This window comes from Microbispora sp. NPDC049125, from assembly GCF_040802045.1.
Lineage (GTDB): Bacteria > Actinomycetota > Actinomycetes > Streptosporangiales > Streptosporangiaceae > Microbispora.
This window is the reverse complement of the sequence record NZ_JBEZDW010000033.1, coordinates 20,603-78,273: the sequence shown is the minus strand read 5'-3', so window position 1 is coordinate 78,273 and position 57,671 is coordinate 20,603. Positions and strand designations below refer to the sequence as shown.

The following is a 57,671-nucleotide window of genomic DNA, read 5'->3' as shown; positions in this document are numbered from 1 at the left end:
AGTGGCATTCGATCAGCACAAGAGCCGCGAGCGGGCCGGTCTGGGCCGAGGTCACCGCGACCCCAGCAACGATGGTCATTCGGCCGGGCGCGGGGCAAGCCACAGCGACATGCAAGGGCCCGGGCACGCCGTACACCGCGTCGAAGGACATACGCGGCCAGAGAAGCAGCTGCTCATACCTGTTTACCCGCTCCAGCGCCGGCCTGCCCGGCTCGCGCTACAAGGTGATCGTCTCCATCGTCTGGACGGCCACCTGGACCGGGTCCGGTGGTGCGGGCGGAACGCTGGCGCCGATGACGACGTCCACGACCTTCCCGCTGCGGATCGCCGAAGGCCAGGCACTGATCCAGAGGAGCTCCTAGATGGTCCGCAGATCAATGCCCGCTCCACCCCAGCACGCTGGCAACGGTGTCGCTCCTCCCGTGCAGGTGCCGAAGCTTCCAGTCCAGCCACGACAGCGTCGCCGAGGACTGCTGCTCCTCGGACTGCTCGTGGTGAGTGGCGGTGGTGTGGTGAGCTACCAGACGGTCACCGGCATGAGCGATCGCGTACCGGTTCTCGTGATGACTCGTGGCGTGGCCCTAGGTCAGCAGTTAACGGCCAGCGACGTCTCTACTACGACGGTGGGCGTCGACGACCTTGTAACTACGGTTCCTGCCGAAGAGCTGCGCCGGGTGATCGGAATGCGGGCAGCCGCCGACCTCGTGGCAGGCATGCTCGTGCAGCCCAAGCTAGTCACCGACCAACTCTCCCCGCTCGGCGACCAGCAGCTCGTACCCGTCGCGGTGAAGCCGAGCCGACTGCCGGCTCGTGGGCTCCGGCCGGGCGATCCGATCCTCGTCATCGCCACGCCAGAGAGCCAACCCGTGCCGACAGCCAAGACAACTGCCAGGACCGCTGTCGAAGCGCTTGTCGACCAGGTGAAAGGACCCGATACCGACGGACTGATGGTCGTCGACCTCATCGTCAACAGGACGGAAGGCCCCGAGCTCGCCACCTTGGCAGCTGACGGCCAGGTCGCCATGGTCCTCAACCCCCGGAGCACCTGAATGGCGACCTACACACTGATGAGCCCCGGCGGCTCGCCAGGCGTTACCACCACCGCTCTTGCCCTCACCTACGCCTGGGGAGACCGAGCCCTGCTCGCGGAGTGTGACCCCAAGGGCGGCAGCGTCCTCCCGGGATTCCTTGTCGGCCGGATGGAAGGGCCGCCCAGCGGTCTCCTGGAGTTCGCGCTGGCCATCGCCCACGAGCCCGACCCACAGACTCTGTGGAAGTATGTCGTCTCCCTCGACCAAGACGCCCGCGAGTGGCTCCTGCTACCCGGCATCAGGGACCCACGTCACGCGGCGCAGCTCGAGACGGCCTGGGACGCGATCTCGGGTGCCATCACGTCGGCCACCCACGACGTCGTCGATGTCGTGCTGGACGTAGGCCAGATCGGAGGGCCTGACACCCCCATGCGGCTGATCGCGACGTCGGATATGGCTCTCATGGTGTTGCGCCCGTGTCTGCGCCAGGTCGCGGACGCTCGGCCCAGACTCGACGCGCTCGGCCGCTACGTAGGGACCAAGGTGCCGGTGGCCCTCTGCCTGATCGGCGAAGGCGACTACAGCAGCAAGGAGATCAGCAACGCGCTGTACGGCCTCCCCGTCATCGGCGCGATCCCCCATGATCCGAGGTCAGCCGAAGTCCTGTCTGACGGCAAGCGGGCCAGGCGATCCTTCCGCCGATCACCGCTGATGCGCGGGGCGTCTTTCCTCGCGATGGCGATGCGCGAACACCTCGAAAGCCTGCAGGAGCCGGCTGAGGAGATGGTTACGCGATGAGCAGCCGGCGACCCGGCGAAGTCTGGCCTCCGCGTCCCATCACTGGCCCTGGTGACTCCGGTCTGCTTCCGCGTTCGGCAACTCCAGCGGAGGAGATCGGCCAAAAGGCATTCCGGGAAGCCGTGCTCGACATCACCGCCTCGGTGGCCGACGACCTGAAAGACACCGAGGATCGAGACACGGCCCGGCACGTGATCCAGGCCCGGGTGCAGCACTGGGCTCATGGGCGGTTGTCCGAGACCGGCGCCGTGAGTTTCGCGACCCAGCGCCGGCTCGTCCAGGCCGTCCTGGACGAGCGGTTCGAGCTTGGCGTGCTCACGCCGTACGTCAATGACAGCAGAGTCGAGAGCATCGACATCAACGGATGCGACGAGGTGTGGATCACCTACAGCGACGGCGCCTGCGAGCGCGGGCCGGCCGTGGCCGCTACCGACGACGAGCTGATCAAGATGATCCAGATGTGGGCGCTCCACAAGAGTTACAACCCCCGCGAGTTCTCGGCCGCGAACCCGCTGCTCAACACGGCGCTCCGCCCCGGCGACGGAGACGATGGCGTCGGCGTACGGCTCAGCGCCACTATGTCCGTCACGAGTCGCCCCTGCGCGAGCATCCGCTGTCACCGCCTGGTCGACGTGACTCTCGACCACCTGCTGAGACTCGGCACGGTCAACCGCAGCCTTTACGGCTTCCTGCGCGCCGCCGTGCTGTCCCGGCTGAACATCGTCATCACCGGTGGTACGGCCGCCGGCAAGACTACGATGCTGCGGGCCTTGGCATCGGCGATCGATCCTGCCGAACGGCTGGCCACGCTGGAGTCGGACTACGAGCTGTTCCTGGACAAGCTGAGGCATCGGCACCAGAACGTCATCGCCTTCCAGGTGCGCCAGGCCAACTCCGAGGGCGCCGGCGCGGTGACGCTCAACGACCTGATCCCGCACTCCCTGCGCAAGAACATCAAGCGGATCATCGTCGGCGAGGTACGGGCCGACGAAATCATTCCGATGTTCGAGGCCATGAACACCGGCCACCCGGGCTCGATGTGCACGATCCACGCGGACGGCACCGAAGAGATCTTCAACCGGATCGTCATGCTCTGGACCCGCGGAGTCGGCGCCCAGACCCCACCCGCCGTCATCCACCTCAACTCGGGGGAGACCATCGACCTGGTCGTCCACCTGCGGATGGATCCCAAGACGAACACCCGCTTCGTTTCCGAGGTCCTCGAGGTGATGCCGCCGGCCGACAGCGAGCTACCCAGTCGCAACCGCGTCTACAGCCCGACGGGCCCCGGCGGGCGGGCGATGCCGGACATCACGCCGCAGTGCCTGTCCAGGCTGAAGGCCGTGGGATTCGACCCCGCGCTTCTCGACCCGTACGCCGCCGTGTGGGAGGTGCGGTGAACACGTCTGCCCTGCTAGCCGGTTTAAGCACCTCCGCGGTGCTGGGCGGAGCCATCTGCATCGTCCTCGGTGTCATCGGTCGGGGGCCCGATGAACCGGTACGACCCCCTTCCCGATGGCTGCCCATCCGTACGGCGCTGGTCGCACAGCGGCGGCTCATCGTGCTTTCCTTGGCCGCCTCGGTCGCCGTCCTCGGCGTGACCGGATGGCCGGTCGCCGCCTGTGCCACGGCATTAGCCGTACTCGCCCTGCCGAAGGTGGTGTCCGGCCGCCCCGCCGCCCAGCAGATCCGGAAGCTTGAAGCGCTGGAGCTGTGGACTCGACGCCTGGCCGATCTGCTCGTGGCCGGCCGGGCGCTGGAACAGGCATTGGAGCAGAGCGCCGCTCGCAACGTCCCGCTCGCCATCGCCGGCCCGGTCTCCGCTCTCGCCCGCCGGCTCCACGTCGCTCAGATGCCCTCCGAACAGGCGCTCCGGCTCTTCGCCGACGAGCTGGACGATCCGGTCGGCGACCGCATCGCCGCCGCCCTCATCTTGGTGGCCCGGCGACGGGGCAGGGGCGCCAGTGCCCTGCTCCAACAACTCGCCCAGCTGGTCGCCAAGGACGTGAGCGACCGCCGAGAGGTCGAAGCGGCCCGCGCCGAACACCGCACAACGGTGCGCTGGATCAGCGGAATCCTCATCGCCTTCACCGCGATCGCCATCACGCAGCGGTCCTACGTCGCCCCATTCGGCACCCCAACGGGTCAGGTCGTGCTCGCCATGGTGGCCACCCTTTACGGCCTTGCCCTGTGGTGGCTGCATCGGCTCGGCAGCTCCGCCGTGGGGCACCGATTCCTCACCGATTCGAGGACGCGGCGATGAACATTGCCGCTGTAGCCGGAGGAGCGCTGATCGGCCTGGGGCTGGTCATCGTCGTGTCCGAGCTTGTTCCCGGCCCTCCACACCTCGACGCCGCGCTCGCACGGCTCGACGGTGCGGGCCGTCCCAGACCTCGCCGCTGGTTCACCATACGGCTGTCGCGTCTCCCCGTTCCACGCGACGACCTGGCGCTCCTCGGCATCAGCGTTGAGCGCTTCACCCTCCAGCGCGTGGCCTTCCTGCTGTTCGGCTTGGTGTTGCCTCTCCCGCTGAGCGTGCTGTGCACGGTGGCCGGCATCTCCCTGCCTTGGGCCGTACCGACCGGAGCAGGTCTTCTCTGTGGACTTCTGTTCGCCCTGATCCCCGACTACGCCGCCAGGAGCCAGGCGCGAGAGCGCCGTCGCGAGTTCCGCGCCGCCCTGGCGACCTACCTCGACATGGTGGCGCTGGAGCGAGCCGCCGGCGCGGGGCCACCCCAGGCGCTCCAGGCCCCAGCTGAGGTGTGTACCGGCTGGGTGTTCCGCCGCATCGCACAGGTGTTGGAGCATTCGAAACGCGCCGGTGAGCAGCCGTGGCGCGGTCTCGCCCTCCTAGGCGGCGAGGTGAGGATTCCGGAGCTGACCGAGCTCGCCGACATAGCCGAGGATGCGGGTTCCGAAGGAACCCAGGTGCTGTCCACTCTTCTGGCCAAGGCGCAGTCCATGCGCACCACCGCGTTGACCGAGGCACGCGCCCGCGCCAACAGCCAAACAAGCGAGATGCCCATCGCCATCGGCATCTCGGTGTTCGGGTTCTTGGCGCTCGTGTGCTTCCCCGCCGTCTACCGAATCATGAGCTGAGGAGATCCACATGTCCCCTCTCCTGCCGCAGGAAGCCGCCTACTGCCTCGCCCTCAGGAAGCTCCTGCAGGACAGGCTCGAACGAGCACGCAGGCATCGGGACAGAGGTGCGATGTCAGCAGAGGCGATGATCATCATCGCGGCGCTTGTGCTGGTCGCAGTCACCGTCATGGGCATCGTCACCGCGAAAATCATCTCCAAGGCCAACTCGATCAACCTGTGACTCCGCAGCTGAAGGTCAGAGGCGATCAGGGATCCATCACCGCAGAAGTGATGATCACCCTGCCTGCCGTCATGCTCACGATTCTCGTCTGCATGCAGCTCTGCCTGCTGTTCTACGCCCACTCTGTGGCGCTCGCCGCCGCCCAGCAAGGCGTCCGGGCCTCGCGAGCCGATGGTGGTTCCCGTACGGCCGGCGCGGGCGTGGCCAGAAGCTACGCCGAGCGGACAGCAGGCGGGTTCCTTGACTCCATAAGCGCCAGCAGCGGCGGAGACTCGACGCGTGTGCGGGTGACTGTCCGAGGCCGTGCGCTCTCCCTCGTCCCTTTCCTGCCGTCGATCCAGATTTCTCAGGAAGCCGCCGGAGCCGTCGAGCGCTTCACGACTCCTGGGCGGACGTCATGAAGGACCGCGGCAGCGCAACGGTGGAGGCGATGCTCGCCATCACGGCCATCGTCCTGGTCATCCTGCTGGGGGTGGCCGGTGGAAGGATCACGGTCGCCAGCGCAGCGGTGGAGGCGGCAGCACGCGATGCCGCCCGCCAGGCCTCCATCGCACGGTCAGCCGCCGAGGCCGGCAGGCGGGCTGGGGCGAGCGCGCGCGAGTCGCTCAGCAGCCGAGGTGTCAGGTGCACTTCGGTAAGCGTCCAGGTGAGCACGTCGGGATTCAGTCGGCCGGTAGGAAGCCCTGCAACCGTCTCGACAACCGTCGCCTGCTTCGTCCCTCTCGATGACCTTGCGTTCCCCGGCCTGCCGGGGAACGTTTGGCGCCGGGCCACCGCCACCAGCCCGCTGGACCCTTACCGCGGGAGGGAAGCGTGACAGCGTGCCTCTTCTGCACCCGTGACGCTGACCGCGGATCGATCACGCCGTTCGCGCTCATCTTCATCGTGACCCTCATACTCTTCGTCGGCCTGGCAGTCGACGGAGGCGCCAAGCTGCGAGCGGGCTGGGAGGCAGTGGGCATCGCCGAAGAAGCGGCCCGAGCCGGGGCAGGGCAGATCGACCGACGTGCCGCCTATGAGGGCCGGGTGTTCATCGTCGATCGCGGCGCCGCCGTACGAGCAGCCCAGGCGTATCTCAGCGCTACGGGCCGACCCGGGAGCGTCGCCATCACCGGCCCGGACTCGATCCGGGTGCGAGTCACAGTCACCAAGCCGACATGGCTGCTCTCACTGGTCGGCCTCTCCTCCGTATCGATGACCGCCACTGCCACCGCTGACCTCGTCTCCGGCGTCGAGAGGCCCAACTGATGACGCTGTCTCGCCTGCTCCGTGCTCTGGCCGCGACGATCGTGCTGGCCGGCACTGTTGTCGTCTTTCCGATCCTGTTCTACCGGCTTGCCGGCTTTCCGCTGCCTGATCACCTCCCCAGCGTGCACGAACTCGGTGAGAGGCTCGTTGCTCAGGATGACGGCACGCTGCTCATTGCCGCCCTGAAGCTCATCGCCTGGGGGGCGTGGGCGGCGTTCTCGGTCTCGGTGCTTATCGAGCTCGGTGCTCTGCTGGTTGGGGCACGACTCGCCCCGCGGCTGCCTGGTCTGGGTGCGATGCAGCGTATGGCGGCATACCTGGTCGCGTCCGCCTCGTTCATCGCCAGTGCCCCTGCGGCAATGGCTGCGGACGCAGCTCCTCCTCCTGTCGTCGCCATGGCGCCGACGCACGCTCTCGGTGGTGACCTCACGCTTGACGAGCCACCAGCGGATCATGAGCGCACTTATCGTGTGAAGCAGGGAGACAGCCTGTGGGAGATCGCGGACGACAAGCTGGGTAGCTCCCGCCGGTGGACACGCATTTGGAAGCTGAATGCCCACTCCGCCCAGCCCGGAGGGCAGAGGTTCACTGATCCCGGGGTCATCCATCCCGGCTGGAAGCTCCGGCTCCCGCTGAAGGACAGCAAGCCACATCGCGAAGTTCCGCGTGCCCCAGAGGGCTCCCACCAGCCGACAACGTCCGTCGCTCCTCTTACGCCTGCCCAGGAGCCGGTCGAGCAGGGAACCGGGAGCGTCATCGAACTGAACTCGGGATCGCTGGTGGCGTTGGCATACGCGGCAGGCATCAGCACGGCGTACGTGGCCAATCGTCTGCGCCGGCGTCGGCGCTGGACCCCGCCGCCGGCATCGGAACCTGTGGTCATGACACCCGAGCCGAAGCCGGATCCTGCCGTGGAAGAACTCCGACGCGCTCACCTACGTACCTTCACGGCACGCGGCGAACAGCCTCCCCCAGATCTCGAACTGCTCCGCGAGGCGCACTCGATCGATGTACCGCAGAAGAGCGCCATCGGGAGACGAGCCGATGATTCCACCATCGACATCGAACTCACCGGCGCAGGCCTCGGCCTCACAGGAGATGGCGCCCACGATGTCGCCCGCTATCTGATCGTCGATCTGCTTCGGCAGGCGAATAACTTCCGAGTCGAGGTCGTGATCTCCGGCGAGCTGGCAGAGAGCCTCCTCGGGACTCCGGCCGAGGAGCTCCATTCGATGGCGACGTCGCTTCCTGGTCTGGTCGTCGCGCCTACGCCGGACGCCGCACTCAAGCACTTCGAGCAGACGTACTTCACCCGTAAGCGGACGCTGCTCGAACGCGAGGCGAAAGACATCGAGGATTTGCGGGAGCGGGATCCCGGAGAGGTTCTACCGACTCTCGTCCTGGTGGCTGAAGTCGACGACGAGGTCTTCGACCGGGTCTCGGCTCCCCTGGTCACCTCCTCAACGACAGGAGTCGGGGCACTACTCCTGGGCGAGTGGCCATGCGGCACGACATGCGAGGTCAACGAGGACCACCAGGTCGTCAAAGTCGAAGGCCAGCTCGCCGACGAAGTCTCCGACGCTCAGCTCTTCCACGTCACCGACAGCGAAGCGGCTGCGCACCTGAGAGAGCTGCTGCCCGAGGAAGCGCCGGCAAGCATCGCGGAGGAAGCTTCTCCGGACCCAGCACCCACAGCCTGGGACGGCCCGCAGTTGATTCGCTTCTCGGTGCTCGGCCCTCCCACCATTCGCGCACGGGGCCGCTCCACTCCATGTGAGCTCGGCTGGCTGCAGCTCAACGCGCTCGTGTTCCTCGCGCTCCATCCCGAAGGCGTCACCCGCGACCAGCTCACGACCGCCCTTTGGCCTGAAGACACCGGCAAGGACGTGCACAACACACTGCGCCACCTTCGCAATGCCCTGGTCGCCGCTTCGGGCTACGAGAATCCCGACCGGAAGCGAGCACCCTTCATCAACGCATCGACCACCCAGGACGGCGCGGCTTACCGCATCGATCAGGCGCTGATGAGCGTCGACTTATGGGACTACCAGGCGGCTCTGGAAGAGCTCAGAGCGGCATCCGAGCCCGCGGTCAAGCTGACGGCTCTTCTCAGGGCCGCAGGGTTGTGCAACGGGGAACTGGCGCATGGCCTGGAAACTGAGTGGATCGACGAGTACCGCTACCCACTGACCCGGTCGCAAGCCGACGTCCTGAGCCAGCTCGCCGAACAATCCGAAGAGGAAGATCCGGAGCAGGCGCTGATTGCTCTGGAAAGAGCTCGCGTGCTGGACCCTGACACTGAGGAGACCTACCTCCGCATCGTTCGCCTGCAGTTACGCCTTGGCCGGCGAGACGACGCGCGGCGGACCGCCAAGCTACTCCGTCAGCAAACTGGCGCCCTAGGGATCTCCACCAGTCAGCGAACCGAACGGCTTCTTGCTGCGCTGTTCCAGGAGGGGTCGGGCGTCGGTCCGAGCTAACGGCCAGGGGCGTCAAGCATCACACTCACGGCGGCACTACGAAAAGGCGCGGCCAGGTCCCCAGCAGATCGAGGTCGCGATCTCGATAGGCACGCAAGTCCAAGGGTCAGCGACGACGCGACACAAATACGGCACCTCCCTCGTGGGGCCGTTCTTGAAACGGCTGGACAGAGGTTGACGGCTCCAGGCACAGATCGCCTGGCCGGTTCCGTCGCGCCTCTGGGATGATCTCCACCATCCGTTCCCGCCGAGCAAAGGGGGCCTCTGCTTGAACCCCGGACACCCGCCGACCGCCGACCTGCGCGAGCACTACCGGCAACTGATGAACAGCACGCAGTGGCTCGGCGTAGGCATGTGCTGGACGGTGGTGGTGCCCGATGATGGGCAGGCACTCACATTGGACCAGGTCGCCGCCCGGCTCGCCGGGAACACGCCCTACCGGCTGCACAAGCCGGCGACGCTCAACGCCGTCGGGCCGCCCGAACGCGACGCCTACCCCCTGTTCGTCGACGGGTTCGGCTCGGCCACCGTTCTCTTCGAATGGGACTACCTCGGGGCAAGCCCCGCCGTGCTCCGGCGGCTCAGCGAGAGAGCGCGCGTCTACAGCGCCTGGTGGAACGTCAACGCCAACACCCTGCTGAGCTTCGCGGCCGGAGGCGAGCACGTCCTGGCGATCGACGCGCTCTTCCCCGGGCGGCAGGAACACCATGCCGGCCTGACTCAGTGGCCCGAGCTGCAGGCGATGACGGACTTCTTCGCCGCGCCCGCGTCCGAGGACCCCGATGAGGCCGAGGAAGAGGATGAGGACGACCTCGACGACCGCGCCGACTACGACTGGAGAGCCGCCTGCCTCGCAGTCATCGACCGCACCACCGGGGCGCGGCTGACCGGCGAGTGGCTGGAACAGCCGCATCCCTACGTGACGGTCCGCATGCCCGACGCGACCCGCTGACCCCTGAACGATCAGCGCCCGAGCTGCGTACGCGGGAAACGATCATTCTCTTTGCGGGAAGCGATCTTCTCAACCCCTCTTGCGCCCCATGCCAGCCCTACTCGTGAACACCCCTCGTGTCGATGAGCACAGCCTGTTCAAGGTGGTGGAGCAGATACGGCAATCGCGTCAGTGCGGGCGGCCAGGGCTCGCCGCGCCGGTCAACCGGGTTTGAGAGCTACGTATCACTTGATGAGGACAGTCAGCGACGCCCTCCCTCTGAGCCACAGTTTCGCTGTCTGACACGATGCCCCAACTTTTCTGTCCTCTCCCGCCTTAAGTGAGTGCCGGGGTTCAATAGCGAGGAGAGGGGGTGGCCGGTGCTGCCGTTCCTAGCCAAGGATCCAGAGCTAGCAGCCGCATTGGTCACGTTCACGGTAACCAGCGTGAACTGTGTGAAAGAGGTGATGCGTTGGCGTAAGCGAGCGGTCGTCGTGAAGACCCTACACGTGCATATTCATGTATTTGGTGAAAGCCACATCATCCGAACGCTGTCAACAACGGACTCAGAATCATGAAGGGGTCATGGTCCAGGCCATCACGACAGTCGACCGGGGTACTCATCCGCGACGACCTCCCCAGCGAAGAGGCTCTCGCACTATTCTTCCTGGAACACCACCGAGCGTTGCGTCGCTACCTCATCGCGCAAGGTTGCGCAGATAGCGACAGCGACGACATCGTCCAAGATGCCTTCCTGATCGTACGAGAGCGGTGGTCAACTATCGCTTACTACGACAGGCCCAAGGCATACCTATACAAGATTTCCATCCGTCTGTGGTATAGGCAGGCAGCCCTTATCCGCCGAGGCGGGTACAGGGATGACCACGACAACATCCTGAATGCTCTTCCCGACTCCGTCGATGCAGCCTCTGACATAGAGCTCGCCGACACCCTTACCCGCTGGTTTCGGCAACTGCCTCGTCAGCAACGCAATGTCGCCGGCCTTCGCCTTATCGCGGAGCTAACGGAAGTAGAGACCGCCGAAGTTATGGGAGTCAGTCTAGGGACGGTGAAGTCTCAGCTCAACGCGGCCAGAAAGACTCTTCGAGAACTACGAGATCGAGACGAACGAGCAGAGCGGAAAGAGTCGGGAAGGGAGCCAAGGTGATGACCATCGACGACATAATTCGACGCATGGCGGCCTCCACCGACGCGCGCAACAAGAACGACGAGACGGCACTGCGAGAGTTCGCCTCAGCCGCGCAGAGAGTCGACAACGATCCGAGCGAGGCACGACGTATCCACGCTCTCGCCGAGCAGATCGATGTGGAAATCACCGCCTACGACCAAGGCATAGCTGCACTTGACCGCGGCGACGCCGACGCTGCTCAACCCCTGCTATGGATAGCAGCGGGCGCAGAGCAGGGCGAAGCTGATGGAATACTTACCCAGCTCCTGGCGCAGCCTCCGGCCGATGCTCCTTCACTCAGTCTCCGCCAACGCGCCGCAGAGGTCCGTGCGCACCGGGCCGTCTTGAAGGCCGCGTACATGAAGGGCTCGACCGGCACTGCCACTCCTTCCCAACGGCTATCCACCTTGCGGCGAATGGGCACATGGTTCCGGCCGAAAGCCAAGATCACGGCCGACGACCTGGAAGAAGTCCTTATGGCGGCTATGGAGAGTAAAGACCCCTTCACTCGCCGGCACAGCGAGTGTATCTCCCAGCTGGTTGTCCTCATCGGACGCGAGGTCGGTATGCCCCCCGCGAAACTAGAGGCTGCCCGTCTCGGCGGACTGTTCCACGACATCGGCAAGCTTGCTGTTCCCACCACCGTACTCCGCAAGACCGGGGCTATCACGGAAGAGGAGTTCACTCTCATCCAACTGCACGCGGTCCGCGGCATGCGTATCGTCCAGGACTTGCCGGAATTCTTCGACGGCGTCCCTGCCGGCGCGGCCCGCAAGCTCCTTATGGCTGAAACTCTCGCGGGTATCCTGCATCACCATGAGAGGTTTGACGGCGGCGGCTACCCACTTGGCCTAGCGGGCGACGAGATTCCTGAAGTATCTCGAGTCATTGCTGTTGCTGACGCCTTCGACTCTATGACGACCATTCGGCCATACCGACCTGCGCGACTCATCGATGAGGCGGCAGCCGAATTGCGGCGCCATAGCGGTATCGGTTTCGATCCCTACATCGTCGAGGCCTTCCTCACCATCATCAACACTCATCGGGACCAGGTTGAAGGCCTGGTTTGTGGGCATCAGTCGCCTGGCAATGCGCAAAGTTGCCGAGTACTCGACATGCCTCCTAATTAAACCCGGTCCGTCCGACTATCCAATATGGTGTCCCGTAAACGATGCTCTACGGGACACCAGCGGAAGTGGCCTGCACTAAATCGACCGCGACTGGGTCCGGCGGTGACCGAGTTGCCTCCCGAGTTGAACGAGATGAGGTGACAGCCGGAGGGCAAAGGTCCGGCGGACGACTTCCGCGGCCTGCGCCATTTCGCCGAACGGATGGGAGGCGACTTCGTGGCCGGTGGCGTCCTCTGCACCGCACCCGGACCTTCCCTTTCGCCCCCCGCATACGCGCCATGCTGGTGAGTGCCCTCTGGCATAGTTCGGCCGAGCTTTAGGGGCTGGCAGTCCGTGGTCGTTGCGCTACGCAGCCGCATCGATCACCTCATGACCGTCATCGAGCACCCTCTGAAGCGCATGCAATACCGGCCTGTCTCCCTCCGACGGCTTGATCACCGAGACCGACGCAACCTCGGACCGCCGTAACCCGTGAACCGAAGATTTCTGTCCGGTACTCAAAATTAAAAAGGGCATACGTCTTTCTTAGCAAATTCCAGAAAGTAGTTCCACGTGACTGCAGATCCAGGCACGCCGAGCCAAACCTGGTCTGGCTTGAGATTTTGAACGTCATTCAGCGTAAATCCCACTTGACCAAATATTCCTTCCTTGCCATCTCCAGGCCACGCTTCGGCCATGTAGTCTACGTTCGGATCGAGCTTTGCCGAGCCCGAGGAGATCTGCCACTGCGGCTCTGGAGAGGTTATGTCTACGATTTGGTAGTCGGAGTTGCCGTCAACCTTGGGGTTCTCGTATTTAACGACGGCCTTCCAGGGGTTTGGCTTTAAAATCCAAGCACCCATGGTCGTTGGCCTGTCGCACCATACGATAGCTATCGCCAGGTTCCCTTTGGCGGTCCGGATAACTCCTACAGCTCCGTCTATACGGTTCACACAACCCGCTACCGCGCCCAGCAGTAGGGCAACCGATGCTAGGCGGGCTGAGGTCGGGATCACTAAGTTAGTCCGCACTGCGTTCCATACCCTCCCGCCACAAGGCCCGCGTCCTTCTCATACTTGTTCGTGCATGGATTAGTTCCTTCCATCCAGTAGTATACAGCGAATGCCCACCACCGGCCCGACAGCTTGTAGTATTGCCACCACTGATACACATGGACCGTCTCATGTGAGATCAAATTCTTGTTTTTGAGTACGGTGCTAAGGGGGTACGATGTTAAGAACACTCCGCCGACAGTAGTTCCACTGCGGCCTGGAAGAGCTGGCAAGTTACCACAGATGATCAGATCGCCGGACTTGCCACATTTCTTCTTGGATAACGCTTCGGCCCACTTTACGATAGCGTCATTCGCTTGTTGCATGGTATTCAGATCAAGGAGAAAAGTAGGGAGGTCAAACAGAGTATTGAAGATGACGGCTGCCGCCTCCTTAAGCCCCTTAACGATCGCCTTAGATGTCCATGCTTTGCCAGTATTGATCCAGCTGGCGATCTTATCCTGCAACCACTTTAATGAGCAATTCTCGTCGTTGGTTACGGCCGTGCAGAACGCCTTCCGCACCTCCCGTGCAGCATCCGGACCATAATAGTTCTCTATTTGCTGCAGCCAATCTCCGACTCCTCCTCGAGGTAGCATCGGCATGAAGTCGAGTTTGCCCTTCGAGTCGACTCTCGCGTTTTTGATCAACACCCACATCAGATTCAACTGAGCGTCGGTGAGGCGCGGGTCGAGGCCCATGTCGTATGCTTCACGTTTCGCCGACGCACCAGATGCGGAGCTCCAGTACTCCTTTGGAGCCTGGTAGCCATATGTGGTCACTCCAAGCTGTTGTGCGATCGCGTCCTTGAAGGGAATGTCCTGCTTGAGCGGGGGATTATTCTCCAGCCAGTTTTGATAGAAGTAATCGGTACAGGCGTTCAGATCCCCGTGACAGGTGCCGCTCTGATCGATGGCGAACCCTCCGGGCCCGAGCTTCACGTCGGGTACCGGTGGGTTGAAGTAAGCATCGCACTGGCCGACGGTGCCGTGACACACTCCGTCCGCGCCGATGTCGACCTTGGCCACATGCCCCGTGGGATCAGTCCTGATCAAGGGCGACGCCAGCCCGTAGGCGTACCGGTTCGCCTGCGCCGAAGGCACCGGATCCAGCGTCACAGAGTCCCGGCTGGCGAAGGTGCCGGTGCCGGGCTGGTACCAGCGGGCGTACATGTTGACCTCGCCGGTGTCGGCGTCGGTCCATTCGCCCTGGAAGCCAAGCTGGGATCGGGCCCCACCGGTGGCGGTGACCTGGCCGAACGGGCTGTAGGCGGCGGAGCCGGCCAGACTGGTGGCACCGGCGGTGAAACCGGCCACGATGTCACCATGCAGATCGGCCATCTGGAACTGGGGCGTTGCGGTGCCGATCTTGCTGGACAGAACGTCTCCAAACGCGCCTCGGCTGTAGGTCTCCTGCTTCGTCCCGGCGTTGTCGGTGACGGCGGCCAGGTCGTTGCCGGTGTCGGCGTAAAGATACTTGGTGGTCGTGCCCGCCTTGGTGCGGCTGGTCATGCGGTCGAGTGCGTCGTAGTCGTAGGTGGCGTTTCCGTCGCTGACCATCCGGTCGAAGGCGTCGAAGGAGTAGGTCCTGGTAGCGCCGCTTGTGGTTTGCGATGTCAGGGTGCCGCGGGGAGTGTAGGTGTAGTCGATGCCGGCGCCGGAGGTGAGGCGGTTGCGTTCGTTGTATGTGAAGGTGTCCGCCCCGGCGCGTGTGCGGTTTCCCGCGGCGTCCCACTCGTAGGTGGTCGTGGTGGAGGCGGGGTTGGTCCAGGAGGTGAGACGTCCGGCGAAGTCGTAGGCGTAGCTGTTGCTGCCCGCGCCCGCGGTGCCGGAGGTGACCTTGGAGGTCAGGCGGTCTTCCTTGTCGTAGCCATAAGTGATGGACGCCAGCGCCGCACCGCCGCCGGTCTTGAGCACATCGCTGGTCGGCCGGTTGAGGGCGTCGTAGCCGTAGGTGCGTTGCGGGCCGCCGGTGCCGTACGCGGTGGAGGTGAGACGATCGGCCGTGTCGTAGCCGTAGCTGATCGTGACGCCGGTGAGCGGGTCGACGGCCGTCTTCAGCCGGTCCTTGCCGTCCCAAGTGAAGGTCGTGGTGCCCGCCGCGTCGCCGCGTTGTGCCAGGCGGCCGTTGGCGTCGTAGGCGAAGGTAGCCTGGTCGACCCCGCCCTTTGTGGTCTTGAGCAGCTGCCCTCGGTCGTTCAGGGTGAGGGCGAGATCTCCAGCGGAGGTGGGCCGGCCGGCCAGGTCGTAGCCGAAGGTTTTCGCGGCCGTCGGAGCGGTTCCACCCCCGCTGCCCGCCTGCTGGGTGACCCGCCCGAGGTTGTCAAAGGTGTTGGTGATAGTGACACCACCAGGCTGGAGCTGCGAGACGGGGTTGCCAGTGGCGTCATATGCCGTGGTCCAAGTGCGGTCGGCGGCATTGGGGTGCTGGGTGGTCGAGGGTTCGATCACCGACTCGGCGAGCCCGAGACTGTTGTACGTGGTAATGGTGGCGTTGCCGCGGCCGTCGGTGTACCGGGTCCGGGCCCCCGCCGCGTCATATCCGGACGAGGTGGTGATGGAACTGCCAGCGCTGACCGGCTCAGCCATCTGCTTGATACGGCCGAGGGCGTCAAAGTCATAGGTGGTGGTGTGCCCCTCGGCATCGGTACGGCTGGTCGGGTTGCCGTTGAGGTCGTAGTCGATGGACCTCGTGCGCAGGACAGCAGAGGTGGCGTCCAGGTCCTTGACCGTGGTGGCCCGGCCGGCCAGGTCGTAGGTGATGGTGCTGGCCTGACCGAGCGGGTCGGTGACCTTGGTCTGGCGTCCCGCCAAATCGAAGGCGAAGGATGTCGTGTGGTTGAGCGGGTCGGTCAGCTCAGTGGTCTCGCCCGCAGGGTTGACGGTGGCGGTGGTGGTGTCGCCTCCGGGCCGCTTCTCGGTGAGGAGGTTGCCCGCGTCGTCGAAGGTGGCGTACGAGGTGAGCGTCGCGGTCGTGGGCTTGCGTTCGATGACGGTGGAGGTGACCTGCCTGCCGAGGTCGTCGTAGGTGGCCTCGGTCCGGGCACCGGTCGGGTCGGTGAGCGACAGCAGCTCGCCGTTGAGGGTGTAGGTGTAGTCCGCATGACCGGGAGTGGCGCCGGTGGTGGCGGGTGGCTGGGTGACCCGGACGAGCCGGTCGAGGGCGTCGTAGGTGTTGGTGGTGACGTTGCCCCGCGGGTCGGTGACCGTGGCGGGCCGGCCGGCCGCATCGAAGGTGTAACCGGTCGTGGGGGTGATCGCCGTGCCCCCGGGCGGGGTGTACGCAGGCGCCGCCGCGGTCGTCATCCGCCCCGCCCGGTCGTATCCCATGGAGCTGGTCCGGCCCTCGGGATCGACGGTACCGGTCCGCTCACCGGCGGTGTTGTACCCGTAGTGGACGGTGGGCCGCTGGGTGGCCGGGGCACCGCCCGCACGCTCGACGGCTACCGGCGGCTGCTTGCTCTCGACGAGCTGCCCGATGGGGTCGTAGCGCATCAGCGTGGTGTAGTCGAGCCTGTCGACGCCCGAGGCGTTGCCGGGCGGCGAGGTGACCTCGGTGACCAAGCCCCGGTCGTCGTACTTCCACGTGCTGACCAGGTCGGTGGCGCCGTTCTCGGTGATTTGCTTGACGAGACGATCGGCATTGTCGTACTCAGCGGTGACGCTTTCGATTCGGGAGGTTCCCGTGGCGGTCTTCGCGGTGGAGACAACGTTGCCGTCGGCGTCGTAACCGTAGCTGGTCGTGCGGGCGAGCCCGGTCGGATCCAGCGTCTGGGAGGTGAGCCGGTTGGCGGCGTCGTAGACGTAGTCGGTGCGCGTCTTCCCGCCACCGGTGATCGTCTGCAGTGGGTTGTTCGCCCAGTCGTAGTCGTAGGAGGCAAGTACGACGTCACGAGTCGTGGTGGACCCGTTGAGGCGGACATCGTCGGCGATCTTCTGGGACAGCAGGTTGTCGTCCCAGTAGGTGAATCGGGTGGTGCGGCCCATCGCGTCCGTCTCCGAGGCCGGCCGGCCCTCGGGGTCGTAGGCATAGGACTTCAGCACCACGTCGGTCGCCGGCTGCGGGTTGGTCGGGCTGCCCGTCCAGGCCTTGAGCGTAACCGTGGCCTTCTCGCCACGCGGCGTGTAGCCGTACTGCAGGACGGTGCCGATGGGGCTGGTTGAGGAGATCAGCGCGCCAGTGACATCGAAGGAGTACTGCGTGACGCCGCCCTCCGGGTCGGTCACCGTCTTGATCCGCCCGAAAGTGTCGTAGGTGTAGCCCCTGACGCGGTCAGGATCGGTCCCGGTGAGGTCGTCGAGCGTGGAGGAGGTGGGGTTGCCGTCCGCGTCGAAGGCGGTGCGAACTTCCGCGGTGTGCGTGGCCGAGGTGACCTCGTTGGTGACCCCCGGAGCGGTCGTCGTGGTCACCCTGCTCAGGCCGTCGTAGGCGTAGCTGATAGTCACCCCGGCGGGCTGCGCCGCCGACACGACGGTCTGGCTGGTCGTGCGGCCGAGCGCGTCATAGCCGAACCGCGTGAGCAGGCCCGCCCGGTCGGTGGTGTCGGCGAGGTCACCGTTCGCCTTGTAGTGGTAGACAACCTGCGCGCCGTTGGGCTGCTTCACGGTCTTCGGCAGACCGGCTGGGGTCGTGCCGCCGCCGACAGCGGCCTCGGTGCCGTCGGTGTAGGTATAGGTCGTGGACCGGCCACTGGGGAAGTCGAGCGTGACGGGAGTAGTCACCTTCGCCAGCTCACCCGCGCTGGTGTACTCCCTCTTCGTCGCGTACGTGTTGTCGGTCTCGCTGGCCGATCGCCCGTCACGGGAGACGGTGAGCTGGTCGTTACGGGGATCGAGCGGGTCGGCCGCGTTCAGGTAGTAGGAATAGTAGTCAAGGTGGCAGCTCGTGCCGGAACGACACCTCTTTAGGATGGTGACGTTGCCCCGTTCGTCGTAGCTGAGGTCGGTGACGAGCCCGTTCCGGTCGATGATCTTGTTCATGAAGCCGCCGGTGTCGAACTCGTGCCATGTGATCTGGGCGGACTGGTCCTGCACCCCGTACAGCCGCATACCACGCAGCGGGTCGTGGCCGTAGACGATGGTGTTGTTCTTGGGGTCGGTGACCGTGATCAGCGCCTCAGCGCCGGTGACATAGCGGCTATAGGCCGGAAGTCCTAGCTGCCAGAGACCACCGTTGCGGTCGGTGTGGGTGGCTAGCCGGTCCATGCCGACGTTGTACGTGTTGGAGGCCCACACCTTGCCGGATGGAAGCGTGACGGATGTCAGCTGCTGCGCGGCCAGCCGGGCGGCGTAGTGCTCCTTCACCCGTGCCAGGGTCATCGGCGAGTTGAACAAGGCCACCTCATCGAGGTCGCCGGTGAAGCCGAACCGGCCCTTTGTGCTCCTGGACGACGGCCAGCTGGACGAGGCGATGCCGTCGCCGAACTGGGCGTACCGCATATACCCGTGATCGATGGTCCCCGACAGCGTGCCGACGACTTGGCCGTCCAGGTAGAGAGTCTGGGAGTTACCTGACCCCGACAGGACGACCTGGTGCCAGGCACCGTTGTTCACCGTGCCGGCCGAGGTAATCGGAGCGCGGATGCCCTGCCAGAACTGACCGCGCAGTTTCCCGTCGGTGCCGACGTAGACAGCCGGCACGTACGACGAGGACGACCCCGTGATTGAGGCATCCTGGTAGCCAAGGATGACGCCGGAGCCGGTGGTCTTGAACCATGCCTCCGCCGACATGTAGCCGCCGCGCTGCACCAGCGACCAGTCGGGGAGCTGCACATACGATGAGCCGGCCAGGCGGACCGCGGTGTCGCTGGTGCCCGTCAGCGCGCCGGAGACCCCGTAGGTGATGCCGGAGGAGTAGGTCGCGTTGTCGTCGCCGAAGTTGGTCGCCACGGCGCTGGCCGCGGTGGCACCGCTGGACTCGCCCAGCCTCCAGTAGCCGCCCGCATCGGAGTTCAGGACCGTGCTGCGCATGTGTGAGCCGGTCCCGTACGCGTACGTGGTGCAGTTCGGAGCCGCGACGGGCGCGCAGACCTGGGTCAGGGTGTCGCCGGTGTAGGTGTAATTCCACGTCAGCGGAGCGCCGTTGACCGAGTCGGTGCTGACCGAGGCCACGTGCACGCCGGACCAGGTGAACGTCAGGTGTCTTCCGCTAGGGGTGGACGTCACCTGCGACAGATTGCCCGTCGTGTACGTCAGCTGCAACCCGCGGCCATGCTGGTCCGTCAGGGACGACAGGCGGCCGGAGCTGTCGAACACATAGGAGATGCCGGACTTGTCCATCAACCGCCAACCGCCTGCGGCGACCGTCGCCAGCGTCAGGTACTCGCCGGGTGGAGGCTGGAAGGTGCCGTCCCCGTTGTCGGCGAAGCGCATTTGCTCGCCGCTCGGCATGGTGACCAGCAGGGTCGCCGGAAGGCCAGTCTCCTGCTCTAGGCGCATGTCGTACAGGGTGGACCATCCGGCGCCGAACAGGCCGGTCGTGCGCGGGTCGAGGCTGTTGTAGGACCGCGAGACTGACAGCGACGGACCGGCGCCCGGCACCGATGCGTCGGTCTGGGAGGTGGTGTAGTTGCCGACCATGTGGTTGAACTCGCGGCCGTCGGTGCCGGCAGCGAGGTTCGACGTGATCCCCGGCTGCTCGACACCGGTCAGCAGCAGATACCACGACGACCCCACTGAGGCACCGCCCCCGTCAGAGGCCTCGATCCCCCAGTAGTACTCCGTCGCCCACTTCAGGCTCCCTGCCGGAGGCCGCCACGTCTGCGCCGTCTGCCACGACGACTCCTCACACCAGTCCCAATCCTCGTACTCACCCGCACAGATAGTGAACTTGTAAGTCGGGGTGGAGGAGGGGTAACCGTCGACCGTTTCGGCCTCAGCGAAAAGAAGCGGGCGTAGCGATCCGACGCGGGCGTTGTTCCCCGGAAGCAGATTCACGATATTAGGAGGCAAGTCCCAGGACAACGTACCGAGAACACTCGACGAAGACGCCTTAGCCGAAGACGGGCTCGCCACGACCAAACTGTCCACTGCTTGCCGTGGGGCACTCGTGCTGTCCGCCTTCGGCTGCGGGAAATACGGTTTACCAACGGCGCGAGGCACTCCGGGGACGGCATTGCGCCGCTCCCCATGAAGAGTGGTTTTGACATCAGCCGCCACCCCTCCCTTGACCGGAAGTGTGGATCGCGTCGCCTCTGCGGGCACGAGATGACCTCGCTGCGCGGCCGAACCGGCCATCTGCTGAGGCGCCTCACCGGCGGGCAACTCGACCGACGCACCAGGCACTCCGGACTCCGCCGATGCGGACTGCGGCATAACCACCAGCAGCACCGGTGAGAGTACAACTACCGCAATAGCTAACATCTGAATCAGCCAGCGGGCAGGATTCAGCCAGGTCCGGCAACGCGCCATTAGTCCTTCACACTCCAAACACGCCCTGCGAACAAATCGTTCGCGCTCCCCCCGCAACGGGTCCGCCCCCGCGGTGTGGCGTTCAGAGCATGATCTAGCAAACGATCAGAAAGTACCTCGGGTGCAACAGCGGATCAAGAGAAGGAAGGCGGTCTTCTTTCGCAAATACCCCAAACCTATTCAGTTAGGTCGGAAGGAGCTTATAATCGCCCATGCGCCATGTATTGATGTGCCAATGATCGCGTCAAGTCTTGGGTTATGTATGCCATGCCCAGACGAGGAAATAAAGGCAAGACCAGCGGGTTACGTCTTCAACACGCAGAGTCGATGAAGCGAACCGGCACCCCCGGTGACTCGCCCTCCCCGACAACATCCGGCGATGCGTGTTCAAATAGTCGCCAAGGTGGGTCTCGTAAGATCAGCTAATAGATGATCAGTTGAACAGGTCACGCAGCCGGTCTGCTTGCCGCGCCAGGGTGCCGTGCGGGTTGCGCCCGGAGAAGACGCCGCCTGGACCGAGCGTGCACAGCCAGGTGAAAGCGAGCAGGCGCTGGAGGTCCAAGACTCGCGCCGCCTCTGCCACGGTCAGCTCGACGTACGCCAGCAGCGTCGCCCCGTCGAATGTCCCATCGAATCGTGAGATGTGCTCGATGACCTCGGCGAGTTCGAAGGCGCGGTCGCTGCGGCCGGAGTCCTCCCAGTCGACCATCTGGACGCGTTTGCCGTCCCACAAGTAGTTGGCCAGGTTGCCATCCGACAGGCCGAGCACCGGCGTGGCCTCTCCGGAGACCAGCTCTTCGGGCGCGCAACTATCGAGCCACTCCGCGCCCATCGCGAACGCCCGCAGCACCACAGGGTCCTCCCCCAGATACGGCTGCTCTGCGCGAAGCCGCCGGGCCTTGGCCACGGCCACGCTCGGATTCCAAGGAGAAGGGGCCATAACGGCCAGCGCGGACGCGGGAACCGACTTATGCAGGGTCGTGATCGCCTCGGCCATGGCTTTGATCTGCTCGGCGGTGACCGTCTGCCCCCGCAGCGGGACGCCGTCCAGCCGGGACATCACCACGACTGGGGGCTCGGCGTGCAACTCCGCTACCACGGGTAGCGGCGCCAGATCGGGTGCGTACTGCGCCAAGATTTTCAGGGCGCGCCATTCCTGCTCGTGCTCGCCACGGTCCCAGGAGGCGTAGGTCTTGACGACTCTGTCGGCGTGCATCGTAATGCCGTGGGTGCTGGACTGGCTGGCCATATCTTCCTCCCGCGGTCCCATAGCGCGCCTACCGTGAGCAGGCTCGTCGATGCCGGTCACCGAGGTTAGTCCAGGAAGCGTGGCTTCCATGCGTAGACCTTCATTCACCTTGCCGATCCCTCCGGCCGGAGGCCTGCTCGTAGAGCTCCTGATAGCGATCGGCCACGGCGGTCCAGCTGTAGTAGCGGTGAGCGTTGCGCGTGGCGTTGTCGGCACGTCGCGCCCTTTCCGCCGGATCGGTCAGGGCAGCGATTAGAGTCGCGGCGAGGTCGTCGATGTCGTCCGGCTTCACCAGCCAGCCATCAGCCCGACGGCCATGGCCCGTGATGATGCTGGCAGGACCGCCCGTCTTCGTGGCTACCGGCGGAGTGCCGCAGGCAGCGGCCTCGACGTAAACCATGCCGAAGCTTTCGTTCACGGCGGGAGCCACCATGAGGTCGGCGCAGTTGAGCCCCTCGGGCAGCTCGTCATGACCGCGCCAGCCGATGAAGTAGACGTGTTCGCCAATGCCGAGCCGTCGAGCCGCTGTCAGAGGGTGCTCCCCCTCGGCTTCCCCGGGGTAGCCACCCCACAGCAGCAGAACCGGCGCGGGATCGACCTTTCTGCAGGCCACCGCGAATGCTTCAAGCAGGACATTAAGCCGTTTGACCTGCTGAAACCGGCCGACCCACAACAGGACAGGACGCAGAGCGCCATCAGCGTCGCGCATCCTCGCCAGGTCCGCCTCGGTGTAGCGAATGCTGCCAGGCTGCTCCCCTGGTCCCCATCCTCGCGGGTCTTTGATCAGCCACCGGCGCAGGCGGGCCAGGCGCTGCGCGTCGTCGAGATGCAGCGGCACGAAATGGGCTGTGTCCACCCCGTTGGGGACTACAGTGATCTCTTCCTCCGGAACGGCCAGCAATCGGTTGACCTCGCCACGATCGCTGTCGGACACCACGACGATGCGGCCGGCCTGCCGTACGTAGCGCTTCATCTGCAAGCACCACAGGTCGGCGTACCGCCAGAGCCGCCAGTCGATCGCCTCCACCCGTCTGCGCTCGTCATCGCCGAGAACCAGGCCGTGCAGAAGGCGATCCAGCAGGACCTGCTTGTCCTCCGAGGTGTCACAGGCATCGGCCATCGTGGTGAGCGGGATCCCGAGACGGGCGGCGAACCGGCTGATCTGCCGCGCCTGCTCTAGGAGCTTGAGGTCCGTGCCGTGGAAGGTAGTGATGACAGGGATACCCGGGTAGGCGTGACGTGCTGCGGCCTGCAAGTGGCTCAGGTGGTGCACGTGAACGAGATCCGGGCGATCGCTCCGGTGGCGGTGCAGGAACGAGTGCCAGGCACCAATGAGGTGTTCAGTGGTGCTCGGGGCCACCGCGGTGAACACGCGATCGGGCGCGGCGGGCCCGCGATCCTCATAGGAGGGGTGGAACGGCGAAGGCTGCCCGTCCATGCCGCTGGCGCCGTCTGCGTACGCCGCTGCCGCAGGGTTGTAGTCCATGGCGGCCACGGGAAGGCCAGCGTAAAAGGAGGGTGCGTGGCTGAAGTCGCCGCTGGAGCCCAGCGATCCGCAGAGAATCTGGACGGCATGGCCTCGTCCGGTGAGCTCCCCGCCGAGGTAGCGGATCACCTGAGCTGATCCGCCACGGGGAAAGAACTGGACGACGGTGTCCACAGTGAGCATGCGATGTCCTGACGAGTAGAAGCCGGAGCGTCACCGGCGGGCGAGGATGTGGTCGGCGGGCGTCACGCAGGTGCCGGTGCGTGCCGCGCTTAGGATCGCCTCGGTCGCCGCGACGGCGGCAGCGCCCTCGCTAAGCGTGACGATGTCAGTGGGGAGGCCGAGCAGAGCATCACGGAAGGCTTCGTGCTGGCTTCGGTACGGTTCGACGCCCGGGACCTCGTGGCTCGTCACCCTGCCCACCGAGGAGCCGACATCAGGCTCACCATGCGCGTAGTGAGTGAGGGTGCGTGTCAGGGCGTCGGCCATCACCCAGCCCTGAGCGGTGCCCGCGGTGACGATCCGCTCCTTGTACGGAGAAATGCGGCTGACCTGGAGGTTGCCGATCTCGCCCCCGCTGAGGCGCAGGACGGCGACGGCGAGGTCTTCGTGGACGCGCCCGTCGACGTGGCCGATGTTGCCGACGACAGAGGTGATGTGGCTCCCGGTGAGCCACATGGTCAGGTCGACATCGTGAATGGCGATGTCGGTGACGACGCCGACATCGCGAATCCGGTCGGGGAACGGGCTGTGGCGGCGGGTCGTCACCTGGTAGACAGCACCGAAGTCTCCGTCGCGCAGGCGCAGGCCGAGCTCCCTCACTGCCGGGTTGCGCCGCTCGGTATGCCCGACGGCGCCGATCAGGCCGGCGTCATCGAACGCCTCGACCAGTCGCATAGCGGCTGGCAGGGAGGCAGCGAGGGGCTTCTCGATCAGTGCGTGGATTCCCGCCGCCGCCAGGGCCAGCCCCATCTGCTCGTGCTCGGCCGTCGGCGTGGCGACGACGCAGTAGTCCAGCTCCAGGCTCAGCAGCTCTTCGAGGCCGGCCACGGCCTGGACGCCATCGAACGCCGCGCGCCGTACCGGATCAATGTCGGCGACAGCGACCAGGGCGACGCCGTCCAGCGAGCGCAGGACTCTCGTGTGGACGCTCCCGGCCCACCCGAGGCCGATGACCGCCGCCCGCAAGGGTCTCGTCATCTGTGTTCCGCCGTGGTGTGAGCAGCGGCGCCGGCATTCCAGCTCGCGATCCGATCGCTCTCGCCGCGGAGCCAGTCTGGGATGGCGGCGGGTACGGCACGCAGCCACTGGACGTAGCGCGCGATGCCGGTATCCACCGTGACTTGCGGTTCCCATCCCAGGGCATCGGTCATGCGCGCGATCTCCGCGCATCCACCGAGGGGATCCTGCGCGGGCCGGGGCGCGTCTTGGAATTGCGCGTCGAGGAAGTGCGTTCGGACCAGCTCGGCGACCCGTCGTACGGAGGTGATACGGCCGGTGCCGAGGTTGATGGTCTTGCCGCTCGCGGTCTCGGCTACCAGGGCGAGGCAGATCGCTGCCGCGGCGTCTTCGACGTGGAGGAAGTCGCGCACCTGGCGTCCGCCGTTGTTGAGCGGCAACGGGTCACCGATCATTGCGTACATCGCGAACTGGGCGATCACCCATGAGTAGGCGCCCGGCTTGGGAATCTGGCCCTCGCCGTACACGCTGAACGGGCGCACCACGACGTGATCGACCTTGGCCGGCTCCAGGAGGAACCGTGTTTGCCACTCTCCCCACGCCTTCGCCGCCGCGTAGAGGTTGAGCGGGCTGATGGGCTGATCCTCGCTGAAAACCTGGACCGCGTCGGTTCCCGACGTCCCGTGGCCGTAGACCTGGGCCGAGGAGATGAACGCGAAGCGGCGTACGTTCCGGGTCTGGGCCACGGCGCGCAACACCGTCTCGGTACCCGCGATGTTGGAGTGGAAGGCGGCTTCGAGGTCCCGGGTGCAGCCGGCGACGGTTGAGAACGCGGCGGAGTGGACGACGTAGTCGCTGTCGCCCACCAGAGCTCGGACGAGGTCTTCGTCGCAGATGTCGCCGACCGCCAGGCGTGGGTCGCGTTCGTCCACACCGAGCAGGGCAAGGGTCGCTCTGTCGTAACCGCTGAGGTCGTCCAGGACGGTGACAGATGCCCCGGCGGACTCCAGCGTCCGACGCAGCGCCGCGCCGATCAGGCCGGCACCGCCGGTGATCAGCACGCGCGCACCCTTGAGTGTGGTGAGCCAATGATTCATCGATCTCGTTTCCTTAGGCAGGTCAGGAGCAAATGAAGGAACCCGTGAACTTGGTCAGCGCGAAGTAGCCGTCGCGAGCGATGACGTCTTCGACCCGCGCCCGTGCCCGCGTGTGCAGCTCCTCGAAGAAGTTCTCACCGAGATCTCCGGGCTCCGATGCCGCGCAGCAGTAGTTGTGCGCGGAGTAGAACGCCATGAACGCCTCCGCGCTGGCGAACCGCAGCTGGTCCTGCCATGTACGCAGCTCCACGTTCGCGAAGTGCCGGCGTAGGTACTCTTCGCCGTTGGCAAGCGAGATCCGGGCCTTGGGCGTGGCCTTGAACAGCCGCTTCGGCGCGTCCATGTCCCGGAGGACGGCGAAGTGCATCTCGTACATCTCCACCATTGAGTCGGTGCGGTCGGTGGTGAGCACGAATCGTCCGCCAGGACGGAGGACGCGCCTCACCTCGGCGAGGCACCGATCGATGTCGGGGACGTAATGCATCATGTACGTCGCGATCACGCGTTCGAACGCGTGATCGCCGAAGAGGGACAGGTCATCGGCGCTGCCCTCCACCCACTCACACGGAGTCGCGACGCCTGCGAGCCGAGCTTCGGCGGCTCGCAGGACGCCGGGGGCGATGTCCAGTCCAACGATGTGGCCGTCGGCAAGGTGGGGGCGAAGGTGCTCCAGAACGAAACCGTTGCCGCACCCAATGTCGAGCAGCGTCTCCGTGCCCGACAGCTCGAGCTGCTCCACCAGGTGGTCGATCAGTGAGCGGGGATTCGTTCGGTACCGGTTGTGGGCGAGCTGCTTGCCGTCCAGCATCCGAGTGTCGGCGAAGTACACGTCCCGGGCTTTCTCCGCGGACAGCTCGAAGAACTCCTCCGGGATGACCTCGGCGGCGAGCTTGTCCACCTCAGGCGTGCGGAAGTCCATGACGCTCCTCTCGGGGCAGTCGGATGCGGTGGTCGGCCACTTCGTGCCGACGTACTTGTCAGGCAGCAGGTCGGCGAGCGCAACGCATCTGCCGGTGAGCACCACTGACAGATCGGGCGCGTGGTCGAGCAGGAGCTCACGGCACAGCCCGCACGGAGGGACGATGCGAGCAGGGCCGTCCTCGGTGGGTTTGGGGAAACGCACCGCGGCGACCGCCACCAGGGCCGTATGAGTGGCCATGCGCGCGGTCCCGAGAGCGACGGCTTCGGCGCAGATCGCCGCCCGGCCGACCATGGCGTCCAGGTGCAGGCCCAGATGCACGCCGCCGTCGGCGTCGAGAATCGCGGCTCCGATCTGGTGGCGTGCGAGCAGGTAGCGCCGGGCGATCAGTTCGTACGCCGCGCCGACCAGGCGGCGGCTGACCTCGTCCTGGCAGGTGCCGCTCGGATCGAGGCTTTCCTCCACCCTCACGCTGCTGTTCCTGCGGCGAGGAAGTCCTCGTGGATACGGGACTCTTGCGGTCCTCTCGTGCCCTGATACTTGCCGCGGTAGAGCGTCACATCGCCCTGAGTCGTCCAGAAGGTCACCTGGCCGATGAGCAGGCCAGGATAGATGCGGACGGGCTGCACGGCGTGCAGTTGCAGCGTCCACTGGTTGACCGAGCCGATGTCGATCAGATCAGCGGTCACGTGGACGAACAGGCCGAGGCGGGCGACCCCTGACCGCGCTCGGATGACGGGGACGTAATGGTCGCTGCCCATCACCTCGACCGTACTGCCGAGGTAGATCCGATCCGGCTTGAGGATCAGGCCCGTCTCTGGAATGACGAGCTCCTGCGCCGGGTTCGGACGGCGGACGTCGAGCATCTCGTCGGTGTAGACCTTCAGCACCGGGCCGAGCCGGAAGTTGTAGCTGTTGGGGTTGACCTGCTCGGGGAAGAAGGGATCGATGGTGATGCGCCCGGTATCGCGCTGGCGGGCGATCTCCGGCCCAGTAAGGATCAACGAAAGGGCTCCTTTCGGGCGTTCAGCAGCCTGAGGTCAGCAGGCTGGGATAGGGGGTGACGGCCTCGGAGAATTCACCGAAGTGGCCGTCGTAGGGACACTTGTCGCCGGAGGGGGTCCAGAAGGACACCTGGCCGACGGTCATTCCCGCGTAGACCCGGATCGCCTGGCATACGACGATCTCCAAGGTCCAGTGGTGGATCGCGCCTAGATTTCCCAGATCCGCGGACACCTGGAGGTACACACCGAGCCGTCCGAGAGAGGATCGGCCGATCAGTGATGGCACATAGTGAGTGCTGCCGATCCGCTCGGCTGTGGTGCCGAGGTACACGCATCCCGGCCGGAGCAGGATCCCTTCCGCCGGGATGGCCGTCTCATCCAAGGGATGCGCGCCCAATGCATCGATCACGGGACCCGCGTGAGTGCGAAGCGCCGGCCCCAGCCGGTAGTTGTAGCTGTTCGGGTTGACCTGCTCGCAAGAGAAGGGCTCGATGCTGATACATCCCGCTTCGCGCTGCCTGATGATCTCGGGGCCCGTGAGGATCATGGGAGCATCTCGCGTGCGAGCTCGGCCGCTCGAGTGCGCAACTGCTCCGCGTCGCCGTCGTTGACCACTCGGTAGTGCGGGTCACAGGCTGGCACGGACTCGGTCGGATGCTCATCGGACCCCAGCGAAAGGTCCCTACGCGCCACCTTGCGAATGTGGCGTAACTCCTCAGGAGCCGACACCTCCACGAGCGTGAATCCCAAGGAGAGCAGCGAATCAACGTCAGGAGCCCGCATGTCGTCACAGAGAGCCACACCGTGTGGGTGCAGGGCGGCGGCCTGGGCGACGCGTTGGGCGAAAGGCGTGGTCAACGCCGCAGGATTGATCCTGCGCAGATGAGCGGCCAGGTCGTTGAGCAACAACCCATCCTGCTGATGGACGTCGATCAATGGATGGCCGGCGAAGGCGTGGATTACGGCCTGAAGCGTGTACAGCGGAGCGGCGAGCTTGAGAGTGACGACCGGTCTGCCCATGGCCGAGAACTCTCGGCCGAGGAGCTCGGCGAGCGTCGACTTGCCGGCACCAGGCTTTCCGTAGAGAGCAAGCTTAATCACAGTGGCGTCCTGAGCAGCGAAGGGAACTGGTAAGGCGGGACGGCGTGGAGCCTTACGGGGGCTCTGGCCCCACGCCGTCGCGCCGGCTTATCGGTCGACCTCGGCGAGGACGCGCTCGATACGATCGGCCGCTGTGGCGAGATCGCCTACGGGGGCGATCCGCTGGGGCCAAGGAAAGAAGAAGCACCACTCGCCGTCGCCATCGGCCGCGGTGATGACGCTTTCGGTGAGGACCGGCGCGGCAAGGTTGACCACATGCAGTCGGGGCGTCCGCCCCTCACCCACACGAACTCGGGCGGAGAAGCGGCCCTCCAACTCGGCGGCCAACATCTGGAGACATGTAAGGGCTTGCTCCGGATCCATCGTCACGGCAGATCTCCCGAGTCGCGGGGAACAGGGATCGGACAACTCATGGGAATCGCGAACCAGACGGCCTTCCCGTACAGGGCTTGGCTGGTGGAGTAAGCAACGTCGTGACGGCAGCCGCAGCGGCCTCCCGACACCTCGAAGACGATGCCCAGTCCGCGACCGTGCTCCTCATCGACGCCGGCCGTGCGCATGACCGGGCTGATGGTGCCGCTGTCGACGATCTCCACGTACAGCTGGCTCTGCTCGGTCCGCAGCACGAGCTCGAAGGGAGCGTCTCCGTACAGCACGGCGTTGCCGACGAGTTCACTCACCATTAGAACGGCGTTGTCCACGGACTCTGGGGAGATTCCGAGCACGGCAAGCGCACCGCGGGTCAGCTGTCGCGCCTGGGCCGCCGCCTGAGCGTCCTCCCGCAAAGGCCAGGCGGCGATGATGATCGACCGCTCCCCGACTAGAGTCACCAAACCCGCCTCCCTCGCTGATCTCTGGCGCCCTCCAACTGTGTCGCGGTTCGATTACTGCTGGTAGCGAGAGATAGCCGCGCCGGAGTGCGGGGAACTCTCACCGCGAGTGCGGCGGATCCACACCATCGAGACACCGTCCTGGTCGGTCTCTCTGATCTACCGTCGTCATATGCCTGGTCACGACCTGGAATGCGCCGGGAGGATCCGGACGGGGGCTCCGGGCAGGCCCCTGAACGTGATCGCACAGGAGATCCGTGCCTGCTGCGGTCACTCGCCGCTCAAATCACATCGGCTCGCCAAGGGATGGACCATCGAGAGGGCGGTCGAGTCATTCCACGAGATGTGCGCCCGCGAAGGTCTCGGCGCACGCGGCCTGACCATCCGATCCTGGATCGAGTGGGAAGGGGAGCACCTTCCCAGCGCTGACTACCAGGATCTCCTCTGCCGCCTTTTTCTCACCGGGCCCGTGCAACTGGGGTTCGCGCGAGCGTACGGTTCGGCCGGTGAACCCGCGCGACCGCCGTTCAATCAGCAGGCTGTGGTCATCAACGTGGCGCGGGAATCGCTTTCACACGCCGGCGCAGCCCATCTCAGCGACGTCAGCGCGATGAGCTTGGAGCACCTCGACGGCGAGATCCGTCGCCTGGCGAGCGAATACGTCTACGCCGACCCGTTACCGCTCTTCCGCACGATGCTTCAGCTCCGCGACGACATCTTCCGGCTTCTGGACGGGCACGTTCGTCCTGGCCAAGCCGCCCAGCTCATGCTGTTCGCCGGTCAGGTGTGCGGCCTACTCGCGAACGCGAGCCTCGACATGGGAGACCGGGCCGCGGCGATGACCCAGGCGAAAGCGGCATGGACCTATGCATCCGTCATCGACCACCATCCGCTGCGGGCATGGGTACGGGGACTCCAGGCGATGATCTCTTATTGGAACGGCTGCGCGGCCATCGCTGGAGATTTAGCTCGCGACGGACAGCGCTACGCACCCAGCCGTACCGCGTTCGCGCGTCTCGCCAGCATCGAAGCGCTGGCATCGGCGGCAATGGGGGCGGAGGCCCAAACCCTTCGGGCTGTCGGCGGCGCTTGGGATCGCAAGGGGGACTACGACGAGATCCACGACGGTGTCGGTGGAGAGTTCCACTTCGACATGGCTAAGCACTTCTATCTCGCCGCGGGCGCGTATGTGCATCTACGCCATGCGGACGCTGCTATCACCTGCGCTGACCAGGCCATTTCTCTTTATCGAGCAGGCCCGCCCCATCTTCGCGCCTACGGAAACGAGGCGATCGCGTACTCAGATCTCACCGTTGGCCACCTCCTGAAGGGCGATTTGGAGGCTGCGACGAGCGTGTTAACCAACGTGCTTGCCCTGCCGGAGCGGCAGCGTATCGACGGCCTGGCCCAGCGTCTGCAACGCGTACGCGGCTGGGTGACAGCCGAGCCGCGATTTCGCGGGTGCCCCCACGCGCAAGCCCTCGTCGAGCGCATCGAGGAGTTCGGCGCTTTCGCTCCTGGACGGGAGCTGGCACCGTGACAACCGTGCTTTCAGAGGACCGCACCCTGCTCGACCTCTGCCACGCGGCAGGGATCGACTGCCGAGACGCACGGTTGATTCGGGTATGCGCCAACACGGTCTTCCACCTTCCCCGGACCGACGCTGTGGTGCGCATCGCGTCCGCGAGGACGGCGGCCAAAGCGCGGTGGGCGATCCGGATGGCGCACTGGCTCGAAAGCATCGGCTTTCCGGCAGTGCGTGTACATCGGGATGTTCCCGAGGCCGTTTTGGTGGACGGCGCTGTCGCCACCTTCTGGGAGTACCTTCCTCAGCCACGCGATGCGCCCTCCGTCGTACGGCTCGCGCCGCTCCTCCGGCACCTGCATGAGGAGTTGCCGCCCTTCCCGCTGCCGCCGTGGGATCCCGTGGCGGACGCCCGTAGCAACCTCCATCTGGCCACCGGGGTACTACCGGACGCTGACCGCGAATTCCTGCTGGGATGGTGCGACCGCCTCGATCGGAACCTTCCTTCGAATCGGTACCGCCTGCCATACGGGCTCATCCACGGCGACGCTTGGGCGGGCAACCTGCTCTGGCGCGGCGAGGAAGTCGTGTTGTGCGACCTCGACCAGATGTGTCACGGGCCCCTGGAGTGGGACCTGGTGCCCACAGTCGTGAACGGCCTCCGCTTCGGCCACCCTTCGGCTGAGAAGTTCCTCGCGGCGTACGGGTTCGACGCCACGGCAGCAGAGGGATTCTCCCTGCTCCGCCAGGCCCGGGAGCTCATCATGCTGACAGGAGCACTGCCGGCTCTGTCCAGTCGGCCATCCATCGCGGATGAGGTCGGCAGGAGAATCGCCAGCCTCCGCGATTCCAGTAGCCAGCACCGGTGGACGCCGTACGAGTAGCTGCGGGTGCACCACTCGTGACGTAGCGTTGGAGTGGACCTTGCGTGGGAGGCTCCGAGATGGCCAGGCCTGTGCACGATGGCGAGTGCGCCCAGCGCATTCGCATGCTCCGGCTCCTCCAGGCCACCGAACCTCCCTCGCTTGCCGTGCTATCGGCGATCGCGGTGGAGATCGCTCAGTGTTGCGGCCACCATCCGCTCAAGTGCTTCCGGCTGGCGCATGGATGGAACAGCGCGGAGAAGGCCGTCCAGGCGCTGCATCGAATGTGCGACGAGCAGGGGCTTGGCGCACGAGGGCTGACCAAGCGATCCTGGCTTGACTGGGAGAGCGGGCACCGGCCGGGCGCGGACTATCTGGACCTGCTGTGCCGCCTCTTCCGGACCGGCCCGGTGGAGCTCGGCTTCGCCAGCGATTACTCGCCGGGCGTGAAGACTCCGGTCCCCACGACGGAACGGGAACTGATCATGAGCGCCGCCAGCGAATCCAGCGACCACGCCGCAGAGATCGAGGCCGCAGCCATCGGACCGAACGCGCTGGAGCAGCTCGGCGACGACATCATCCGTCTTGCCCGCGCGTACGTGCATGCGCCGCCGCTTCCGCTCTTCGGGGAGCTGACCCGCGTTCGCAACCGCACGTATCGCCTGCTGGAGCGCACGCGGAATCCAGGACAGCAGCACGACCTGTACTTGGCGGTCGGACAGGTCTGCGGGCTGCTGGGCAGCGCGAGCTTCGACCTTGGCTACCCGTACGCCGCAGCGGAGCAGGCGAGGGCGGCCCGCGTGTATGGGGAGGTCATCGGCCACAACGAGTTGTCAGCGTGGGCCGACGGGCTGCTGGCATGCGTAGAGTTCTGGGCCGGTCGCCCCGCTCAGGCGCTCCGGCTGGTTGAGCGAGGGCTGGCGATCGCGCCTGCTGGCACGACCCGGGTTCGGCTGCTCAGCATCGCCGCGCGTGCATCCGCTCTCCTCGGCGATTCCGATAGCACTCGCGACGCCATCCTTGCCGCCCAAGAGGCGCGGGGGCCGCGCGGGGAACTGCACGACGACGTGGGCGGCGAGTTCAGCTTCGACGAGGCGCGGCAAGCTTTCTGCGCTGGCTCGGCCTACTTGAGCGCGGGCATGGCAGCGGAGGCCGAAGCCGAGTGCGAGCGGGCACTCCAGCTCTACCGTGACGTGTCCGAGGAGCAGCGCTGGTACGCCGCGGAGGCGAGCGCTTCCGTCGATCTGGCTGCAGCGCGATTGCTTGCCAGCGACGTTGACGGAGCAGGCGATGCGCTGTCTCCTGTTTTTGCCCTACAGGCGGATCGGCGTGTGGAAGGGCTTATAAAGCGCGTTATGCATGTCCGTAACTCTCTTGCTTCCGTTCCTGCTTCGCAGGCAGGCCAGCTGGTGGAGCGAATCGATGACTTTGCGACGGAAACGGCTACCCGAGCGCTTCCGTCGATTTGATACGTGTATGGATATTTCCTGAGGCGTACACATCCCTGGGCGCCCTGACCTACTCGTCGCCTTCCACGTCACGTTGCCTCGGTCGCCCCTCACCTGCAGTGACACCACGACCAGCTTTAATCGCTCGCTGACCACCGTCAGTTTGCCTAGTCCGTGGCGTACACAGAATCAGGGCTCAATCGCAACCGATTCCTCAATTAAGGTAGGACACCAAATAAGAAGATGCGAGGTCATCACCCAGCCACCGCTGGAATCAGGTGCCACGGCTGTGACGCCAGGGAACCGGTAAGTGCCTGTTGATATCAGGTCGATCCTCCGTAAGATGCGGAAGACCAGAGATCGACAAGAGAGCCGAACCCCGTGATTCGCTTGGATGGCACAACCGGCCGGGAGAGGTCGGCCTGTTGACTTCGACCCAGCGTTTTCGGCATGTCATCCCCCTTATCGCCGCCCTGGTCACCGCAGTGGCGGTCTTCGCGGGCATCGTGGCCGGGGTCAACGATGGCGGGGGTCTAGGGCAGGAGCAGTTCATCTTCGCCATGGTGGCGTCGATGCTGTCTGGTGGCATCGCCTTCTGGCAGGTGAAAGACCAGGTTGCAAAGCAGCGCCAGGAGATACCGGCAGCGAACGGCATGCACCTTCCCCAGACAGGACGGCTGTACCAGCTTCCGCCCGACATCGAAGACTTCACAGGTCGGGCAGAGGACGCCGCAGAGCTCGCTCGGCTGCTTATCTCTCGTAGGGCCGACACGGCGGTTGTCGTGACCGCCCTCTCCGGCAAGGGTGGCGTCGGCAAGACCACGCTCGCGCTGCACGTCGCACACCGCGTTCGCGACCAGTTTCCTGACGGGCAGTTGTATGTGAACCTCCGTGGCGCTGAGGCTCAAGTTCTCGATCCCGCTGAGGTCCTCGGCCGGTTCCTACGCGAGCTGGGCGTCGACTCCGAGAGCATCCCTGAGCACCTGGAGGACAGGGCGCGGATGTACCGGGCCCAGCTTGCCGACCGGCGCATCCTTCTCCTGCTGGACAATGCGCTCAACGAGCAGCAGATACGCCCACTGCTCCCGGGAAGCGCGAGCTGCGCCGTACTGATCACGAGCCGGTCCCGGCTGGCTGCGCTGTCCGGAGCGCACATTCACCCCCTCGACGTCATGACCCACGAGCAGGCCTTAGATCTACTCCGGCACATCGTCGGCAAGGCACGGGTGGCCGCCGAACACGAGGCCGCGCGCGAGATCGTGCGACTGTGCGGACGGCTACCACTCGCGCTCCGCATCGCGGGAGCCCGGCTGGCATCCCGCCAGACCGACCGGCTCGCCGGCTTCGCCGTACGGCTCCAGGACGAGCAGCACCGATTGGATCTACTCAAAGTCGGTGATCTCGAAGTGCGTGCGAACTTCGCACTTAGCTACCAGGGGTGCGACGAGGAACTCAGGCGGGCGTTCCGGTTACTCGGTCTACCGAAGGCCGCTGACTTCTCCGCCTGGACGCTGGCCGCGCTAGCTGGCATGTCACTGCATGCGGCTGAGGAGATGCTGGAACACCTGGTCGATGCCGAGCTGATCGAGATCGGCGGCGAGGACCGGACAGGGATTCGGCGCTATCGCTTCCATGACCTGTTGCGCGTGTTCGCTCGCGAACGGCTGGCGGAAGAGGAGAACGAGGCGGGCCGTGACGAGGCGCTGGCTTGGCTGCTGGAGCTCTACATCGCATTGGCGACCAACGTCTCGGTATTGCTCGAGCCAGGTGGATACGGCGAGCCGATGCGCGTGGACCCGGTGCTGCTTCGAGCGATCCAGCATGATCCTCGCGAATACTTCCTCACCCATGAGACTACGTTTCTTCTCGGTGTTGAACTCGCCGGCGAGGCGGAGCACTGGCGGTCTGCCTGGCGGTTGACCAGGGCGCTTCCCGCTACGTCACTCTGGCCGTCCGACTGGTCCAGCTGGATGCGCGCCCACCAGATCGGGTTGGACGCCGCGCAGCGAGACGGCAGCCGCGAGGGCGAAGCCGAGATTCGCTGCCAGATGGGAGCTATTTACCGAGCGCAGGGCGACTACGTCTCCGCCGAACGGCATCTGCGCCTATCGGCCGAGATTGCGGAGGAGATAGGTGACGAGCTCAGGAAGGCCGTCGCCTTGAGCATGCTGGGCGACACCTACCGCTACACGGGCCGTCTCGAACAGGGGGTGCGCTGCTTCACGCAGGGATTGGACGTGTTCCGCCGACGCGGCATCCCGCGGTACGTCGCCTGGGCGCTCAACGGCCTTGGTGACCTGCAGCGTGGACAGAGCAAGTGGCAGGAGGCGACGGACAGTTTCACCGAGTGCCTCCAGATCTTCGACAAACTCGGTGACCGGCTGGAGTCTGCTCGCGCCCGGGTACGGTTCGGCATCGTCTACCGGGATCAATGCCTGTACGGAGAGGCGGAGCGCCTCTACCTCAACGGCCTGGGCGTGATCCGCGAGTTCGGCGATCGCCGCTGGGAGGCACGAACTCTGCGCCAACTGGGCGTCCTGTGGCGCAACATGGGCCGTACCAACCAGGCGATTGAAGCGTTGGACGAGGCGCAGGAGATCTTCGAGGAGCTTGTGGACCGGCGTGGTGTCGCCGTCGCACTGCGGAACAAGGGGGACGCCTACCGGCGCGCCGGTGACTATGAGGCAGCGATGGAGTGCCTGGAGGACGCCCTTGAGCGGTTCCAGGAGCTGGGGGATCGCCGTTGGCAGGCCCGCTCCCGAATGAGCATTGCCGACACAATTCGGCACGCCGGGCGCTGGGAGGAGGCGGGCGCTCACCTTAATGCAGCCTCCGACATCCTGCAGGAGATCGACGACCGCCCCGGTCAGGCCCGTGTGCTGCGCACCTTCGGCCTGTTTCATGCCGGACAGGGGCATTGGCAGCAGGCCATCGAGGCGTATCAGGAGGCGCGGACGATTTACGAGTCGCTCGGCGACCGTGCCTGGTCTGCCCGGACGATGGCCGAGGAGGCGGCGGTTCATCACGGGAGAGGCGATGAGGAAGCGTGGCGTGACCTGCGGCAGCGGGCTGCACAGCTCTGCCGCGATTGTGGCGCCCGTACCGACGAAGAGGTCGGGCTCTGGCTCACATCATGGTGATCTGCGGGTGTGGCTCTGTGGCAGGCGAGGAGGAGAAGCAGTGGAAGTCACCCGGTATGAACAGACCCTGGCCGGTCACGACGGGCTCGCCGCCGCCATGGCCGTGGCCTCGGCGCAGGCCCGCGCCACCGTCCCCGCGTCTACGTCACATGAGAAGGCGATCCGCGACATCGCAGCCGGGGTCGCCGCGCCCGTCCTGGTTGGCTACGTCATCTGGCTGCTCCGCACGGCACAGGCCCGCCGTCTGAATCGGTTGTGCTTCCTGTCCCGGGATGCCCAGGTCTTCTCCGAGATCGCCCTGCGCCTGGCTCCTCGGCTGGGGGTGCAACTTTCCATGGATTATGTGTACAGCAGCCGCCGCACGTGGAGCCTGGCCGCCTCCGACCCGTATGAGTTGGAGAAGGCCGACTGGCTGTTCAACAGCTTCATGCGCTCCAATGCAGCTGATGTATGTGCCCGCCTCGGCCTCGACATCGACGAATGGACGGGGACGTTGGCCGCCGCCGGTGCCTCGCTCTCGCCGTCGGCCCGCGCGGACGACCCGGAGCAGAACGCGGCGTTGCGGCGGTTCGTGGCGACGCCTGAGGTCGCGGAGGCGATGCGGCCACGCATTGAGCGGATGCGGCAACTCGTACGCGACTACGCCATCCAGGAAGGCATCGCCTCGGAAAGTACGGGCCTTGTCGATGCCGGCTGGACCGGACGGATGATCGGCGCCCTGTACTCGGTCCTCACGTCCGTCGACCTGCCTGTGCCTCAGACCTTCTTCTGGGGACACGAGCCGCGCGCATCCGGGTGGACCGACCCCAAGCTCATCACCGCGTACATGTACAACACCGTTGCGGAGCCGGGGGTGCAGTGGCGAGTTCCCGATGTGCCCTACATCGTGGAGACGTTCTGCATGGCCGACCACGCCATCGTCTCCGGCTACCGGCGTACGGAGTCAGGACGAATCGAGGCTGTGCTCGAGAACACCAATGCCCCGGTTTCCGCCTGGGGATTCGATGTCTATCGCGCTGCGATCTACGCCTTCTGCTCAGCGCTTTCTCTGTCCCACGTGGGTGAGGACATCCGCCCAGTGCTCTCGTCCCTGCTGTCGGACTTCTGGATCACGCCCACTGAGCAGGAGGCCGCGGCCTGGGGGGCCTACCCCTACGACTCCGATCCCCTCGGCAGGGCGACGCTGCCGCTGGCCCGCGCTCTCAGCAAGCAGGAACTGGACCCCCTGCTGAACGGTGGCGGCATGTTCGACCAGGGGGATCGGGCGTGGCTGCAGGGCTCCCTCGCACTGAGCGGTCCGGCTGGCAGGCAGGCGGCAGCCGTGCTGTCTCCTCAATACGCCAAGCTGGGCAGCCCCGCCACCGACTGACTGATCAACAACGGTCCCATGCCACAACGGAGAGTGCAACGCGGACTGTTCCAGCGCTGTAGCAGGATGAGGGGACAGAGTGGCTGAAACAAGAACACTTCCCCGAGAAAATATCTTGCTAGCAAAATACTCACATTACGTTTCCAATAAGTGCATGGTTTTATTGCATTACATGCAATCAACGAATGACATGTTCCTCAATAGCACAAATCTATCCATTCCTTATATCGGCGAATCGCCATTGATGTAACTGCTCTACTCCTGGTCGCGGCCCCCACCCCGTTTCATCGTAAGGGGAATCAGCGAAGAACGATGCGCTAGGGACGGCGAGACCGTATCTGAGTGCTATCAGCTCAATCTGAAGTAGATGATCGAGGGTAGCTTCGTTGTCGACGGCGCCATAAATATTGTCATACACCATCTCCACAGTATGACATATAAGATTATATAGATCTTCGGGAGGTATGGACCGTGCATTGCTTTTATCGATAAGCCCCACTGGCATTTCGCCACCGAGACCAACACTCGTGAGGCTTGGCGCAGAAGCTTCCCATGAATCGAAGTTCTCGACAGTGACTGTTGGCCATTGCCATAGGTGCTCCATTAGATCATCTAGGTCGGTGTCGCGAATCTTGACGCCGTCAAGCCACGCCGCCAGCGTTCTCAACGCCGCTCCAAGTCTGGCGTTTACAGACAAGGAGGCGTAGTGAGCAGCATTGCGAACAATATGCTCATTATCCATAAAAACCCCACTTCTTAACGGATGCCCGCTATTCTAACTACTCCACGTATATTACGCCAAACCTGCGAAGCACACCAGTGCAGGTAGGGCATAAGGGCATAGGTTTGCCATGTTGAGACGAGTTCAGACCTCGGACTTTCGCTGTCGATATCGTCCCCCCTCTCACATTCACCCCCCGACTAGCCGCCTGATCTAGACAGTGAATTTCCGCGCACTTCCCATGAAACTGTGGCCGCACGCTTTCTGGGATCTCATCCAGAGCTTTCCTGACGGCCGGACTCTGGACTTCCCCGAACCCACTACGTCCTTGGATAGGTGCTCCACCAGGCGGCTTGAGAACTGCCACAGTTTTAGGATCTCCAGGCTTGGGTGGTCTGGGAAACGTGTTTGCAACATCAGCTGCTTCCGCACCGGCTTCGGCCCCTGTCGCGGCCTCGGCCCCAGCGGCTGCCTCAGCGCCGGCTTCACCGGCTCCCGCTGCAACAGCCCCTATCGCTGCCTCTGGTGCCAGCCCCACTGCTACGGGCGCTAGTACGACTACACCCGCGCCTGCAGCCATGCCGAATACGATCCCGCACTGAAGGACGCCCTTGCATTGCTGCTTACTGATGCTGCAGCTGGCCGGGTAACCGCCGCCGCTATCGCAGGAAGGATGGTTGTTCTTAGTCTTTTGGGCTGCTGCAAGTTCCTGCTCGTGTTGCTGGTTCTGCTTGACGACCTGCTTGCAGTGGGCATTGCAGTAGCCGAACTCATGCCCTTGCACCGATTGCGGGTACGAAGCGTGTTTCTTGAGCTTCCGGTGATGTTTGACGGCTTGCTTGTCTTCCTCCCATCCCGCTCTGCCACCGTTCTGGCTGTAGGCGTAGTCCTCCGGTAGGAGTCCCGTAGAGTCGGACAGCCCGATGGGGTTGTCGCCGGCGTAGCTGTAGGGGTTGGCCCATTGGGGATTGCTGAGGACGAGAAGGGGGTCGGTGGAGATGAACTTGCCGATAGAGGGGTCGTAGTAGCGTGCGGACAGGTAGTCGAGGCCGGTGGTGTCGTCTTCGACCTTGCCGAGGAATCCATGATCGGTGAACGGCAGGTCGTCGGTGCCGCGCCGCTGGCCGAAGGGGAGATAACGTTCCCGGCTGACCTGTCCAGTGGCGTCGCTGATCGCTAGTTGTTCGGAGCCATGGAGACCGGAGGCGAGCCAGGTGAGGCCGGTCGTGGTGCGCATTGCCACGGTGGAGCCGTCGGGGGCGGTGTAGTAGCGTTTCGCCGTTTTCGCCCCGCCGGTGAGCTCGACCTCCATCGGGCCGAGGTAGAGGACGGTCTTGGCCGGGTCGCGACGGATGAGGCGGTTGCCGTCGGCGTCGTACACCATGGTGGTGTCGCTGCCATCGACGGTGGCTTTGGTGAGCTCGCCGAGTTCGTCCCAGGTGAAGGTCGACTGCTTGCCAGCGACAGTGCGGCCGCTCATCTGGCCGGCGTTGTCGTAGGTGTAGCTGTCGGTCCCGGTGGGCCGATCGATGGAGGTGACCGCGTTGGGCCGGACCGCGGAGGCGCCTGCGGCGGGGTAGTGGTAGCTGGCGGCCTGCCCGTTCCGGGTGAGGGTGGTCAGGTTGCCGACGGCGTCGTAGGCGTAGGACTCGGCGTAGGGGTCGATACCCTTGCCGTCGCCGGAGGCGGCTGTGGTTCCGCAGGTGGCGGCGGTGGTGGTCCAGGCCGCCGACAGACGATGCAAACCGTCGTAGGCAAAGCATTCCGCCTGCCCGGCGGTGACTCCGCTGACAGCTGAGGCCTTGTCTAGGACACGGTTGATGGTGTCGTCGACGTTGTAGAAGTAGTCGTCGTTCTGCGCGGTGACGGGGCTGGCGGTGTCGGCCTTGGCCAATGTGGTGACGTTGGTGAGCCGGCCAGTGTTGCTGTCCCAGGACAGGTTGCGTTTGACTTGCGCATTCGGCCCGTAAGATCGGTTGGCCAGCAGCCCGGTCGGCGAGTAGCCGGTGCTCTTGACGTAGGTGGTGCCGCCGGCCAAGTCGGAGGTCAACCCGTAGGCGTACCCCTGATCGGTAAAGGTGGAGGTGACCTTCTCGGTGGGCAACCCGGCGACGGCCGGCATGGTGATGTCGGACTGATCGCCTGCGGTGTTGTAGCCGTAGGTGAAGGTGTAGTCATCGGCCAGCGCTTCTATGCCGGTCACCGAGGGGATCGACACGGTGGACCCAGTCGGCCGTTCGAGGGTGTCGTAGCCGGTGACCGTGGTGGTGTAGGCCTGGCCGCCCATGAAACGGGTGGAGGAGGTCACCTGTCCCTTGGCGAGGGTGTCGTACACCCACCCGGCCAGCTTGGTCCCAGTGTCGGCGTCTCCCGCCCATTGCGCCGTCTTACGCCCGAGGTCATCGTAGGTGTAAGAGATCTTCTGGCTCTTGCCGTCGAGCGTCCAACTCACCCGTCCAGCCGGATCGTAGCTCGACTGGCTGTCCCCGCTGTCCGGGTCGTGGGTGGTGAGCCGACGGCCGAGCAGGTCGTAGGTGAAGGTCCGGGCGCTGCCATTGGCGTCGACCATCTTGATCAGTTGGTCGCTGGTGTCGTAGCTGTATGTGGTATCGGTGTGGCTACTGCTGTCCGACCACTGTTCGACCTTGGTCGGACGGTCATCGACGTCGGTATAGGTCACCGTCTTGCCACCCACAGGCGGCTGAATCTCGGTCCGCTCGCCGAAGTACGTTGCGGTGGTCCGGCGCAGCTCACTGGAAAGCGATTTGTCGATCTGCGCGACCGGGCGCTGCAAGCCGTCGTAGACAGTCGTCGACCACTGCGGCAGCGAGGTCCACGCCGCATTCAGCAGACCCGATCCTGGGGCGGAGGCGTTGTAGAACGGTGCCGACACCGACGCGATCCCGCCCCGCGGGTCGTAGGCGGTGGCTGTAACGATGCGGCCGCCGGCGGGTGAGGGCGCCTGCACCTCGCGGCGACGTCCAAGACCGTCGATGTAGCTGGAGGTCGAGATCCACTTTGCCGTCGCGCCGTTGCCGGACTGCAAGCGATTCGTCGTGGTGCGGGCCGGGGCGGTCGGCTGTCCCATGTTGCCGTCGAACGGAATGGTGTAGCTGATGGTCGCCGCCGGCGTGTCGCCAGTCTTCGGCTGCGCCGGTGTCCACAAGGTGGTAGCCCGGCCGAGGGCGTCGTAGTCGATGTTGGTGTCGTGGCCGTTGGCGTCCCGGACACCAACCACACCGCCTATCGGTGAAGACCATGTCGTCGCCGTGTGACCGAGAGGGTTGGTGACGGTTACCCCACCCGACGGCCAGCCCACTGCGGGGGTGTAGCTCGTGGTGGTCGTCTTCCCCAGCGGGTTAGTCGAGGTCAGCGGTCGGCCGTAATCGTCATAGGTGGATTTCGTTGTGCTGTAGGTCGTCGCCGTGTCGTAATCCCGGGATTGGGTGATGTTGCCCCGGGTTGGTGTGTTAGTGGCTGGGTCGGTCGACCCGTCGTACAAGGTGATCGAACGGTTCAGCAGCTGCCCTGCGGTGCAGTCATCTCCCGCGCGCCGTTCTTCCGACGCGACATAGTCGATCATCCAGGCCGCCGTGTTACGCGCGTAGCTTGTCGACATACAGGTGTTGTCGGCAGCGACGCCTCGCTCACCGTAGTCGTTGACCTTGATCGGCAACCCGTCGGCGTTGTAGGCCGTAGCGGTCTCGGTGTAGCGCCAACCGGAAGACACCTTGTCCCGGGCCACCTGCCGAGAGACGTTGATCATTAGCGGATCAGCGATGCCGGGACCGTCTCCGGTGCTGTTCCGGACGTACTCGGTGCGGGTGCCCGCCTGCTCGACGTATCCGTTCGACTCGGGTGAGGCCAGCGGGCATTTGCCAAGCAATTGCCAGGTCGACAGGCCTTGCGAGTAGCCGGGCGTCGCATTCCCCGAGACGTCCAGAAACCATTGCCACTGCTGATTGTTGTATGAAATTTTGTCGTACTTCTTATATGTACTGCTGGAATTCCATGCAGGATATGTACATGCGTAAACTGGAGACTTTATCTGGGCGCGACTCCAGGTCTGCTCCTGCAGCGTACGGCCAGCCAGTACGCGAAGGTCGTTATAAGTATTACCGTCGAAGTCGGCAATCTCAGTGTGTTTCGGTGTGCCCGTATTGAGAAGGTCTTCGTACAGGCCGCGGTAGAAGGTAGAGCTGGTGACACTGTACCCGGCTGGATCCGTTCCGCTGCCCTTAATCACACGAACCGTCGGATAACCTCGCCATTCAGTCCAGTCCTCGGTGGCGATGGTGCACGGTATGGCGCCTACTCCGCTTCCCCCACAGGTGACAGCCGGTACGTCGTAGTCGCCGGTTTCTTCATCAAATTTCGCAGCTCGCGCCCAGGCCGGGACTCCTAAGTACTCATATTTGGTTACCACATCTGGTGAAGCGGTGACCAGATCTTTCTCTGTTATCTGCGTGACGAGCCACTTGTTATACACGTTCCCTTGGACATGCCATTTAGCGTACTCATCTTGATAGATGCCGCTATAGGCCCAGTAGCAGTCGAAGCCCTCATCATCCCGATCAACCGCACGGGATTCACTCGATAACCCGCACCCCGTCGGCCGATCGTACGTAATTTCAGTCCGACCGCCCAGACCATTGCCAATGGCAGAGATCCGAGGGTATGAGAAGTAATCGCTATTGATGAGCATGGTTGCGTCGAACTGTGTTGGCGGCATAGTGATATCCGGGCCACCACCGGAAAGGCCGACAGTCCGGATACTATCGAGCCATAGCACTGGACCATCCCCTCCCGGCAAGGGGTATGTGTTCACCCATTTATAGCCGAGCTCAAACCGGCTTACGTCATCCCATCTGGCAGCTGTCGAGTTCCACGTCTGCGTAATTACTCCATCGAGACGGCTAGTAATGAAGAAGGTCGGACCATCAGCGACCGGGCAACTGTCGATGGATGCGGGATCACTACATAGATAATCCAAGGGATAATCGCTGCTCGGCCCCAGGGGGGCCGCGTTTCGATCGACCGCATTAAACACGATGCGCGAGACGGGAGTAGAACCGGCAACTTTTTGATTGCTGCCGTAGGTGATCTGGGCGAAATATCCACCTCTGTCATAAAGCAGGCTCCAGCCCGAGTTTCGGCAAGAAGTCGGCGAAATGCAGTAGTGATTCTCTTCCCGCGTGTATGAGTAGTCGGTGACATTGCCTTTAGGATCGATTTCCTCATCCAGCATCCACCGCCACGGCGCGTAGCAGAATCTGACTGAGGGGCCGCCACCGACCGGGTACGACAACCCATACTTCTCGTGGCACGGGTCTCCAGGAAGTGGTCCTAGGAAGGGCACCTGAAGCGACGAGTCTCGATGAAAGCCGAAGCGGTAGGTAGTGCCATCTTGGGTGGTCACATTCCAGTACGACTGTCCAGGGTCGGAACCAGAGCTGATCTGCTGTATTTTCCAGCCGTAGTCCTCGACGGTCTTCCACGCCCCTGACTGCTTGTCCTTGACAATGCGGGACGAACGGCCCCCGACCGACAATGTGAGGTCATCATTGGAATCCCAGCACAGCTGCCGGGGCCCATACATTGATCCGTTGAGCCTGCACGAGGCATAGTGCCGCTCAATGAAGCCGCCCGACAGCTCCCATCCAAGCCCTACCCAACCGGCCTGATTATTGGTCCAGCTCGCCAGGGAATCCACCGATGACGATGAATACGACAGCGCCAACTCTGGAGACTTGCCGCCTGGCGCCATAGGCACGGGAATGGGATAGTTGTACGAGAAATCTCCCCCGGAAAGCCCCACCTGCCATGTGCCAGACGGCTTGAGATCAGTTGCGGCGAACGATCCGGTCCCGTCCGCAGTCGAGGTTGCGGATGCCGAACTGGCCAGCGTGTACACCGACGCATTATCTGAGCCTGAGTGAGCGCCAGGTGCCGGACCAGCGTCCAAAATGGCACTCAACGTGCTATGAGCTACATCATTAACCACCGGTAGTTGCCGCAGCTTCGCTTCGGTCTGCGCTACACACTGCTGCGACGGCGTGACGTCGACCATGCACACGGGCACTTGCAGCAAAGTGAGACGCGAGGCGAAACCTCCCCCGTACGCACTGCGGAATGAGGAGTAGTTCAAAGTGACCTTGGCAGGAGCCTCAGTGCTGCCTCCATCAGTCCGTGTAAGCCGGACTGCGACCCCTAACCCGCCCAGTCGCCGAGCCACCGCGTTATCAAATGTCTCCACTCGAACAGACGACGGCGACGTCTTTGACGACTCGGGTGACGAGGTCGATTTCGTTTCGGGTTGTCCGGCCGCCGCTGGAACCGGAGCCACCGAGATTGGCAGGCCGGCAACAGCAACGGCGTCATCACTCTTGGAAAGATCGACCTGGCCGGCACCAGGTTTCGGCCACACCGGCTTGGATACCTTCATTGGGGCCTGTAGATCTTCCGCGCCCTTGGCGATCGGCTTGGACGCTACGGGTCGTCCCTCAACGCTCCGCTCGGTCTGTGGCGACGGCGCCTCGGCGGCGGCCTGCCGTACCAGCCCGTCTGGAACACCGATACCAGCAACGAAAACGCTAAGGGTGACGGTTATGGCCGCGCCCGCGCCTAGCCCTCTTTTGCGCCACCAACTGAAACGTTCCATGTGAACATGCGAAACCGGCACGGCCGCACCCTCCATCAACGCAGGGAGCGTGCGGCACGAATCAGACCACCCGCCCATAAGGTGAAAATAGAGACGAACAGCCGCGATCATCAGCTACAAGCATCAAGCGGTCAATGCCAGTTTTGCGATCTAGAGGTTACCGGTAGTCATAATTCTTCTGACTAGATGCCGTTCGACACACGTTCGGCCAGGTCAAAGCTCTCCGTGAGGCTTCAGGGTGAGTCGTGTGATCTGGGTCATATAGAGCTTGGCAGCACAGCTCGGCGGCATGTTGAGGCATCGATCAGGAGGATCGCCAGAGGCCTCGTGGTCTCTCAACAGCCGAACAGTGAGCCACAAGGTCGTGCGCCGATCGCTCGCGGCCCGCTCAGGCAACGGGCGGGATGGCTCAGGCCTTCAAGCGGACGGGTTGCTGTCTCCCTCGCCTACGACCATGTTGGGCGCGTTACCCGGGCGCTGATCCCAGGCCTCGAGGAGTACACGCTCCCTCTGTGCGGACAGCCCATGGTGAGCCTGGCGATCATAGGCGAGGGGTCCGCCGCTCTTGGTGAGCCAAACGTGCGTGTCCTGCACAGTTGCTTGGACTGGCCGACAGCTAAGGCCTGCCGCTCCTGCCTTGGCTGCTTGCACCGCCCACGTTCCAGGAGGCGTCCGCCACAGTGGGAGCTCGGTCCACTGCCTCACGTTGCGCCCGACGAGGAAGTCGTCGTCCACCCAGGTCAGCTTGGCCTGGGAGCCCGTCGCCGTACGACATGCTTCGAGCATGCCCCCGAAGGTCGCGTGGCCTCGCGGCGCCGTGACGTTAAAAGTGCCTGTCGTTCCGCCCTCCAGGCAGCTCACCGTGAAAGCGATCAGATCGCGGATATCCACAGGCTGGATCGGTTTGGCCGACCGACCCGGTGCCAGGACCCTGCCGCCTTGAGCTATCCGTCGAAGCCACCACGTCAGCCGGCCGACGTTCTCCTGGGGCCCGAGGATCACCCCTGGACGAAGCACAGTGACCCGTCCTGCGAAGGCCTCCTGCACGGCGCGCTCGCAGCCGGCCTTGTAGGCGCCGTACTGTGCGGCGGTCCAGTTCGCCTCGTCCTTGGCGGTACCGGGAGCGTCCGGCGGACAGTCGTAGGTGTCGCTGTCCTCATCGACAGGCTCGTCTGGCCAAGCCGGATATACGGAGATTGTGGAGAGGAACACGAACGCCGCGGCCCTGTCGGACAGAAGACGTGCGGCACTTCCCACAACCTGGGGAACGTAGCCACTGCTGTCGACGACCCAGTCCCAATCTCTGCCGCTAACCAGGGACGCGAGCTCAGCAACGTTTTCCCGGTCACCTCGGACCACTTCCACGCCAGGCACATCCTGACCAGTGCGGCCGCGGTTGAATGTCGTCACCTGATGCCCAAGAGCCATGGCATGTTCGACAAACACCTTGCCCACGAACCGCGTTCCGCCAAGCACCAGCACCTTCATGCCTCTGATCATCACGCAAGTACGTAGGCGCGTCGACACGATAGCTTGATCATCACGGTCAGCATCCTTCCGAGTGGCCCTCCTGACACTCTTCCGTCTAGCTCTCCTGCTTAAGTAGGCATCCCCGGCAACACGTATCTCCTGGTAGAGGCGCTAACGGAGGGCTGCATATCACCCCGACTCAAGAACTGGTATGACCTTCACTAAAGGGGGAAACGCGACGATGATTTGCCCTCCCTCCTTGAATTCATATGGTCACCTATTCATCTGGACATTCACATCTAACGATGCTTCATCTGTGCAATGCCGCAACTTCGCGGAGTATCCCAAAGCCTCCATTCCCCAAACCTCCACAGCTTTGACCTGGCAAAACGCCGCAACAATGACTCCGAAGCAATTGATTTGATCTCCATTTCGCGGTTCAATTGGATTGACCAAGAAAACGGGCGGCGCACGGCGATTGTGCGCCGCGAACAATCGGAGAGCGATCATGTCGAACGGAGTTCTCGGAAAGTACGTCCCAGCGAACGTGCCCGGCGCGAGCCTCGCCCCTGAGGACATGGCGCACGTGACGCCGGAAGACTGGGCGGAGATTCAGCGGCTGGCGCGCGGCTACTGCCGTACCGTCGATTCCACCCGTTCCCGCAAGCGCATGGACGGGAGCGCGACCGTCGTCAAAGGCGGGTACGCGCCGTACGGCACAGACGACGTGTCGGACGACGTCACACAGGACGCTGTCCTTCTCTTCGCTCAGCGCCTACGGGATATCGTCGCGTCCTGCGCCCCTACCCCTGACAGCGGCCACACTCGGGAGACTCAGGCATGGGTCTACGTCCGCCGGGACGGTGGCGAAATGACGATCACCCGCACGACCCTTCAGCGCTGGGCCGTCCGGGATGCTGCGGCGCGCAACGGCTACCGGATCGACGTGCCCCCGGACGAGATTGACCAGACGCCGGGCGCTCAGCTCATGCGGGGGCTCCCCCATGCCCAGAACGTCACCGGTGCGGCTCTCGCGTTCTGCGTCTCCCAGCACAGTGCCGAAATGTTCCGCGCGGCCTTCGGCGACGGTACGGACTTCCCCGTCCTGCGGAAGGCTCTCACGGTCGCCGCTCAGGCTGACGACCTGGGGCGGGCGGGCGTTCTCGCCAAAACTGCTCAGGCACAGCAGGGCGGAGCGTACGGGTCCCGCCGGGCGGTGATCCGGGTGCGGGACGCCGGGCGCGCCGAGTGGCGCGAGCTGTCGGCCCGTCTGGACGACGCGAGGGATGCCCTGGTGTACGGGGCCACCGAACCCACGGACGCCTGACCAGAAAGCCGCTACAGGGCCTCAGAGGACCACTCTGAGGCCCTTTCCTATTCCTGGTAGCGCGCATTCCGCCGCCCATCCCACGCAGAAATAATCTTGCGAAGAGTGGACGGTCGAGCAGTCGCGCCCACCGTATTTAAGTGAGAGTGAAATTCGCCGGTACGCGTCACGGTGCGGATCGCGCGATGCCACTCTCAGCCGCTTCTCTGCGCCGCTTCATGCGGTCGTGACCAGCGGATACGGCGGAACATCGCGACCGTTCGCGCGTTCGGCAATCCAAGAAAGTCATGCCGGGCGCGGACGGTTGAGCCGTTCCTGCCACCGTATTTAAGTGAGAGCGAAACGCGCCTCTGAAAGCGTGATCGCCTCACCGTGCGGAGAGCCTTTCGCCCGGCTCTCCGGCGACCAGAATCAACGGGCGTACATATACGGGTCGCCTGCTGACAGGCCAGAACGGGGCCGGCCAGCGGGACCCGTGGCGGCTGGCTGGACTGTGAACGGCGATCAGGACACGCGTCATGGATGTGGCCCAGGCATGGGGTCTGGGCCCTGCCGTTCACAGGGGGTCCACATGGACGTCAGCCAGGCGTTGACCAACATGATCAAGTCCGAGCTGGGGCGCAAGGAGTTCTCGACGGGCTCCAAGGGCTTCTACGGCTCCGACAAGATCACCGCGGAGGGGGTCAGATATCAGGCCCAGGCTCAGGCCGTACTGATCGGGTCCAAGGAAGGCCAGCGCCTCGCGGTTCAGGCTACGCCTGAGCAGATGAGCGCCGCGCTGGCTGGCCTGATCATGGACAGCCTGACTGCGCGCCGGTTCCGTACGGGCCGGACGGGTTACCGGGCCGACGGCAAGATCGAGGCGCACGGTCAGTGGTATCAGGCCTCGGTTCAGGCCGTCCGGCTGTCCTGACCCTTTTCCTCCCGGCGCGCCGGGTTCTCGCGTGTCCCCGGCGCGCCGTCCGCAATCGCACCCGAGAGGTACGGCCGCGCGGGCCCCTACCTGACGGGCACTACCGATCACACATCTGGAGGCGCCATGTCGATCAACTATGCCCTCACCCTGCCGCCGGGATGGGTCATCAGCTCCCGGCTGATGCCCACGTGGCCCATCGATGCTGATCACCGTCTGGAATTGGCGGTGGCCGGCGGTACCGATGACGGCCGTCTCCGGTGGTCGTACCGGCTGTCCCGCAACCGGCGGACCATCTTCACCGCTTCCGACATCTGCTCCGGTGTCGGGGCCGTATCGACGACCGAGGAGCTGATCAAGGCCGCCCGAACGGTGTTGTCCTTCCTCACTCTGCGGGAGGGCGATACCGACGCCGATTACTTCGACTCCTACAGCAGGGCGCAGTTGAACTGGCGCGATGAGTACGCCGAGGAGCTGTCGATCTACGCGCTGGAGGATCAGTGCGGCTACTGCGGCGGCACCGATCACCTGTCCCCCGGCTGCCCGTCGCGCTGATCCCTCCATCTGCGGCTGGTGAGGCGGCGCGCCGTACGCGCTTGCTCCCGGCTTGTACGGCGCGCTCCCTGACCGGCTGCCGAAGGGAGATCGATGATGGCTCGCTGGTTCGGACTCTGGCACGGCGGCAACGGCTACAGCCTGCCGGAGCCTGATGATCTGGAGGAGTTCACCGGGCTGGCCGACGCCCGCCGCAAGCTGATAAAGCGGCATCGCTTCGGCTACTGGTCGCGGTCGCACTTCGCCTTCGTGGAGCGGGAGCCCACCAAGGCGCTCACGCCCTGCGTCGGTGACGACTGCGAGATCACACTGTACGGCTCTCGCGACGGGCTGGACTGCCCGGCCGTGAGGGTCTTTCTCGGTCCGCGGGGCGGTATCCGCACCGAACGCTGCTAACCCTGCCCACCCGCCCCTGGCCCCGCCGGCCAGGGGCTCTCATGTCTGGAGGAAATCCATGACCACGGTCCCCACTCGAACGGTCCGACTGTGCAAACCTGTCGACTTCATCGCCATGGCGGCGTATCTGCTGGGCTTCCACCCGGAGCGCAGCATCGTCGTGATGGCGTTCGACAGCGGCACCAGCGGTCCCGACGCGAACAGCGCGGGTCTTGGTGTCGTGGTGCGCTTCGACCTGCCCGAAGACGCCAACGATGGGCCAGACCTGGCTGGCCGCCTGACAGAAATGCTCAAGCGCAACGACGCCACGCACGTGATCCTGATCGGCTACGGGTCTGGCCAGGAGGTCACGCCGACCATGGATGCGGTCCGCCTGGCCGTGGCCGCGGCCGGGGTCCCGACAGCCGATGTGCTGCGGGTCCATGACGGCCGGTACTGGTCATACGTGTGCCCCGATCCAGGGTGCTGCGCACCAGAGGGGACGCCGTACGACGTAGCCGGAACCGAGACCGCCGCCGAGGCGGTCCTGGCTGGATTCGCCGTCGCCCGCGATCGTGGCGCCTTCGCCCAGCGCCTCGCGTCCGTAACCGGGCCCGAGCGAGAGGCGGTGCAGGAGGCGACCCGTACCGCCCGGAGCCGAGCGCAGACGCTGCTCGACACCGGGCACGACTGGTACCAGGAAGGCCTGGAGCGCCTCACGACCGCGCTCGACCGTGCCCAGGTGGGGGAGCAACTGACCGACGATGAGGTCGCCTGGCTGGGCGTCCTGCTCACGGGGATCGCGGTCCGCGACGCCGCCCTGACCATGATCGGGCCCTACAGCCATGAGACGCACATCCGGCTGTGGAGTGAGGTCGTTCGCCAGGTCGAGCCCGGGTACGTCGCCGCTCCGGCGGCCGTGCTGGCGTTCGTCGCCCTGCTCAGCGGTGACGGCGCGCTGTCGCGAGTCGCGGTGGACCGGGCACTGACGGACGATCCGTCCTACCGGTTCGCGAACATGATCGCCTTCACACTGGACCACGGCATCCCACCGGAGCAGATCGCGGAGGTGGACTGGGCCGGGTTGGCCGACGAGATCGCGGCCAACGCCAAGCGCTACCCGCTCACCGCTCAGCCGACCCTTCCGAGCGGCGGTGATCAGTGATGGGATATGCCGCGACCCATTCGGCCACGTTGATCGGACTCTCCGGTCAACTGCTGAACGTCGAAGCTGACACCACGCCGGGTTCTCCCGGCCTGGAGATCGTTGGGTTTCCGGAGGGCTCTGCCGCGTGGACGCGTGCCCGAGTGCGGGCGGCCGTCATCAACAGCGGCCTGGCCTGGCCCGACCAGCAGATCACGATCAGCGTGCTGCCGGGCAGCGTGCCCAAGTACGTTGCCATGCTCGATCTCGCCATCGCGGTGGCCCTGGTGGCCGCCGACGGGCAGATACCGGAGGGCGGTCCCGCGGAGGTGCTCTTCATCGGGGAGCTGGGCCTTGATGGTCGTATCCGTCCGGTGCGGGGCGTCCTACCTGCCGTCGGCGCGGCTGCCGGGGCGGGAATCACGACTGTCGTCGTGCCCGACGGCAACGCCGCCGAGGCGGCCCAGGCGCCGGGCGTGACCGTGATCCCGGCCACGACCCTGGCCCACGTGGTGGCGTGGCTGCGGGACGGCAGCCTGAGAGGCCACGCCTATCACCAGCAGTCCCGTCCGACATCGATGCAGCCGCCAGCGCTGGACATGGCCGACGTTGCGGGGAACGAGACCGCCCGCCGTGCGCTGGAGGTGTGCGCGGCCGGCGGGCATCATCTGTTCCTGCTCGGCGACGGTCCGGCCACCATGCTGGCGGAACGCCTGCCCGGCATCCTCCCGTCCCTCAATGCGGACGCCGCCCGAGAGGTCGCCGAGATCTACTCGCTCGCTGGAGGGCTGGACAGTCAGCCGGCGACCGTGCCACCGCTGTACGCGCCACATCACACCATCACGATGGCGGCCATGCTCGGCGGCGGGAACGGGCCTGTCCTGGTCCGGCCCGGCGCGATCTCTCTGGCTCATCACGGCGTGCTCTATATGGATGAGGCGCCAGAGTTTTCCGGCCAGATCCTCGATGAGCTGCGGCGTCCGCTGGAGACAGGACAGGTGATCCTTGCGCGGGGCAACCGTCTGATCACGCTTCCTGCGCGCTTCATGCTCGTGATGTCCGCCCGCTCGTGTCCCTGTCCCAGCGCCGAGCGGTGCCAGTGCCCGCCATTGCGTCGGCGCCGTTACCTCCACCGGCTTACCGGGCTGCTGGACAGGGTCGAGGTTCGCGCCAGGCTTCAGCCCGCGCCCCGGCTCCGTACGTCGGGGGAGTCGAGCGCGACGGTGGCGGCGCGGGTGCGTGAAGCGCGCGAACGCACAGCGGCGCGCTTGGCCGGCACGCCGTGGACGACCAACAGCCAGGTCCCGGCCCTGGAACTGCACACCACCTACCGCGCCCAGTCTACGGCGATCGACGTGCTGCGATCCGCCCTGAACTCAGGCATGCTCACCGCCGCGTCGTTCACGCGCGTCCTGCGCGTGGCCTGGACACTGGCCGACCTCCGCGGCGCCGACCGCCCTGCTCGGAAGGACGCCACGACGGCCCTGGAGCTGTGGACCGCCGGAGCCCACTGCTGACCCATCGAGCGAAGCCATCCGTCCCTGGGCACCCGAAGCGGTGCCCTTTGTCATGTCTGGAGGAACCACATGTCGAAGGAAACGCTGGAGTGGCTGAACGCCAACACCCTGATCGGCTTCACCGAGAAGCGCGGAACCGCCTGGCATTACCGGGCCGCCCTCCAGGGCGAGGAGCCCAACCACTACCCCGGGCCGATTCCCGTGGAAAACGTCAAGCGCCGCCTGTTCGGCTGGGACGCCCTGTCCCGGCCGGTATACGTGGAAGACCCCGTCACCGGCGGGCTGGTCACCATCCCCGAGCGGCAGGCCATCGTACGCAGCGATACGGGCCACGTCATGGGCATCTTCTCCGACGGGTACGAGCCGCATCCGTACGTCGAATGGCTCATCGGCACCATCGGCCGCCTCCTGGACGACGACCTGTCGATCGGCTCGGCGGGCCTGCTGCGCAACGGCGCGGTCGCCTGGGTGTCCGTCGAGGTGCCCGAGAACATCGTCACTCCCGAAGGCGTGGAGTTCCGGCCGCATCTGGTCGGAGCGACCTCGTTCGACGGGTCGCTCGCCACAACGTTCAAGCGGGTCGTCACAAACGTGGTGTGCGACAACACGATGGCCGCCGGCCTGGCCGAGCGGGGGCAGCAAGTGAAGATCAAGCACTCGAAGCACTCCAAGCTGCGCCTCAACGAGGCACGGGACGCGCTCAACATCGTTTACCAGGTGGCGGACGACTTCGCCGAGCAGGTCAAGCGGCTCTGCGAAATCAGCGTGAGCGATCGCCAATGGGCCACTTTCCTGGACGAGTTCGCCCCCATGCCGACCGAACGTGGGCGCTCCTGGAGCCTCGCCGAGACCAAGCGCCAGGTCCTCAACCGGCTCTGGCGCCACGACGATCGGGTCTCGCCCTGGGCCGGCTCGGGCTGGGGCGTCATGCAGGCCGTCAACACCTACGTGCACCATGAGCAGACCGTCCGCGGCGCCTGCCGAGCGGAGCGCAACTTCCTGCGCACGGTGACCGGTGGCGTCGACGACCTGGACCGCGAGACCATCCGCGTCCTGGAGAAAGTGCTCGACCATCCGGTCCTGTCCCGCGCTGCCTGACTGCTCACCTCGTACGGCCCGCCCGGTCCTGGTGCGGGCCGTACGAGGTAATGCACATCCGAGCGAGACCTCATCGGGCAGGATCAGATGTGGCGGCACATGCTCGGGAGGGCGAGATGAACGACAAGACGGCGGCCCTGCTCGACGACGTGGTCACGCGACTGGAGAAGAACATCGTCGCCCGTGAGTGCCCTGCCATCGTCGTCCTGGACGGGGACCGCAGGCTCGTGCTCAGCGACTATGACTACTTGCGCGACGAGGCGACGGCCGCAGCCTTCGAGACACGGGCTGCGGCCAAGGCCCGAGATATCGACGCGACCCGCTGGGTGCTCGCCGTACCGCAGGTCTGGGTGTTCATCCCGCCGAGCACCGTGGCCATGCGAGCGGTGTCGAACCATCCCCTGCGCGAAGGCGAGCAGGAAGCCATCACGTGGATGAGCTGCGACCGAGCCGACGGCGTGGACTACGGCCGCGTCCCGTACGCCCGCCGCCCCAGCGGGGAACCGGTGTTCGACGATCCCGAGGTATTCACCGTCGGCGTCCAGCCGCATGAGACCATGCCGGGCTTCACTCTACTGGGGGCATACCTCGCAAAGTAGGCGAGCGTCCCACATAAGGAACGCGATAACACCGCAAGCAGCCTGCTGGATTCATGTAGCGATTTTTCGCAAATGGGCTGGTCGGGTAGAGGGCCGGATTACCCTTTCCAGAAGGCGACCCGTGGCGATGGTGAGGCGATGACGGCGAACGATGGCGAACGGGCGACACGGGTTCTCATCTCGCACGCGCACCCAGGCGGCACTCCCCCGCACGAGGTGTGGGAGTTTTACCGGTTTCTGCGGGACAACGGCATCGACGCGCGTGTCGATCTGACCGAGGCCCGGCCGGTGGATTGGGCGAAATGGATCGAGAAGCAGTTCGCGTCGGTGGATTATGTGCTGGTGGTGGGCTCGCCTGCATATCGCGAGCGGGCCGAGGACTACGACGAGGAAGGCACGGCGTGGGGCGCCCGGCATGAAGCGGCGCGCATCCGGCGGGCATTCGCCACCAATGACGGCCAGGCACGGCAGAAGTACCTTCCCGTGGTGCTGCCCGGCCGCACGGCTGCCGACCTGCCGGATTTTTTCGGCGCTCCGGCCGCCACCTATTTCTCCGTGCGGGAATTCACACCGGCTGGGGCAGAGGAGTTGCTGCGCGTCCTGCTCGACATACCGCGCTATGAGGAGCTGCCCCTCGGGCAGGCCCCCGTGTTCACATCCCTGGGCAACGAGCTGGTCCTCGACGTACGGATCGAGGACGGGCGCATAGTGACCCAGGCGCGGCTGTCGGGCTCGCCGCTGGGGGAGAATCGGGCAGGCCTGCCGTTCGGAATCGAGACGGCATGGGGAAGCCTGCCGACCGGCGCCCGAACCAAGGAGGCGCTGCGAGCCGCCGTGGCGGAGCGGGACATGCGGCTGGGTGCTATGGGGCAGGCGCTGGGCGCGGCTGTCCTGTCGGATGTCGTGTCGGCGCGGGTACGGGAGCTGGCCGACGGATCGACGTTCGACGCCAGGTTCGAGATCGTGATCGAGGCGTCGGGGCCCGCACTGGCCCTGCCGTACGAGCTGATGCGGCTTGGTGATGGGCGCCTGCTGGCGGCCTTGCCCGGTGTGTCGGTGCGGCGTCGTCTCGCCGGTCTGGACCGTCCGGCGACACCGGCCAGCCCCGGCCCGTTGAAGATCCTCGCCGCGGTCGCAGCGCCCGACGAGCCAAAGACAACGAACGTGCCGCTGGATGTCGAGGCTGAGATGCAGGCCGTCCTCGACTCGGCGGGTGCGGCCGGGAAGAGCAGGCGTGCGCAACTGCGGATCTTGGAGGTGGCCAGCCCTGAAGAGATCGGCTTGGCTCTGCGCGAGGACCAGTATCACGTGCTGCACCTGTCGGCGCATGGTTCGTCGTCGAGTGTGGAGTTGGCTGGCGAGTCAGGTGAGCCCATCACGGTTAGCACCGAGGATCTGGTCGCGCTCCTGCGGTCGGGCGGGCAGCCATTGCCGTTGATTGTCGTGTCGGCCTGCGCAGGCGCTTCGAACCCTGACGCGCTCGCCTACGAACTCGTTCGGCATGGGGCCGACCGCGTGCTTGCGATGCAGGCGCCCGTCACCGACCGATACGCGACCGAGCTGGCTCGGCTGTTCTATCTAGAGATGGCCGAGCACGGATCGCCGCCCGGGGTGGCCCTGGCGCACGCGCGCCGCACCCTGGAGGAACGGCGACGCCGGGCGACAGAGGGCATCACGTGGCCCGAGTATGGGCTGGCGACCTTGGTGTGTGCGTCCGGTGACCCCGTCCTGGTCGACCGTGCCGCCGACCCGGTGGAACTTTCCGTGATGGCGCAGGTCGGGTCAGGGATAGGAGTGCACGAGATCCCTGTCGGGCGGCTGATCGGCCGTCGCAAGGAGCTGAGGGACATCCTGGCGGTGCTTCGACGTACGGACAAGGCGCTGGCCGAGGTGGGGAGGCGCTCGGGCGCGGTCGTGTGCGGTATCGGCGGGATCGGCAAGAGCGCCCTCGCGGGGCGCGCGATCGCCCGAATGCGAGAGAGTGGCTGGGCCACCGTCGTGCACATCGGCCGGTGGAGCCCTCCCGACCTGCTCGCGGCGGTCGCGCCGCTTCTCGGCGACGGCGAGCTGAGCACGGCGTTCGACGAGGCCGAAGACACCGACAAATTCGACATCCTGCTCAGGTTCCTGAGGCAGGCACGGCTCCTGCTCGTCTTCGACGACTTCGAGCAGAACCTCACCAGCGGTGGTGACGCGTTCATCGACCCTGCTTTTGAGAAAGTCTTCACCGACATTTGCCGGGCCGCGGTCGTCGGCGCCGTCCTGGTGACTTGCCGCTATCCGGTGCCGAACGCACGGGCCAAGCGATTGTGGCACCAGCGCCTGCCCGCGCTGACTCGCGCCGAGCTGCGCCGGCTCCTGCAGCGGTTGCCGAAGCTGCGCGACCTTGACGACGACGCCATCCTCGTCGGTCGGATCGGCGGCCACCCGCGTCTGCTCGAATTCGTCGACGCCCTGCTGAGGGGTGGCTGGTCCACATTCGCCGAGGTGAACGACAAATTGGAGGCTATGGCCGACCGTGTGGGGCTCGATCTAGACGGCCTAGAGGAGAGCGCGGACCTCGGTGGCCGCATCGATGACGCGATCGTGCTGGGCAGCCAAGACATCCTGCTCAACGACCTGCTCGGCCTGCTGGACGAGACCGATCGGGACCTGTTGCTGCAGGCCGCCGCGACCATCATCCCGATGACCATCGACGACCTGGCCCTCGCCCGGTATGGCGCGTCGAAGGCCAACGAGCATCGGGGCGAGGTTCGGGCGACGGTGAGACGCCTGATGGAGTTGACCCTGCTGTCGCCGAGCGGTGAGGACGAGATCGCCGTCCATCCCTGGGTCACGCAAGCCATCGACCAGGGCCAGGAGGATGCCGCGCGGAGACGCCGGATCATCTCCATGAGGTACGCGCGATTGGCGGATCAGCGTGGCGGCTACGACGACCGCGTCGACATCGCACGTCAACTGGAAGCTCTAAGCGAGTGGGAAGAGCTCACCTCGTTCGCGATGTCCGGCGCCGAGGCGATAGCAAGGGGCTCAGGTGAACTGGCCGTTGCCGCCTACCTCGCTGAGATCACACCCTCCGTACCGACCAATGCGTCAGATTACCTGGCCCTTGTTGATCGCTATCACACCGCTCTAATGATCACTGGGAACCTCACGGAAGTACGCGTCTGGGTTGAGCGGCTTCTCGCCGTCGCCCAGGAGCGGCTCGAGGCCGACCCCGACAACGCCGAAGCCCAACGCGACCTCTCCATCGCCCTGGACAGGGTGGGGGACGTGGCAGTCATGGCCGGGGACCTGTCAGCCGCACGCCAGGCCTACCAAGAGGGCCTCGACATCGCGGCGCGGCTGGCGCAGGACGACCCCGACAACGCACAAGCCCAACGCGACCTGTCCATCGCCCTCGACAACGTGGGGCACGTGGCAGTCATGGCCGGGGACCTGTCAGCCGCACGCCAGGCCTACCAAGACAGCCGCAACATCACAGCACGGCTGGCACACGCCGACCCCGACAA

43 protein-coding genes (1 of these 43 cut by a window edge) are annotated in these 57,671 nt (G+C 65.1%); 28 read left to right on the top strand and 15 right to left on the bottom strand.

All coding sequences use genetic code 11. The features are described 5' to 3' along the window. From AB0B72_RS30385 to AB0B72_RS30320, 14 genes are all read left to right on the top strand, one after another. On the top strand, window positions 1-362 hold the 3' end of the coding sequence (locus tag AB0B72_RS30385; RefSeq protein WP_367742627.1) for a hypothetical protein. The gene continues 430 nt to the left of window position 1, outside the view; the window shows 362 of its 792 coding nt (coding positions 431-792); the start codon falls outside the window, past its left edge; the stop codon is at window positions 360-362. A 150-nt stretch (window positions 363-512) separates the two neighbouring features. Next, complete coding sequence (locus AB0B72_RS30380) at window positions 513-1,049, top strand: SAF domain-containing protein (protein ID WP_367742626.1); 537 nt, start codon at window positions 513-515, stop codon at window positions 1,047-1,049. After that, window positions 1,050-1,829 carry a hypothetical protein gene (locus AB0B72_RS30375; protein ID WP_367742624.1) on the top strand — a complete coding sequence of 260 codons (780 nt, stop codon included), beginning with the start codon at window positions 1,050-1,052 and terminating at the stop codon, window positions 1,827-1,829. Between the two features lie 122 nt (window positions 1,830-1,951). Next, entirely contained in the window at window positions 1,952-3,229 is a 1,278-nt protein-coding gene (locus AB0B72_RS30370; RefSeq protein WP_367742623.1) for a CpaF family protein, read from the top strand. Window positions 3,230-3,399: 170 nt separating this feature from the next. After that, complete coding sequence (locus tag AB0B72_RS30365) at window positions 3,400-4,092, top strand: type II secretion system F family protein (protein WP_367742622.1); 693 nt, start codon at window positions 3,400-3,402, stop codon at window positions 4,090-4,092. Beyond that, window positions 4,089-4,928 carry a type II secretion system F family protein gene (locus tag AB0B72_RS30360; protein ID WP_367742621.1) on the top strand — a complete coding sequence of 280 codons (840 nt, stop codon included), beginning with the start codon at window positions 4,089-4,091 and terminating at the stop codon, window positions 4,926-4,928. The genes AB0B72_RS30365 and AB0B72_RS30360 overlap by 4 nt, the downstream gene beginning before the upstream one ends. 10 nt (window positions 4,929-4,938) lie before the next feature. Beyond that, window positions 4,939-5,151, top strand: coding sequence for a hypothetical protein (locus AB0B72_RS30355; protein WP_367742619.1), 213 nt, complete (start codon window positions 4,939-4,941; stop codon window positions 5,149-5,151). Further along, entirely contained in the window at window positions 5,148-5,552 is a 405-nt protein-coding gene (locus tag AB0B72_RS30350) for a TadE family protein (protein WP_367742618.1), read from the top strand. The genes AB0B72_RS30355 and AB0B72_RS30350 overlap by 4 nt, the downstream gene beginning before the upstream one ends. Further along, window positions 5,549-5,968, top strand: coding sequence for a TadE/TadG family type IV pilus assembly protein (locus AB0B72_RS30345; RefSeq protein ID WP_367742617.1), 420 nt, complete (start codon window positions 5,549-5,551; stop codon window positions 5,966-5,968). Before AB0B72_RS30350 ends, AB0B72_RS30345 begins: the two co-directional genes overlap by 4 nt. Next, window positions 5,965-6,399 carry a pilus assembly protein TadG-related protein gene (locus AB0B72_RS30340; protein ID WP_367742616.1) on the top strand — a complete coding sequence of 145 codons (435 nt, stop codon included), beginning with the start codon at window positions 5,965-5,967 and terminating at the stop codon, window positions 6,397-6,399. Before AB0B72_RS30345 ends, AB0B72_RS30340 begins: the two co-directional genes overlap by 4 nt. Then, window positions 6,399-8,879 (top strand): hypothetical protein, encoded by a 2,481-nt coding sequence (locus AB0B72_RS30335; protein WP_367742615.1) that lies wholly within the window; start codon window positions 6,399-6,401, stop codon window positions 8,877-8,879. The genes AB0B72_RS30340 and AB0B72_RS30335 overlap by 1 nt, the downstream gene beginning before the upstream one ends. Before the next feature lie 268 nt (window positions 8,880-9,147). Beyond that, window positions 9,148-9,831, top strand: a complete 684-nt coding sequence (locus AB0B72_RS30330; RefSeq protein WP_367742613.1) for a DUF6461 domain-containing protein — start codon at window positions 9,148-9,150, stop codon at window positions 9,829-9,831. A gap of 553 nt (window positions 9,832-10,384) precedes the next feature. Then, window positions 10,385-10,978 carry an RNA polymerase sigma factor gene (locus AB0B72_RS30325; protein ID WP_367742612.1) on the top strand — a complete coding sequence of 198 codons (594 nt, stop codon included), beginning with the start codon at window positions 10,385-10,387 and terminating at the stop codon, window positions 10,976-10,978. Further along, window positions 10,978-12,129, top strand: a complete 1,152-nt coding sequence (locus AB0B72_RS30320; RefSeq protein ID WP_367742611.1) for an HD-GYP domain-containing protein — start codon at window positions 10,978-10,980, stop codon at window positions 12,127-12,129. Before AB0B72_RS30325 ends, AB0B72_RS30320 begins: the two co-directional genes overlap by 1 nt. 503 nt (window positions 12,130-12,632) lie before the next feature. On the opposite strand, the gene AB0B72_RS30315 is transcribed toward AB0B72_RS30320, so the two are convergent. The 12 genes from AB0B72_RS30315 to AB0B72_RS30260 all read right to left on the bottom strand — a co-directional run bounded on the left by AB0B72_RS30315 (window position 12,633) and on the right by AB0B72_RS30260 (window position 29,434). Then, complete coding sequence (locus AB0B72_RS30315; RefSeq protein WP_367742609.1) at window positions 12,633-13,061, bottom strand: hypothetical protein; 429 nt, start codon at window positions 13,059-13,061, stop codon at window positions 12,633-12,635. A gap of 62 nt (window positions 13,062-13,123) precedes the next feature. Next, window positions 13,124-20,095: an RHS repeat-associated core domain-containing protein gene (locus AB0B72_RS30310; RefSeq protein ID WP_367742607.1), complete on the bottom strand. Its 6,972-nt coding sequence runs from the start codon at window positions 20,093-20,095 to the stop codon at window positions 13,124-13,126. A gap of 907 nt (window positions 20,096-21,002) precedes the next feature. After that, window positions 21,003-21,785, bottom strand: coding sequence for a phosphotransferase family protein (locus tag AB0B72_RS30305; RefSeq protein WP_367742606.1), 783 nt, complete (start codon window positions 21,783-21,785; stop codon window positions 21,003-21,005). 133 nt (window positions 21,786-21,918) lie between these two features. Then, window positions 21,919-23,487: a glycosyltransferase family 4 protein gene (locus tag AB0B72_RS30300; protein WP_367742604.1), complete on the bottom strand. Its 1,569-nt coding sequence runs from the start codon at window positions 23,485-23,487 to the stop codon at window positions 21,919-21,921. A gap of 30 nt (window positions 23,488-23,517) precedes the next feature. After that, on the bottom strand, window positions 23,518-24,504 hold the full coding sequence (locus AB0B72_RS30295; protein ID WP_367742603.1) for a Gfo/Idh/MocA family protein: 987 nt from the start codon (window positions 24,502-24,504) through the stop codon (window positions 23,518-23,520). Continuing rightward, on the bottom strand, window positions 24,501-25,544 hold the full coding sequence (locus tag AB0B72_RS30290) for an NAD-dependent epimerase/dehydratase family protein (protein ID WP_367742602.1): 1,044 nt from the start codon (window positions 25,542-25,544) through the stop codon (window positions 24,501-24,503). The genes AB0B72_RS30295 and AB0B72_RS30290 overlap by 4 nt, the downstream gene beginning before the upstream one ends. Window positions 25,545-25,602: 58 nt before the next feature. Further along, window positions 25,603-26,970, bottom strand: coding sequence for a methyltransferase domain-containing protein (locus tag AB0B72_RS30285; protein WP_367742600.1), 1,368 nt, complete (start codon window positions 26,968-26,970; stop codon window positions 25,603-25,605). Then, window positions 26,967-27,503: a hypothetical protein gene (locus tag AB0B72_RS30280; RefSeq protein ID WP_367742599.1), complete on the bottom strand. Its 537-nt coding sequence runs from the start codon at window positions 27,501-27,503 to the stop codon at window positions 26,967-26,969. The genes AB0B72_RS30285 and AB0B72_RS30280 overlap by 4 nt, the downstream gene beginning before the upstream one ends. Before the next feature lie 22 nt (window positions 27,504-27,525). Beyond that, window positions 27,526-28,050 carry a hypothetical protein gene (locus AB0B72_RS30275; protein WP_367742598.1) on the bottom strand — a complete coding sequence of 175 codons (525 nt, stop codon included), beginning with the start codon at window positions 28,048-28,050 and terminating at the stop codon, window positions 27,526-27,528. Then, window positions 28,047-28,604, bottom strand: coding sequence for a hypothetical protein (locus AB0B72_RS30270; RefSeq protein WP_367742597.1), 558 nt, complete (start codon window positions 28,602-28,604; stop codon window positions 28,047-28,049). Before AB0B72_RS30270 ends, AB0B72_RS30275 begins: the two co-directional genes overlap by 4 nt. Window positions 28,605-28,691: 87 nt before the next feature. Beyond that, on the bottom strand, window positions 28,692-28,973 hold the full coding sequence (locus AB0B72_RS30265; RefSeq protein WP_367742594.1) for a hypothetical protein: 282 nt from the start codon (window positions 28,971-28,973) through the stop codon (window positions 28,692-28,694). Beyond that, on the bottom strand, window positions 28,970-29,434 hold the full coding sequence (locus AB0B72_RS30260; RefSeq protein WP_367742648.1) for an ATP-binding protein: 465 nt from the start codon (window positions 29,432-29,434) through the stop codon (window positions 28,970-28,972). The genes AB0B72_RS30265 and AB0B72_RS30260 overlap by 4 nt, the downstream gene beginning before the upstream one ends. Before the next feature lie 238 nt (window positions 29,435-29,672). On the opposite strand from AB0B72_RS30260, the gene AB0B72_RS30255 reads away from it, so the two are divergent. From AB0B72_RS30255 to AB0B72_RS30235, 5 genes are all read left to right on the top strand, one after another. After that, entirely contained in the window at window positions 29,673-30,974 is a 1,302-nt protein-coding gene (locus tag AB0B72_RS30255; protein WP_367742593.1) for an XRE family transcriptional regulator, read from the top strand. Then, the gene (locus tag AB0B72_RS30250) at window positions 30,971-31,843 is read left to right on the top strand and encodes a phosphotransferase enzyme family protein (RefSeq protein WP_367742592.1); all 873 of its coding nucleotides are present in this window, start codon (window positions 30,971-30,973) and stop codon (window positions 31,841-31,843) included. Before AB0B72_RS30255 ends, AB0B72_RS30250 begins: the two co-directional genes overlap by 4 nt. A gap of 59 nt (window positions 31,844-31,902) precedes the next feature. Then, window positions 31,903-33,291, top strand: a complete 1,389-nt coding sequence (locus AB0B72_RS30245; protein ID WP_367742591.1) for an XRE family transcriptional regulator — start codon at window positions 31,903-31,905, stop codon at window positions 33,289-33,291. A 404-nt stretch (window positions 33,292-33,695) separates the two neighbouring features. After that, window positions 33,696-36,410, top strand: a complete 2,715-nt coding sequence (locus tag AB0B72_RS30240) for a tetratricopeptide repeat protein (RefSeq protein ID WP_367742589.1) — start codon at window positions 33,696-33,698, stop codon at window positions 36,408-36,410. Between the two features lie 40 nt (window positions 36,411-36,450). Then, window positions 36,451-37,779 (top strand): hypothetical protein, encoded by a 1,329-nt coding sequence (locus tag AB0B72_RS30235; protein ID WP_367742588.1) that lies wholly within the window; start codon window positions 36,451-36,453, stop codon window positions 37,777-37,779. Between the two features lie 211 nt (window positions 37,780-37,990). On the opposite strand, the gene AB0B72_RS30230 is transcribed toward AB0B72_RS30235, so the two are convergent. From AB0B72_RS30230 to AB0B72_RS30220, 3 genes are all read right to left on the bottom strand, one after another. After that, window positions 37,991-38,521, bottom strand: a complete 531-nt coding sequence (locus tag AB0B72_RS30230) for a hypothetical protein (protein WP_367742587.1) — start codon at window positions 38,519-38,521, stop codon at window positions 37,991-37,993. Window positions 38,522-38,558: 37 nt separating this feature from the next. After that, window positions 38,559-45,161 carry an RHS repeat-associated core domain-containing protein gene (locus tag AB0B72_RS30225; RefSeq protein WP_367742585.1) on the bottom strand — a complete coding sequence of 2,201 codons (6,603 nt, stop codon included), beginning with the start codon at window positions 45,159-45,161 and terminating at the stop codon, window positions 38,559-38,561. A 417-nt stretch (window positions 45,162-45,578) separates the two neighbouring features. Then, window positions 45,579-46,649 (bottom strand): NAD-dependent epimerase/dehydratase family protein, encoded by a 1,071-nt coding sequence (locus AB0B72_RS30220; protein WP_367742584.1) that lies wholly within the window; start codon window positions 46,647-46,649, stop codon window positions 45,579-45,581. A gap of 490 nt (window positions 46,650-47,139) precedes the next feature. Between AB0B72_RS30220 and AB0B72_RS30215 the strand changes: the two genes are divergently transcribed. From AB0B72_RS30215 to AB0B72_RS30175, 9 genes are all read left to right on the top strand, one after another. After that, complete coding sequence (locus AB0B72_RS30215) at window positions 47,140-47,958, top strand: hypothetical protein (RefSeq protein WP_367742583.1); 819 nt, start codon at window positions 47,140-47,142, stop codon at window positions 47,956-47,958. Between the two features lie 571 nt (window positions 47,959-48,529). Further along, window positions 48,530-48,871 (top strand): hypothetical protein, encoded by a 342-nt coding sequence (locus AB0B72_RS30210; protein WP_367742582.1) that lies wholly within the window; start codon window positions 48,530-48,532, stop codon window positions 48,869-48,871. A 126-nt stretch (window positions 48,872-48,997) separates the two neighbouring features. After that, window positions 48,998-49,426 carry a hypothetical protein gene (locus AB0B72_RS30205; RefSeq protein ID WP_367742580.1) on the top strand — a complete coding sequence of 143 codons (429 nt, stop codon included), beginning with the start codon at window positions 48,998-49,000 and terminating at the stop codon, window positions 49,424-49,426. 93 nt (window positions 49,427-49,519) lie between these two features. Continuing rightward, a complete protein-coding gene (locus tag AB0B72_RS30200; protein WP_367742579.1) occupies window positions 49,520-49,822 on the top strand; it encodes a hypothetical protein in 303 nt (100 codons plus the stop codon). Window positions 49,823-49,880: 58 nt separating this feature from the next. Next, complete coding sequence (locus AB0B72_RS30195) at window positions 49,881-50,966, top strand: DUF4192 domain-containing protein (protein WP_367742578.1); 1,086 nt, start codon at window positions 49,881-49,883, stop codon at window positions 50,964-50,966. Further along, window positions 50,966-52,462: a YifB family Mg chelatase-like AAA ATPase gene (locus AB0B72_RS30190; RefSeq protein ID WP_367742576.1), complete on the top strand. Its 1,497-nt coding sequence runs from the start codon at window positions 50,966-50,968 to the stop codon at window positions 52,460-52,462. Before AB0B72_RS30195 ends, AB0B72_RS30190 begins: the two co-directional genes overlap by 1 nt. 69 nt (window positions 52,463-52,531) lie before the next feature. Further along, on the top strand, window positions 52,532-53,560 hold the full coding sequence (locus AB0B72_RS30185; RefSeq protein WP_367742575.1) for a DUF932 domain-containing protein: 1,029 nt from the start codon (window positions 52,532-52,534) through the stop codon (window positions 53,558-53,560). A gap of 116 nt (window positions 53,561-53,676) precedes the next feature. Next, window positions 53,677-54,159 carry a hypothetical protein gene (locus tag AB0B72_RS30180; protein ID WP_367742574.1) on the top strand — a complete coding sequence of 161 codons (483 nt, stop codon included), beginning with the start codon at window positions 53,677-53,679 and terminating at the stop codon, window positions 54,157-54,159. 138 nt (window positions 54,160-54,297) lie between these two features. Next, window positions 54,298-57,671, top strand: a 3,374-nt coding sequence (locus AB0B72_RS30175) for a CHAT domain-containing protein (RefSeq protein WP_367742572.1), incomplete at its 3' end; no start/stop codon positions are given.

What these genes read in the sequence shown, in the direction of transcription:
- AB0B72_RS30375 (WP_367742624.1), top strand. Translation starts at nt 1,050, where the DNA reads ATGGCGACCTACACACTGATGAGCCCCGGCGGCTCGCCAGGCGTTACC.
- AB0B72_RS30360 (WP_367742621.1), top strand. Translation starts at nt 4,089, where the DNA reads ATGAACATTGCCGCTGTAGCCGGAGGAGCGCTGATCGGCCTGGGGCTG.
- AB0B72_RS30355 (WP_367742619.1), top strand. Translation starts at nt 4,939, where the DNA reads ATGTCCCCTCTCCTGCCGCAGGAAGCCGCCTACTGCCTCGCCCTCAGG.
- AB0B72_RS30345 (WP_367742617.1), top strand. Translation starts at nt 5,549, where the DNA reads ATGAAGGACCGCGGCAGCGCAACGGTGGAGGCGATGCTCGCCATCACG.
- AB0B72_RS30335 (WP_367742615.1), top strand. Translation starts at nt 6,399, where the DNA reads ATGACGCTGTCTCGCCTGCTCCGTGCTCTGGCCGCGACGATCGTGCTG.
- AB0B72_RS30325 (WP_367742612.1), top strand. Translation starts at nt 10,385, where the DNA reads ATGAAGGGGTCATGGTCCAGGCCATCACGACAGTCGACCGGGGTACTC.
- AB0B72_RS30320 (WP_367742611.1), top strand. Translation starts at nt 10,978, where the DNA reads ATGACCATCGACGACATAATTCGACGCATGGCGGCCTCCACCGACGCG.
- AB0B72_RS30305 (WP_367742606.1), bottom strand. Translation starts at nt 21,785, where the DNA reads ATGCACGCCGACAGAGTCGTCAAGACCTACGCCTCCTGGGACCGTGGC.
- AB0B72_RS30300 (WP_367742604.1), bottom strand. Translation starts at nt 23,487, where the DNA reads ATGCTCACTGTGGACACCGTCGTCCAGTTCTTTCCCCGTGGCGGATCA.
- AB0B72_RS30295 (WP_367742603.1), bottom strand. Translation starts at nt 24,504, where the DNA reads ATGACGAGACCCTTGCGGGCGGCGGTCATCGGCCTCGGGTGGGCCGGG.
- AB0B72_RS30275 (WP_367742598.1), bottom strand. Translation starts at nt 28,050, where the DNA reads ATGATCCTCACGGGCCCCGAGATCATCAGGCAGCGCGAAGCGGGATGT.
- AB0B72_RS30245 (WP_367742591.1), top strand. Translation starts at nt 31,903, where the DNA reads ATGGCCAGGCCTGTGCACGATGGCGAGTGCGCCCAGCGCATTCGCATG.
- AB0B72_RS30230 (WP_367742587.1), bottom strand. Translation starts at nt 38,521, where the DNA reads ATGGATAATGAGCATATTGTTCGCAATGCTGCTCACTACGCCTCCTTG.
- AB0B72_RS30225 (WP_367742585.1), bottom strand. Translation starts at nt 45,161, where the DNA reads ATGGAACGTTTCAGTTGGTGGCGCAAAAGAGGGCTAGGCGCGGGCGCG.
- AB0B72_RS30220 (WP_367742584.1), bottom strand. Translation starts at nt 46,649, where the DNA reads ATGAAGGTGCTGGTGCTTGGCGGAACGCGGTTCGTGGGCAAGGTGTTT.
- AB0B72_RS30215 (WP_367742583.1), top strand. Translation starts at nt 47,140, where the DNA reads ATGTCGAACGGAGTTCTCGGAAAGTACGTCCCAGCGAACGTGCCCGGC.
- AB0B72_RS30210 (WP_367742582.1), top strand. Translation starts at nt 48,530, where the DNA reads ATGGACGTCAGCCAGGCGTTGACCAACATGATCAAGTCCGAGCTGGGG.
- AB0B72_RS30205 (WP_367742580.1), top strand. Translation starts at nt 48,998, where the DNA reads ATGTCGATCAACTATGCCCTCACCCTGCCGCCGGGATGGGTCATCAGC.
- AB0B72_RS30200 (WP_367742579.1), top strand. Translation starts at nt 49,520, where the DNA reads ATGATGGCTCGCTGGTTCGGACTCTGGCACGGCGGCAACGGCTACAGC.
- AB0B72_RS30195 (WP_367742578.1), top strand. Translation starts at nt 49,881, where the DNA reads ATGACCACGGTCCCCACTCGAACGGTCCGACTGTGCAAACCTGTCGAC.
- AB0B72_RS30190 (WP_367742576.1), top strand. Translation starts at nt 50,966, where the DNA reads ATGGGATATGCCGCGACCCATTCGGCCACGTTGATCGGACTCTCCGGT.
- AB0B72_RS30185 (WP_367742575.1), top strand. Translation starts at nt 52,532, where the DNA reads ATGTCGAAGGAAACGCTGGAGTGGCTGAACGCCAACACCCTGATCGGC.
- AB0B72_RS30180 (WP_367742574.1), top strand. Translation starts at nt 53,677, where the DNA reads ATGAACGACAAGACGGCGGCCCTGCTCGACGACGTGGTCACGCGACTG.